This is a genomic window from Kitasatospora sp. CB02891 (genome assembly GCF_002803145.1).
Classification (GTDB): domain Bacteria; phylum Actinomycetota; class Actinomycetes; order Streptomycetales; family Streptomycetaceae; genus Kitasatospora; species Kitasatospora griseola.
In genome coordinates this window covers 1-56,828 of the sequence record NZ_NNBO01000002.1, presented here as the reverse complement: position 1 = coordinate 56,828, position 56,828 = coordinate 1, and the positions used below count along the sequence as shown (strand labels likewise).

General features: G+C 72.0%; 52 protein-coding genes and 8 tRNA genes (1 of these 60 running past the window's edge). 17 read left to right on the top strand and 43 right to left on the bottom strand.

The genetic code is table 11. The features are described from left to right. The 4 genes from aroC to CG736_RS05785 form a co-directional block, all read right to left on the bottom strand. Positions 1–525, bottom strand: partial view of a chorismate synthase gene (aroC, locus tag CG736_RS05800; RefSeq protein ID WP_100585093.1) — the start only. It extends 660 nt beyond the left edge of the window; only the first 525 of its 1,185 coding nucleotides appear in the window; it begins with the start codon at positions 523–525; its stop codon lies beyond the left edge, outside the window. A gap of 231 nt (positions 526–756) precedes the next feature. Next, entirely contained in the window at positions 757–1,587 is an 831-nt protein-coding gene (locus CG736_RS05795; protein WP_100585092.1) for a shikimate dehydrogenase, read from the bottom strand. Further along, the gene (locus CG736_RS05790) at positions 1,584–2,057 is read right to left on the bottom strand and encodes a GNAT family N-acetyltransferase (protein WP_100585091.1); all 474 of its coding nucleotides are present in this window, start codon (positions 2,055–2,057) and stop codon (positions 1,584–1,586) included. The genes CG736_RS05795 and CG736_RS05790 overlap by 4 nt, the downstream gene beginning before the upstream one ends. Further along, positions 2,054–2,866, bottom strand: coding sequence for an ABC transporter ATP-binding protein (locus CG736_RS05785; RefSeq protein ID WP_100585591.1), 813 nt, complete (start codon positions 2,864–2,866; stop codon positions 2,054–2,056). Before CG736_RS05785 ends, CG736_RS05790 begins: the two co-directional genes overlap by 4 nt. Before the next feature lie 202 nt (positions 2,867–3,068). Between CG736_RS05785 and CG736_RS05780 the strand changes: the two genes are divergently transcribed. Continuing rightward, the gene (locus CG736_RS05780; RefSeq protein WP_100585090.1) at positions 3,069–3,455 is read left to right on the top strand and encodes a peptidoglycan-binding protein; all 387 of its coding nucleotides are present in this window, start codon (positions 3,069–3,071) and stop codon (positions 3,453–3,455) included. Positions 3,456–3,504: 49 nt separating this feature from the next. On the opposite strand, the gene mltG (CG736_RS05775) is transcribed toward CG736_RS05780, so the two are convergent. The 6 genes from mltG (CG736_RS05775) to CG736_RS05750 all read right to left on the bottom strand — a co-directional run bounded on the left by mltG (CG736_RS05775) (position 3,505) and on the right by CG736_RS05750 (position 10,940). Further along, entirely contained in the window at positions 3,505–5,481 is a 1,977-nt protein-coding gene (gene mltG / locus CG736_RS05775; RefSeq protein ID WP_100585089.1) for an endolytic transglycosylase MltG, read from the bottom strand. A 110-nt stretch (positions 5,482–5,591) separates the two neighbouring features. Next, entirely contained in the window at positions 5,592–6,785 is a 1,194-nt protein-coding gene (gene mltG, locus CG736_RS05770; RefSeq protein ID WP_232733828.1) for an endolytic transglycosylase MltG, read from the bottom strand. An 87-nt stretch (positions 6,786–6,872) separates the two neighbouring features. Further along, entirely contained in the window at positions 6,873–7,364 is a 492-nt protein-coding gene (gene ruvX / locus CG736_RS05765) for a Holliday junction resolvase RuvX (protein ID WP_229847633.1), read from the bottom strand. Then, the gene (gene alaS / locus CG736_RS05760) at positions 7,361–10,027 is read right to left on the bottom strand and encodes an alanine--tRNA ligase (protein WP_100585088.1); all 2,667 of its coding nucleotides are present in this window, start codon (positions 10,025–10,027) and stop codon (positions 7,361–7,363) included. Before alaS ends, ruvX begins: the two co-directional genes overlap by 4 nt. Next, complete coding sequence (locus CG736_RS05755) at positions 10,027–10,458, bottom strand: DUF6167 family protein (protein ID WP_100585087.1); 432 nt, start codon at positions 10,456–10,458, stop codon at positions 10,027–10,029. Before CG736_RS05755 ends, alaS begins: the two co-directional genes overlap by 1 nt. 5 nt (positions 10,459–10,463) lie before the next feature. After that, a complete protein-coding gene (locus CG736_RS05750; RefSeq protein WP_100585086.1) occupies positions 10,464–10,940 on the bottom strand; it encodes a DUF948 domain-containing protein in 477 nt (158 codons plus the stop codon). Between the two features lie 311 nt (positions 10,941–11,251). Between CG736_RS05750 and CG736_RS05745 the strand changes: the two genes are divergently transcribed. Further along, positions 11,252–13,303 carry a regulator gene (locus tag CG736_RS05745; RefSeq protein ID WP_100585085.1) on the top strand — a complete coding sequence of 684 codons (2,052 nt, stop codon included), beginning with the start codon at positions 11,252–11,254 and terminating at the stop codon, positions 13,301–13,303. 71 nt (positions 13,304–13,374) lie between these two features. Here CG736_RS05745 and rpsD read toward each other — a convergent pair whose 3' ends face one another. The 8 genes from rpsD to CG736_RS05705 all read right to left on the bottom strand — a co-directional run bounded on the left by rpsD (position 13,375) and on the right by CG736_RS05705 (position 21,781). Next, positions 13,375–13,989 (bottom strand): 30S ribosomal protein S4, encoded by a 615-nt coding sequence (rpsD, locus tag CG736_RS05740; protein WP_035860039.1) that lies wholly within the window; start codon positions 13,987–13,989, stop codon positions 13,375–13,377. Between the two features lie 319 nt (positions 13,990–14,308). Then, entirely contained in the window at positions 14,309–15,658 is a 1,350-nt protein-coding gene (locus tag CG736_RS05735; RefSeq protein ID WP_100585084.1) for a replication-associated recombination protein A, read from the bottom strand. A 74-nt stretch (positions 15,659–15,732) separates the two neighbouring features. Beyond that, entirely contained in the window at positions 15,733–16,338 is a 606-nt protein-coding gene (locus CG736_RS05730) for a hypothetical protein (protein ID WP_100585083.1), read from the bottom strand. Between the two features lie 72 nt (positions 16,339–16,410). Continuing rightward, positions 16,411–17,187, bottom strand: coding sequence for a polyphosphate kinase 2 (gene ppk2 / locus CG736_RS05725; protein WP_369879985.1), 777 nt, complete (start codon positions 17,185–17,187; stop codon positions 16,411–16,413). Between the two features lie 167 nt (positions 17,188–17,354). Beyond that, on the bottom strand, positions 17,355–17,861 hold the full coding sequence (locus CG736_RS05720) for a GNAT family N-acetyltransferase (protein WP_100585081.1): 507 nt from the start codon (positions 17,859–17,861) through the stop codon (positions 17,355–17,357). Positions 17,862–18,003: 142 nt separating this feature from the next. Beyond that, positions 18,004–19,794, bottom strand: coding sequence for an aspartate--tRNA ligase (gene aspS / locus CG736_RS05715; protein ID WP_043908554.1), 1,791 nt, complete (start codon positions 19,792–19,794; stop codon positions 18,004–18,006). Continuing rightward, the gene (gene hisS, locus CG736_RS05710) at positions 19,791–21,062 is read right to left on the bottom strand and encodes a histidine--tRNA ligase (protein WP_100585588.1); all 1,272 of its coding nucleotides are present in this window, start codon (positions 21,060–21,062) and stop codon (positions 19,791–19,793) included. Before hisS ends, aspS begins: the two co-directional genes overlap by 4 nt. 11 nt (positions 21,063–21,073) lie before the next feature. Beyond that, the gene (locus CG736_RS05705; RefSeq protein WP_100585080.1) at positions 21,074–21,781 is read right to left on the bottom strand and encodes an MBL fold metallo-hydrolase; all 708 of its coding nucleotides are present in this window, start codon (positions 21,779–21,781) and stop codon (positions 21,074–21,076) included. Between the two features lie 224 nt (positions 21,782–22,005). On the opposite strand from CG736_RS05705, the gene CG736_RS05700 reads away from it, so the two are divergent. Both CG736_RS05700 and CG736_RS05695 read left to right on the top strand, forming a co-directional pair. Continuing rightward, positions 22,006–22,755 (top strand): peptidylprolyl isomerase, encoded by a 750-nt coding sequence (locus CG736_RS05700; RefSeq protein WP_100585079.1) that lies wholly within the window; start codon positions 22,006–22,008, stop codon positions 22,753–22,755. Between the two features lie 205 nt (positions 22,756–22,960). Then, positions 22,961–24,190: a DUF349 domain-containing protein gene (locus CG736_RS05695; RefSeq protein WP_100585078.1), complete on the top strand. Its 1,230-nt coding sequence runs from the start codon at positions 22,961–22,963 to the stop codon at positions 24,188–24,190. A gap of 63 nt (positions 24,191–24,253) precedes the next feature. On the opposite strand, the gene CG736_RS05690 is transcribed toward CG736_RS05695, so the two are convergent. The 17 genes from CG736_RS05690 to pgsA all read right to left on the bottom strand — a co-directional run bounded on the left by CG736_RS05690 (position 24,254) and on the right by pgsA (position 40,725). Further along, positions 24,254–25,051 (bottom strand): hypothetical protein, encoded by a 798-nt coding sequence (locus CG736_RS05690; RefSeq protein WP_157815430.1) that lies wholly within the window; start codon positions 25,049–25,051, stop codon positions 24,254–24,256. A gap of 89 nt (positions 25,052–25,140) precedes the next feature. Beyond that, entirely contained in the window at positions 25,141–27,432 is a 2,292-nt protein-coding gene (locus CG736_RS05685) for a bifunctional (p)ppGpp synthetase/guanosine-3',5'-bis(diphosphate) 3'-pyrophosphohydrolase (protein WP_100585076.1), read from the bottom strand. Between the two features lie 200 nt (positions 27,433–27,632). Next, positions 27,633–28,187 (bottom strand): adenine phosphoribosyltransferase, encoded by a 555-nt coding sequence (locus tag CG736_RS05680; RefSeq protein ID WP_100585075.1) that lies wholly within the window; start codon positions 28,185–28,187, stop codon positions 27,633–27,635. Positions 28,188–28,211: 24 nt separating this feature from the next. Further along, a complete protein-coding gene (gene secF, locus CG736_RS05675) occupies positions 28,212–29,312 on the bottom strand; it encodes a protein translocase subunit SecF (RefSeq protein ID WP_100585074.1) in 1,101 nt (366 codons plus the stop codon). 3 nt (positions 29,313–29,315) lie between these two features. Next, positions 29,316–31,088 (bottom strand): protein translocase subunit SecD, encoded by a 1,773-nt coding sequence (gene secD, locus CG736_RS05670; protein ID WP_369879883.1) that lies wholly within the window; start codon positions 31,086–31,088, stop codon positions 29,316–29,318. A gap of 153 nt (positions 31,089–31,241) precedes the next feature. Beyond that, positions 31,242–31,640 carry a preprotein translocase subunit YajC gene (yajC, locus tag CG736_RS05665; RefSeq protein WP_229847630.1) on the bottom strand — a complete coding sequence of 133 codons (399 nt, stop codon included), beginning with the start codon at positions 31,638–31,640 and terminating at the stop codon, positions 31,242–31,244. A 184-nt stretch (positions 31,641–31,824) separates the two neighbouring features. Then, positions 31,825–32,898 (bottom strand): Holliday junction branch migration DNA helicase RuvB, encoded by a 1,074-nt coding sequence (ruvB, locus tag CG736_RS05660; RefSeq protein WP_043908574.1) that lies wholly within the window; start codon positions 32,896–32,898, stop codon positions 31,825–31,827. A 59-nt stretch (positions 32,899–32,957) separates the two neighbouring features. Continuing rightward, entirely contained in the window at positions 32,958–33,569 is a 612-nt protein-coding gene (ruvA, locus tag CG736_RS05655) for a Holliday junction branch migration protein RuvA (RefSeq protein WP_100585073.1), read from the bottom strand. Between the two features lie 56 nt (positions 33,570–33,625). Next, entirely contained in the window at positions 33,626–34,252 is a 627-nt protein-coding gene (gene ruvC, locus CG736_RS05650) for a crossover junction endodeoxyribonuclease RuvC (RefSeq protein WP_100585072.1), read from the bottom strand. A 124-nt stretch (positions 34,253–34,376) separates the two neighbouring features. After that, the gene (locus CG736_RS05645) at positions 34,377–35,132 is read right to left on the bottom strand and encodes a YebC/PmpR family DNA-binding transcriptional regulator (RefSeq protein WP_073817010.1); all 756 of its coding nucleotides are present in this window, start codon (positions 35,130–35,132) and stop codon (positions 34,377–34,379) included. A 91-nt stretch (positions 35,133–35,223) separates the two neighbouring features. Further along, positions 35,224–35,832 carry a pyridoxal 5'-phosphate synthase glutaminase subunit PdxT gene (gene pdxT / locus CG736_RS05640; RefSeq protein ID WP_043908585.1) on the bottom strand — a complete coding sequence of 203 codons (609 nt, stop codon included), beginning with the start codon at positions 35,830–35,832 and terminating at the stop codon, positions 35,224–35,226. A 138-nt stretch (positions 35,833–35,970) separates the two neighbouring features. Continuing rightward, on the bottom strand, positions 35,971–36,882 hold the full coding sequence (pdxS, locus tag CG736_RS05635; RefSeq protein WP_100585071.1) for a pyridoxal 5'-phosphate synthase lyase subunit PdxS: 912 nt from the start codon (positions 36,880–36,882) through the stop codon (positions 35,971–35,973). Positions 36,883–37,041: 159 nt separating this feature from the next. Continuing rightward, on the bottom strand, positions 37,042–37,587 hold the full coding sequence (locus CG736_RS05630; RefSeq protein ID WP_043908590.1) for a membrane protein: 546 nt from the start codon (positions 37,585–37,587) through the stop codon (positions 37,042–37,044). Between the two features lie 20 nt (positions 37,588–37,607). Beyond that, positions 37,608–37,970 (bottom strand): isomerase, encoded by a 363-nt coding sequence (locus tag CG736_RS05625; protein ID WP_100585070.1) that lies wholly within the window; start codon positions 37,968–37,970, stop codon positions 37,608–37,610. Between the two features lie 27 nt (positions 37,971–37,997). Next, the gene (locus CG736_RS05620; protein WP_100585069.1) at positions 37,998–39,170 is read right to left on the bottom strand and encodes a glycosyltransferase family 4 protein; all 1,173 of its coding nucleotides are present in this window, start codon (positions 39,168–39,170) and stop codon (positions 37,998–38,000) included. Then, positions 39,167–40,072, bottom strand: a complete 906-nt coding sequence (locus CG736_RS05615) for a phosphatidylinositol mannoside acyltransferase (RefSeq protein WP_100585068.1) — start codon at positions 40,070–40,072, stop codon at positions 39,167–39,169. The genes CG736_RS05620 and CG736_RS05615 overlap by 4 nt, the downstream gene beginning before the upstream one ends. Beyond that, a complete protein-coding gene (gene pgsA / locus CG736_RS05610; protein WP_100585067.1) occupies positions 40,069–40,725 on the bottom strand; it encodes a phosphatidylinositol phosphate synthase in 657 nt (218 codons plus the stop codon). Before pgsA ends, CG736_RS05615 begins: the two co-directional genes overlap by 4 nt. A gap of 126 nt (positions 40,726–40,851) precedes the next feature. On the opposite strand from pgsA, the gene CG736_RS05605 reads away from it, so the two are divergent. After that, complete coding sequence (locus tag CG736_RS05605; RefSeq protein ID WP_100585066.1) at positions 40,852–42,867, top strand: elongation factor G; 2,016 nt, start codon at positions 40,852–40,854, stop codon at positions 42,865–42,867. 6 nt (positions 42,868–42,873) lie between these two features. On the opposite strand, the gene CG736_RS05600 is transcribed toward CG736_RS05605, so the two are convergent. After that, a complete protein-coding gene (locus tag CG736_RS05600; protein ID WP_043908605.1) occupies positions 42,874–43,296 on the bottom strand; it encodes a thiol-disulfide oxidoreductase DCC family protein in 423 nt (140 codons plus the stop codon). Between the two features lie 165 nt (positions 43,297–43,461). Here CG736_RS05600 and CG736_RS05595 point away from each other — a divergent pair, with 165 nt between their 5' ends. Beyond that, positions 43,462–45,105 (top strand): hypothetical protein, encoded by a 1,644-nt coding sequence (locus CG736_RS05595; RefSeq protein WP_100585065.1) that lies wholly within the window; start codon positions 43,462–43,464, stop codon positions 45,103–45,105. A gap of 74 nt (positions 45,106–45,179) precedes the next feature. Here the strand turns inward: CG736_RS05595 and CG736_RS05590 are convergent, their stop codons facing one another. Next, a complete protein-coding gene (locus CG736_RS05590; RefSeq protein WP_043908607.1) occupies positions 45,180–45,737 on the bottom strand; it encodes an HIT domain-containing protein in 558 nt (185 codons plus the stop codon). An 82-nt stretch (positions 45,738–45,819) separates the two neighbouring features. Next, positions 45,820–47,799: a threonine--tRNA ligase gene (thrS, locus tag CG736_RS05585; RefSeq protein WP_100585064.1), complete on the bottom strand. Its 1,980-nt coding sequence runs from the start codon at positions 47,797–47,799 to the stop codon at positions 45,820–45,822. A gap of 258 nt (positions 47,800–48,057) precedes the next feature. On the opposite strand from thrS, the gene CG736_RS05580 reads away from it, so the two are divergent. Further along, entirely contained in the window at positions 48,058–48,831 is a 774-nt protein-coding gene (locus CG736_RS05580) for a 3'-5' exonuclease (RefSeq protein WP_100585063.1), read from the top strand. A 69-nt stretch (positions 48,832–48,900) separates the two neighbouring features. Here the strand turns inward: CG736_RS05580 and CG736_RS05575 are convergent. Both CG736_RS05575 and CG736_RS05570 read right to left on the bottom strand, forming a co-directional pair. Further along, a tRNA-Val gene (locus tag CG736_RS05575) sits at positions 48,901–48,972 on the bottom strand. A 212-nt stretch (positions 48,973–49,184) separates the two neighbouring features. Continuing rightward, positions 49,185–49,256 (bottom strand) — tRNA-Val (locus CG736_RS05570). A 421-nt stretch (positions 49,257–49,677) separates the two neighbouring features. Here CG736_RS05570 and CG736_RS05565 point away from each other — a divergent pair. The 3 genes from CG736_RS05565 to CG736_RS05555 all read left to right on the top strand — a co-directional run bounded on the left by CG736_RS05565 (position 49,678) and on the right by CG736_RS05555 (position 51,541). Next, entirely contained in the window at positions 49,678–50,091 is a 414-nt protein-coding gene (locus CG736_RS05565; protein WP_030056266.1) for an SsgA family sporulation/cell division regulator, read from the top strand. Positions 50,092–50,358: 267 nt separating this feature from the next. After that, positions 50,359–50,940 carry a CGNR zinc finger domain-containing protein gene (locus CG736_RS05560; RefSeq protein ID WP_100585062.1) on the top strand — a complete coding sequence of 194 codons (582 nt, stop codon included), beginning with the start codon at positions 50,359–50,361 and terminating at the stop codon, positions 50,938–50,940. 112 nt (positions 50,941–51,052) lie between these two features. Beyond that, positions 51,053–51,541, top strand: a complete 489-nt coding sequence (locus tag CG736_RS05555) for a DsbA family protein (protein WP_100585061.1) — start codon at positions 51,053–51,055, stop codon at positions 51,539–51,541. A gap of 39 nt (positions 51,542–51,580) precedes the next feature. Here the strand turns inward: CG736_RS05555 and CG736_RS05550 are convergent, their stop codons facing one another. The 3 genes from CG736_RS05550 to CG736_RS05540 all read right to left on the bottom strand — a co-directional run bounded on the left by CG736_RS05550 (position 51,581) and on the right by CG736_RS05540 (position 54,344). Beyond that, positions 51,581–52,423 (bottom strand): GNAT family N-acetyltransferase, encoded by an 843-nt coding sequence (locus tag CG736_RS05550; RefSeq protein ID WP_100585060.1) that lies wholly within the window; start codon positions 52,421–52,423, stop codon positions 51,581–51,583. A 65-nt stretch (positions 52,424–52,488) separates the two neighbouring features. Beyond that, entirely contained in the window at positions 52,489–53,307 is an 819-nt protein-coding gene (locus CG736_RS05545) for an aminotransferase class IV (protein ID WP_100585059.1), read from the bottom strand. 20 nt (positions 53,308–53,327) lie between these two features. Next, positions 53,328–54,344, bottom strand: a complete 1,017-nt coding sequence (locus CG736_RS05540; RefSeq protein ID WP_100585586.1) for a chorismate-binding protein — start codon at positions 54,342–54,344, stop codon at positions 53,328–53,330. Between the two features lie 310 nt (positions 54,345–54,654). On the opposite strand from CG736_RS05540, the gene CG736_RS05535 reads away from it, so the two are divergent. From CG736_RS05535 to CG736_RS05500, 7 genes are all read left to right on the top strand, one after another. Continuing rightward, positions 54,655–54,727, top strand: a tRNA-Gly gene (locus tag CG736_RS05535). Positions 54,728–54,765: 38 nt separating this feature from the next. Beyond that, a tRNA-Cys gene (locus CG736_RS05530) sits at positions 54,766–54,839 on the top strand. 35 nt (positions 54,840–54,874) lie between these two features. After that, positions 54,875–54,946 (top strand) — tRNA-Val (locus tag CG736_RS05525). A gap of 35 nt (positions 54,947–54,981) precedes the next feature. After that, positions 54,982–55,056 (top strand) — tRNA-Val (locus CG736_RS05520). 35 nt (positions 55,057–55,091) lie between these two features. Continuing rightward, a tRNA-Val gene (locus tag CG736_RS05515) sits at positions 55,092–55,163 on the top strand. Between the two features lie 35 nt (positions 55,164–55,198). After that, positions 55,199–55,273 (top strand) — tRNA-Val (locus tag CG736_RS05510). An 867-nt stretch (positions 55,274–56,140) separates the two neighbouring features. Further along, on the top strand, positions 56,141–56,828 hold a 688-nt coding region (locus CG736_RS05500), incomplete at its 3' end, for a serine/threonine-protein kinase (RefSeq protein ID WP_157815429.1).

The window sequence follows — 56,828 nt, the reverse complement described above, 5'->3', positions numbered from 1 at the left end:
GGCGGCGGCCAGCTCCACCACGTGGCTGACGATCTCGATGCCGCAGGTCTCCTTCAGGTAGGAGCGGGCGACGGCGCCGAGCGCGACCCGGGCCGCGGTCTCCCGGGCGCTGGCGCGCTCCAGGATCGGCCGGGCCTCGTCGATCGAGTACTTCTGCATGCCGGCCAGGTCTGCGTGGCCCGGGCGGGGCCGGGTCAGCGGCTCGTTGCGGGCCAGGCCCGCGAGCACCTCGGGGTCGACCGGGTCGGCCGACATGACCTGCTCCCACTTCGGCCACTCGGTGTTGCCGACCATGACCGCCACCGGCGAGCCCATGGTCTCACCGTGCCGGACACCGCCGAGGAAGGTCACCTCGTCCTGCTCGAACTTCATCCGCGCGCCGCGACCATAGCCGAGCCGCCGGCGGGCCAGCGCGTCGGCCACCATGGCGGTGGTGACCGGCACTCCGGCCGGCAGGCCCTCCAGCGTCGCGACCAGAGCGGGGCCGTGCGACTCCCCCGCCGTCAGCCAGCGCAAGCTACCCACCGAAAAGCTCCTTCGTCAGCGGCCCGCACGCCGTGAACGGCGACCGGTCCGGCGTCTCGTCCTGCCCGGCCGCGGAACGCGGCGGGGCAAGCACCGATCCTTTCACGTCCGGAGGGCGGTCGGAGGCACGGTCCGCGTGGCGGACAGTGAGCGTCCGCCGCCGACGCCCGAACGGACCGGCGAAGCCGCAGTTCAGCGGCGCCCGCGACGGCCCGCGACGCGGGCGCCGTCTCAGGACGAGGACGCCAGCGCCGCCTCGCCGGCCGCCCGCATCGCCGCCAGCGGGCCGTGCTCGACGCCGGTGAACCGCTCGAACTGGAGCACCGCCTGGTGCACCAGCAGGTCCAGCCCGCCCAGCACCGTGCCGCCGCGCTCCAGGCAGGCCGCGGCCAGCGCGGTCGGCCACGGGTGGTACAGCACGTCGAACAGCACCCCGGGGGCACCGGTCAGCTGCGCGGCGAAACCGTCGGTGGCGCCGACCGGCGTGGTGGAGACGGTCAGCGGACCGGCCAGCGCCCGCGCCGCGTCCGCCCAGTCGGCGGTGCGCACCGCCACCCCGAGCTTCTCCCCCAACTCCCGCATTTCGGCGGCCCGTTCGGCACTGCGCACGTACACCGTGACCTCGCCGTCGCAGATCTGGCCGAGCGCGGCCAGCGCGGACGAGGCGGTGGCCCCGGCGCCCAGCACCGCCGCCGACCCGACCCGACCGACGCCGCGCTCGCGCAGCGCGTTGACCAGTCCGGGGACGTCGGTGTTGTCACCGTGCCGCCGCCCGTCCGGGCCGAACACCACGGTGTTGACGGCGTCCACGGACCGTGCGGTGTCACTGACGGTGTCCAGCAGCGGCAGGATCGCCCGCTTCAGCGGCATGGTCAGCGACAGGCCCGCCCAGTCGGCGTCCAGCCCGGTGACGAACGCCTCCAGACCGGCCTCGTCGATCTCGTACCGGTCGTAGCGCCACCCGTCCATCCCGAGCGCGGCGTAACCGGCCCGGTGCAGGGCGGGCGAGAGCGAGTGGGCGATCGGCGAGCCGAGGACGGCGGCCCGGTGCGGGTTGGTCACGACACGATCCTTCGGGGAGTTCGGTGCAGGTGGACGTCGATCGGGTCCTCGGACGCGAAGGCGAAGCCGTGCCGTTCGTACAGGCGGCGGGCGGGGCTGCCCTGCAGCACGGTCAGCCGGACGGCCAGTCCGGCGGCGTCGGCGTCGTCCAGCGCGGCGCGCAGCACGGCGGTGCCGAGACCGCGGCCGTGCAGCGCCGGGGCGAGGTAGAAGTGCTCCAGCACCAGGGCGCCGGGCCGGCGCTCGTCCGGGCGGAGCGCCAGGCAGCCGGCCGGCGGCGGGGAGCCGGGCACCTCCAGCACCGAGGTGTGCGCCGGGCGGTACCCGTCGCGCATCCGCTGCCGGACCCGGTGCTCGTCGTACCGGCCGAGACGCTCCAGGTCGGGGCGCATCGCCGCCGCCCGCAGCTCGACCAGCGGCTCCAGGTCGGCGTCGGTGGCGGGACGCAGCGTCCAGGACCCGACGGTCACGGGGTGTCCCGGCGGGTGCGGGCGGTCCAGCGGCCCTCGCTGTGACCGATCCGGATCGGGTGGCGGAAGCAGTCGGACACCAACTCGGTGGTGAGCACCTCGGCGGCGGGGCCGACCGCGGTGACCAGGCCGTCGCGCAGCAGCAGTGCGTGGCTGGTGGTCTCCGGCAGCTCCTCCAGATGGTGGGTGACCAGCACCGAGGCGACCTCGGGGAACCGGCGGCGCAGCCCGTCCAGGCTCTCCAGCAGCTGCTCGCGCGCCGTCAGGTCGAGGCCGGTGGCGGGCTCGTCGAGCAGCAGCAGCCGGGGCTCGGGCATCAGCGCGCGGGCGATCAGCACCCGGCCGCGCTCGCCCTGGGACAGCGTCGTCCAGGCACTGTCCGCGCGATGCGCGACGCCCAGCGTGTGGATCAACTCCTCGGCGTGGTCGAGCTGTTCGGCCGTGGGCTTGCGGAACGGATCCGGCTCGATGGACTGCGTGGTCCCGGTCAGCACCACCTGACGCACCGTCAACGGCGAACGCAGCGGGTGCCGCGGATTCACGTGCCCGAGATGCGCCCGCAACTCCCGCACATCGACCTTGCCGAGCTGCCGCCCCAACACCCGCACCGCCCCCGCAGTGGGGTGCTCGACCGCCCCCAGCAACGACAGCAACGTACTCTTGCCCGCCCCGTTCGCCCCGAGCACCGCCCAGTGCTCGCCGGCCCGGACGGTCAGCGACACGTCTTTCAGCAGGTACCGGCCGCCCCGCACCACGTCCACGTGGGCGGCTTCCAGAAGGGCCGGGTCCGGGCACTGCAAGGTCTCCATCCGGATCACGCTACCCGCTACCCCCGGCTGCCCCGCAAAGCCGTTCCGCCCACCGGACACCCCTGCGCCCGGAGCATCGACGGGTGATTCGGACAGATGTGCCGAAGGTTTTGGCCATCCCCGGCGAACGGACGTATACCGAGTCCCGGACGAAAGAGGATGCAACGCAATCGAACGGTTTCGACAACCCAAAGGACACGCAATGCTTCGCACCGTACGCGTTGTCGCTGCAGCAGCTCTGACCTTGTCGGGACTGTGGCTGGGCGCCGCCCAGGCATCCGCGGCCTCGCTGCCGTCCTGCACAGTCGCCGTGCCCAACCTCGGAGTCTTCTTCCCCGGCACGTCGAGCGGTTCGACCGACTGCATGCTGGGAGTGGGCAACCAGAGCGAGGCGGTCAACGTTCTGCAGAGCGCCATGACGTACTGCAATGGCGAGAACGTCGCCATCGACGGCGTCTTCGGCCCTGCTACCAAGAACGCGCTCATCCGGCTGCAGAGCCGCTTGGGCGTGGCTGCGGACGGGGTCTACGGCCCGCAGACTCGGAACGCGATGCACTTCATGTACTTCAACGGCGGCGGGTGCCGGTAGCACTGACACGACGGTGCGGCCAGTCGTACTGACCGGCCGCACCCGCGGCTCACTTGCAGACGACCTGCTTCGCGTCGTACTGCTTGCCCTTCGCGATGCACCAGTCCTCGGTGTTCTTCGCGTGCTCCTTGTCGGTGACGGCGAACTTGGTCTCCGACGGCGAGACCGCCAGCCAGTACACCCAGTCACCCGGAGTCGGGTCGAGAACCGCCTTGATCGCATCCTCGCCCGGGTTGGAGATCGGAGTGGGCGGCAGGCCGGGGTTCATGTTCGTGTTGTACCTCAGCGAGCGGTCGTTGATCTCCTGGTAGGTCAACTCCTTGCGGCCCAACTGGTACTGCAGCGTGGTGTCCAGGCCGAGCTTGTGCCCGGTGACATTGGTGGTCAGGCGGTTGGACATGGCCCGCGCCATCTTGCCGAAGTCCACCGAGTTGTTGCCCTCGGCCTGCAGGATCGACGCCTCGGTGATCACCTCGTAGGCGTTCTTCAGACCGGCCTTCTGCGCCGCCTCGTCCAGCTTGAGCTCGTTATAGCGCTGGACGGCGTTGGTCACCATCTGCTTGAGCAGATCCTCGGGCTTCATGCCGTCGGTGACGGAGTACCGGGCCGGGTAGAGGAAGCCCTCGGGGTTGTTGTTGGCGTACGCGGGCAGGCCGAGGTTCCCGGCCTGGTCCTTGGCGACCTTCGCGGTGGCGCCCTTGTCCAGCTTCAGCTTCTCGTCGATCTTGGTGTAGATGTCGACGGCCTTCATGCCCTCCGGGAGGATCAGCACGTTGCCGCCGTTGGACTCCACCAGCTCCTGGACGGCCGCCGCGCCGGACATCTCATGCTTCATGGTGTAGATGCCTGGCTGGATACCTCGAGCCTTCGGGTTCTTGTCGTACGCGATGGTGAACGCCTTGATGCTCTTCACCACGCCGGCATCTCTCAGCACCTTCGCGATGTCGCCGCCGACCGCGCCGGAGGCGACGGTGATGTTGACCGAGCCGGTTCCCTCACCCTTGAAGTCCGGCGGCGGGCCGAAGCGCGACTGGTACTGGCCGTAGCCCCACCAGCCGGCGCCGCCGGTCGCGCCGAGCAGGACCAGGGCGACCACCAGGCAGGCGCCGCTGTTGCGGCGGCCCGACTTCTTGCCCTTCTCCTTGCGCTTGCGCTCGGCCTCGCGGGAGTTGTCCTGCTCGGAGAGGAACGAGCTGTGCTCCTCCTCGGCGTACTCGTCCTCGGCCCACTGCTCGGACTCGTCGGCGTGCTCGTCGTACCGGTCCGGCTCGGCCGGGGCGGGCACCGCCGCCGGGTTGTCGAGCGCAGCCGCCTCCGCCTCCCAGTCGATCCCGTCCGGACCGGGCCCGCCGACCGGCTCGGCCCGCCGGACCTGCGGCCCCGCCGCCTGGGGCTGCACCGGCTGCGGCACACCCTGCTGCGCCATGCCCTGCTGAGGCATCGCCTGCTGCGGCATGCCCTGCGGTATCGGCTGTGCCATCCCCTGCTGGACGAACTGCTGCTGACCGCCCAGGCTCGCGCCGCGCTGCTGCGGGTAGCCCTGGCCGCCCATCGGCATCTGCTGCTGCTGCTGCGTCGCCGGCCCGGGCGGGAAGCCCTGCTGCTGACCGAACTGCTGCTGTGCGAACGGCTGTTGGCCACCCTGCGGCATGCCCTGCGGGGGCATCGCCTGCGGCTGTCCGGACTGCTGCTGCGGGTAACCCTGCGGCTGCTGCTGGCCGAACTGCTGCTGCGGATAGCCCTGGCCGCCCATCGGCATCTGCTGCTGGGGCGGAAAGCCCTGCTGCGGCATGCCCTGTTGCGGCATCCCTTGCTGCGGCATGCCCTGTTGCGGCATCTGCTGCTGGGGCATCCCCTGCGGCGGCACCATGCCCTGGCCCTGCGGCGGCACCCCCTGCTGCTGCACGTACCCCTGCGGGTACTGCTGGCCGAGGTCCTGCTGACCGTACTGCGGGGGCTGCTGCTGCTCGCCGGGGAACCACGCCTGGTCGCCCTGGGCACCGTAGCGCCCGCTCTGATCAGTCATCGATCCCCTTACCGCGTCCAGGGTGTCCGTCGAACCGGCGTGCTAGTGCCGCCTCTGCTGGGAGACGTTACCGTACCGCAGCGTAGCCACCGGGCGTCACTGCCTGTTGTTCAGGGGACGTCCGGTGAGGAGCCGGCGGCGCTCGGGGACGGGTTCTGTGCACGGTGTGCGTTGAACTCGTCGACGTTCTTCCGTTGTTGGTCGGAACTGTCGGTGAACCGGGTGTCACCGGGTTGGACGGTCACGAAGTACAGCCAGTCACCGTCGGCGGGGTGGATGGCGGCGTGCAGCGCGTCCCGGCCGGGGTTGCCGATGGGGGTGGGCGGCAGGCCGGGGTGGGCGTAGGTGTTGAACGGGGAGTCGAGCTTGGTGTCGGTCACGGTGGTGGTGAGGGTGGACCGGCCGAGCGCGTAGTTGATGGTGGAGTCGAGCTGCAGCGGCATGTTCTTGGCGAGCCGGTTGTAGACGACCCGGGCGACCTTGGCCATGTCCTCGGGGTTGTCGGCCTCGGCCTGGGCGAGGCTGGCGATGACGAGCAGGCCGTAGGGCGTGACGTTGTTGTTGGCGGCGGCCTCGTTGACGGTGGTGCCGTCGAGCCGTCCGGTGGCCTCCTTCACCATCTCCTGGAGCAGGCCGAGCGGGGTGCTCTCGCCGGTGATGGGGTAGGTCGCCGGGAACAGGTAGCCCTCGGGGTGGCCGCTCGCGTCGGGGGGCAGGCCGAGGTCGGCGAGGTGCTCCTCGGCGGCGGCCTGGGTGGTTCCGGCGGGCAGGCCGAGCCGGGTGTCGATGGCGGCGTAGACCCTGGTGGTGCGCCAGCCCTCGGGGATGGTCAGGGCGTTGGCGTTGGCGGGGTCGAGCAGCACGTTGAGCGCGGCGGCCGCCGACATCTTCTCCCTGAGGGTGTACGTGCCGGGGTGGATCCGGTTGCCGGCCGGGCTCTTGGCGGCCGCCTCGGTGAACGCCCGGGTGGAGGCGATCACGTGTTTGGCCGTCAGGGTCCTGCCGATCTGGGTGATGCTGGCGCCCTGGGCCACCGACACCTGCACCCGGCCGGTGCCGCCGCCCACGTAGTCGGCGGCGGGCTTCTTGCCTTCGGGCCAGACCAGGAACAGCGCCACGGCGGCGGCCATCGCCACGCCGAGCAGGCCGGCCACGCTGAGGCAGCAGGCCGCGCCGGTGCGCAGCCGTCCCGGGTCGGGCGGTTCGACGCCGTACGGCAGTCCGGGCGGGGCGCCCTCGGGTTCGAGCACGGGGGCGCCGAGGTGACCGGGCGTCAGTCCGGGTGCGGTGTACGGGTCGGTCACGGCGGGGCCTCCGGCGGCGGGCATGCGATCGGGGCCCGTGCGGACGCGCGTCCGCACGGGCCCCGATCGGAACCTAGACCTGACCGGTCAGACCACCGGCTCGACACTCTCACCGGGTGCGCGGCCGCTCACCCGTTCGGTCTCAAGCGCGGCCTGGAGGATGACCACGGCCGCGGCCTGGTCGATCACCGAGCGGCCCTTCTTCGAGGACCGGCCGGAGGCGCGCAGCCCGGCGGCGGCGGTGACGGTGGTCATCCGCTCGTCCACCAGCCGCACGCCGACCGGGGCGACCAGCGCGGCCAGCCGGCCCGCGTAGTCGCGGACCTTGGCGGCGGCCGGGCCCTCCTTGCCGCTCAGCGAGCGCGGGAGGCCGACCACCATCTCGATCGCGTCGTACTCCTCGACGATCGCCTTGAGCCTGGCCTGCGAGCGGCCCCCGGCGGGGACGGTCTCCACGGGCGTGGCGATCAGCCCGTCGGGGTCGCAGACCGCGACCCCGATCCGGGCGTCGCCGACGTCCACGGCGATCCGCCGGCCGCGCCGGAAGACCTTCTCCTCGATGTTGTGCTCCTCGCTCACGCGCGCTCGGCCACCAGTGCCCGGACGGCCTCGATCGCCTCGCCGACGGCGGCCGGGTTGCTGCCGCCGCCCTGCGCCATGTCGTCCTTGCCGCCACCGCCGCCGCCGAGCGCCTTCGCCGCGGCGCGAACCAGCTCGCCGGCCTTGATGCCGCGGGCGCGGGCGTCCTCGCTGGTGGTGATGACGGTCAGCGGGCGGTCATTGGCGACGGTGAACGCGGCGACCACGGACGGGCGGTTGCCGAGCCGGCCGCGGACGTCCAGCACCAGCTTGCGCAGCTCGTCCGCGCCGATGCCGTCACCGACCCGGGCGGCGACCAGGGCCACGCCCCGGACGTCCTCCGCGCCCTCGGCGAGGCCCGCGGCGGCCTGCAGCACCTTCTCGGCGCGGAACTTCTCGATCTCCTTCTCGGCGTCCTTGAGCTTGGTGAGCATGCCGGAGATCTTCTCCGGCAGCTCCTCCGGGCGGCCCTTGACCAGCTCGGTGAGCTGGGAGACCACGGTGTGCTCGCGGGCCAGGAACTTGTACGCGTCGACGCCGACCAGCGCCTCCACGCGGCGCACGCCGGAGCCGATCGAGGACTCGCCGAGCAGCTTCACCAGGCCCAGCTGGGCGGTGTTGCCGACGTGGGTGCCGCCGCACAGCTCCTTGGAGAAGTCGCCGATGGTGACCACGCGCACCGCGTCGCCGTACTTCTCGCCGAACATCGCGATGGCGCCCTGCTTGCGGGCCTCGTCCATCGTCATGACCTCGGCGGTGACGTCGAGTTCACGGGTCAGCACGTCGTTGATCTTCTGCTCGACGTCGACCAGCACGCTGCCGGGCACGGCGGCGGGCGAGCCGAAGTCGAAGCGGAAGCGGCCCGGCGCGTTCTCGGAGCCGGCCTGGGCGGCCGTCGGGCCGAGCGCGTCGCGCAGCGCCTGGTGGGTCAGGTGGGTCGCCGAGTGGGCGCGGGCGATGGCCCGGCGGCGCTCGGTGTCGATGGTGGCGTACGCGGACGCGCCGAGCACCACCTCGCCGAACAGCACCCCGCCGGAGTGCACGATGACGCCCGGCACCGGCTGCTGCACGTCGCGGATCTCGACGACCGCGCCGGAGTCCAGCCGGATCCGGCCGTGGTCGGCGAGCTGGCCGCCGCCCTCGGCGTAGAACGGGGTACGGTCGAGGATCAGCTCGACCTCGTCGCCCTCGCTCGCGGCCGGCGCAGGGACGCCGTCCACCAGCAGGCCGACCACGGTGGCCTCGCCCTCGGTGTGGTGGTAGCCGGTGAAGACGGACGCACCGGCGCTGTCGGCGACCTCGCGGTACGCGGCGACGTCGGCGTGGCCCATCTTCTTCGCCTTGGCGTCCGCCTTGGCGCGGTCCCGCTGCTCCTGCATCAGGCGGCGGAAGCCGGCCTCGTCGACCTGGAGGCCCTGCTCCTCGGCCATCTCCAGGGTGAGGTCGATCGGGAAGCCGTAGGTGTCGTGCAGCTTGAACGCCTGCTCGCCGGAGAGCACCACGCTGCCGCCGGCCTTGGTCTCGGTGACCGCGGCGTCCAGCAGGTTGGTGCCGGAGCGCAGGGTCTGCAGGAAGGCGTTCTCCTCGGCGACCACGACCGTCTCGATGCGCTTGCGGTCGGTCTCCAGCTCCGGGTACTGCGGGGCCATCGCCTTGATCGAGATGTCGATCAGGTCCTTGGCGACCTGCCCGGTGGCGCCCAGCAGGCGCATGTTGCGGATCGCCCGGCGCAGGATGCGGCGCAGCACGTAGCCACGGCCCTCGTTGCCGGGGGTGACGCCGTCGCCGACCAGCATCAGCGCGGTGCGGAAGTGGTCGGTGACCACGCGCAGCGAGACGTCCGACTTGTGGTCGGCGCCGTAGGTGTGGCCGGTGAGCTCGGCGGCGCGGTCGAGGATCATCCGGCTGGTGTCGATCTCGAACAGGTTGTCGACGTCCTGCAGGACGGCGGCGAGGCGCTCCAGGCCGAGGCCGGTGTCGATGTTCTTGCTCGGCAGGTCGCCGAGGATCTCGAACCCGTCCTTGCCGTCGCCGTGGCCGCGCTCGTACTGCATGAAGACCAGGTTCCAGATCTCCAGGTAGCGCTCGCCGTTGACCGCCGGGCCGCCCTCCTCGCCGTACGCGGGGCCGCGGTCGTAGTTGATCTCCGAGCACGGGCCGCACGGGCCGGGGACGCCCATCGACCAGAAGTTGTCCTTCATGCCCAGCCGCTGGATCCGCTCGGACGGCACGCCGATGACGTCCCGCCAGATCTGCTCGGCCTCGTCGTCGTCCTTGTAGACGGTGATCCAGAGCTTCTCGGGGTCCAGGCCGTAGCCGCCGTCCGCGACGGAGCCGGTGAGCAGCTCCCAGGCGAACTTGATGGCGCCTTCCTTGAAGTAGTCGCCGAACGAGAAGTTGCCGCACATCTGGAAGAACGAGCCGTGCCGGGTGGTCTTCCCGACCTCCTCGATGTCCAGGGTGCGGACGCACTTCTGCACGCTGGTGGCGCGCGAGAACTGCGGCTTGACCTCGCCGAGGAAGTACGGCTTGAAGGGCACCATGCCGGCGTTGACCAGCAGCAGGGTGGGGTCGTCGGCGACCAGCGAGGCCGACGGTACGACGGTGTGGCCGCGCTCCTCGAAGAAGCGCAGCCAGCGGCGGCGGATCTCTGCCGACTCCATCAGTGGGGGTCCTTCCGATCGGTCGTGCGGCCCGGCAGCTCGCGCTGACGGGGCTTGGCAACGATTTGGGGGGTGGTACGGCGCGTGCCGCGAGACGTGGGCAGGGCGGCGGCCGGGGAGCCCGGGGCCGCCGAGATAGCTCGGTCCCCGCCGGAGCCGGCCGCGCCGCTGAGCGTGCGACGGCGGGGCGGTTCGACGACCGCGGTGCCGTCCAGGCCGAGGTCGGCGCGCAGCTGCTGCTCGCGCTCGGCCATGCCGGTCTTCACGTCGCGGGCGAACTGCCGGGCGGCGTCGCCGAGTTGGAGCGCGCCGCGGGCGGCGGTGCCGGACAGCGAGTCGGGCGTGAGGCGGTGCACCGCCTCGTTGGCCTTGTTCATGGCCCAGACGGTGGCGCCCGCGCCGACCGCCATCCAGAAGATTCTGCGCACCATCGCCGTCAGCCCTTCACGGCCCGGCGCACGCGGGACAGCAGCCCGCCGCGCGGCGCGGTCGCGGCCCGTACCTCGGCCCGGACCAGCCGGGCCAGCTCCTCGCGCTCGCCGCTCTGCTGCGGCACCGCGAGCCCGGCCTGCTGGCGGTTCACGGCCCGGCGCACGCCGTAGCTGAACGCGGCCAGCTTCACCAGCGGCCCGCCGACGGTGGCGGCCACCGTGGAGGACAGCGCCTTGGCGTCGGCCGCGGCGTCCTGGACGTTGGCGGTGATCTCGTCGACCCGCTCCAGCTGCTCGTGCGCGCTGCGGACGGCGGCGTTCGCGTCCTGCAGCAGCGGCACGGCCTGCTCGGTGACGGCGGAGACCAGGACGGTGGCCTCCCGCAGCACCTTGGACAGCCGGACCAGGACCACGGCGAGCAGGGTGACCAGGACCGCCCAGAAGACGGCGACCAGCAGACCGGCCAGCTCTCCCACGGACACCTTCGCGCGCTCCCTCGCCTGTCCCAGTCACACTCGTGCAATTCCGGGGTGCAATCCCAGGCCTGAACCCTACCGTGACTGCCGACCGCTCCCCGACCGGATATCGGCAGGTACGCCCGAGTCCGAACCGGTCGGATGTGCGAACACCGCGCGTAACCTACCGCCCGGTCGCCTCGTTGGGGGAGGTGACTCGCGGAGTACGGGCCGGCGGGTCGGACGGGTTCCAGGGCCGGTCCGGTCGATCGTGTCGGTCGCGCGTCCGGCGGGATCGGCCGGGCGGGCACTAGCGACGGGGGCGTCTCGTGGAGAGCATGGCGGCAGCGTCGAGCGGGCCGGGTCGGCTGCCCGCCGAAGTCACCCGCTTCATCGGCCGGGCCGCCGAACTCGACGCCCTGGCAGGGCTGCTGGGCCGTTCCCGGCTGGTCACCGTGACCGGCCCGGGCGGGGTCGGCAAGTCCCGGCTGGCGCTGCGGGCCGCCGCCCGGCTGGCCGTCGGCTTCCCGGACGGCGCGCGCCTCGCCGAGCTCGGCCCGGTGCGGGACCCCCTGCTGCTCGGCCCCGCCGTGCTGGCCGCGCTGGGCCAGGGCGACCTCGGCGCCCGTCCGCTCGCCGACCGCCGCCTGCTGCTGGTGCTGGACGGCTGCGAGCACCTGGTCGAGGCCTGCGCCGCGCTGGTCGACGAGCTGCTGCGGACCGCGCCGGGCCTGCGGGTGCTGGCCACCTCCCGGCAGTCGCTGCGGGCGGCCGGCGAGCACCTGCTGCCGCTCGCCCCGCTGCCGGTCGAGCCGCCGCCGGGCCGGGCCGACTCGGAGGCGATGCTGCTGTTCGCCGACCGGGCCGCCGCCGTCCGGCCGGGCTTCCGGCTGGACCTCGCCGACCGCGCCGAGGTGGCGCTGCTCTGCCGCCGCCTGGACGGCCTCCCGCTGGCCCTGGAGCTGGCGGCCGTCCGGCTGCGCGCCCTGTCGGTGGAGCAGCTGGTGGCCCGGCTGGACGACCGGTTCCGGCTGCTGACCGGCGGCGGCCGCACCGTCCCGGCCCGGCACCGGACGATGCGCACCGCGATCGGCTGGAGCCACGAACTCTGCACCATGCAGGAACGTTTACTCTGGGCCCGCCTGTCCGTCTTCGCCGGCGGCTTCGACCTGGACGCCGCCGAATACGTCTGCGGCGGCCGGGGCCTGGAGCTCGACGACGTCCTCGAACTCCTCGACGCGCTGGTCGACAAGTCCGTGCTGGAGCGCCTCGACGGCGAACCCGTCCGGTTCCGGATGCTCGAAACCCTGCGCGACTACGGCGCCCACTGGCTGCGGGCCGGCGACGACCACCGGCGGCTGCTGCGCCGCCACCGCGACTGGTACCTGTCCGTCGCCACCTGGGGCGAGGTCGAATGGTTCGGCCCCCAGCAGGCCGAGACCGCCGAACGCACCCGGCTCGCCCACCCCGACCTGCGCGCCGCCCTGGAGTTCTCGCTCGCCGAACCCGGCGAGGAGCAGCCCGCCCTCTCGCTGGCCGGCGCCCTCTGGTACTTCTGGCTCGGCACCGGCCGGTTCGGCGAGGGCCGGCACTGGCTGGACCGCGCCCTCGCCCGCGCCCCCGAACCCACCGACGCCCGTGCCAAGGCCCTCTGGGTCACCGGCCACCTCGCCACCCTCCAGGGCGACCCGGCCCGGGCCCGCCCCGCCCTCGCCGAGTGCCGCCGCCAGGCCCTGGACACCGGCGACGCCCGGGCCCTCGCGCACGCCGTCCACCGCCAGGGATCCGCCGCCCTGATCGGCGACGACCCGGCCCGCGCGGTCGAACTCCTCGGCGAGGCGCTGCGGCACTACACCGCCCTCGGCGAGCTCGACTCCCACGTCCTGCTGGCCATGGTCGGGCTCGCCCTGGCCCACCTGTTCCTCGGCGACGAACCGGGCGGCACCGCCTGGGCGGAACGCGTCCGCGACAGCTGCGAACAGCACGGCGAGCAGTGGGCCCACGGCTACGGCCTGTACGCGATGGCCTGGGCCCGCCGCCAGTCCGGCGAACCGCGGGCCGCCCGCGGCTTCGCCCGCGAGTCGATCCGGCTCACCCACCCGCTGCGCGATCCGCTCGGCCTGGTCCTCGCGATCGACCTGCTGGCCCTGCTCGCCGCCGAGGACCCCGCCCCCGACCCGTACGAGGCCCGCGTCCTGCAGGGCGCCGCACACCGGCTCTGGACCTCCGTCGGCACCCCGTTCTTCGGCTCCCGCACCTTCCGCGGCCCCCACCTCGCCTGCGCACGACGCGCCCGCGCCGCCCTCACCGAGCAGCAGTACGAGGAGGCCTTCCGCCTCGGCGCCCGCCTCGACCTGGACGCCGCCGTCCGCCGCGCCCTCGGCCCCTGACGCCCGGCACCGCCCGGAAAACGGGAAACGCCCCCGCGGTCCGAGGACCGAGGGGGCGTTCCGCTCGCGGGTCAGCGCGAGTAGTACTCGACGACCAGCTGCTCGTCGCAGACAACCGGAACCTCGCGGCGCTGCGGCGCGCGGTCCAGGCGGAAGGCCAGGGCCTTCAGGTTGACCTCGAGGTACTTCGGGGTCTGGCCCTCGCCGGCGTTGCCGCCCTCGCGAGCCACCTGGAAGGGGACCTTCTCCTTGGACTTTTCCTTCACCGTGACGACGTAGCCCGGCTTCATCTGGAACGACGGCTTGTTGACCTTCGAGCCGTTGACCTCGATGTGACCGTGCACGACCATCTGGCGGGCCTGGTAGATGGTGCGGGCGATGCCCGAACGCAGGACCAGGGCGTCGAGGCGGACCTCCAGCAGGGCGACGAGCGCCTCACCGGTCTTGCCCTCGACCTTCTTGGCGGCCTCGAAGGCACGCGCCATCTGCTTCTCGCTGAGGTCGTACTGCGCGCGCAGACGCTGCTTCTCGGTCAGACGGACCTTGTAGTCAGAGTTCTGCTTGCGGCCACGGCCGTGCTGGCCGGGCGGGTACGGGCGGGCCTCGAAGTACTTGACGGACTTCGGGGTCAGCGGAACGCCGAGAGCACGGGCGATCTTGACCTTGGGGCGCTTCTGGTTCGCCATGTTTCCTTTTCCTGTTCAGATACGGCTGTCACCAGGTGTTGACGGAGGACGCTTCTCGCGGCCCGGAGAAAAACCGTCCGTCGCCGGATGGTCAGCCGCTCTCCGCGACCGGGCACTATGTGCTTGCACACGAGAGGCCCACCGACCGGGAAAGGTGGTGGGCTGCCCGCGACACCGAAGACCGGTGCGCGCCGCTCCTGGAGAACTCCCTCGCGGGAGGCCTCCGTTGGTTGCCCCGCTGGTGCGGCCGGTCGTTCCTCGCGGAACCCCGGACCCGGGACACACTGCGGACAGTCTACAGGGTGTAGCTACACGGGTTTCACTCGCCCTTGAGCCGGGCCCTGGTCCACTCCGCGATCTCCGCGTACCGGGCCTCCCCGCCGCGCCGGGTCGGCCGGTAGTACTCCTTGCCGTGCACCGCGTCCGGCGCGTACTGCTGCGCGGCGATGCCCTCCGGCAGGTCGTGCGGGTACTGGTAGCCCTTGCCGTGCCCGAGCTTCTTCGCCCCGCCGTAGTGCGCGTCCCGCAGGTGCGCCGGCACCGCGCCCGCCAGCCCCTGCCGGACGTCCGCCAGCGCGGCGTCGATCGCCAGGTACGCGGCGTTCGACTTCGGCGCCAGCGCCAGCGCGATCGCCGCCTGCGACAGGATGATCCGCGCCTCCGGGAACCCGATCAGCGCGACCGCCTGCGCGGCCGCGACGGCCGTCGGCAGCGCCGTCGGATCGGCCAGGCCGATGTCCTCACTGGCCGAGATCATCAGCCGCCGGGCGATGAACCGCGGGTCCTCCCCCGCCTCGATCATCCGCGCCAGGTAGTGCAGCGTGGCGTCCACGTCACTGCCCCGGATCGACTTGATCAACGCACTCGCCACGTCGTAGTGCTGGTCGCCGTCCCGGTCGTACCGCACCGCCGCCCGGTTCACCGCCGTCTCGGTGGCCGCCAGCGTCAGCACGCCCCCGCCCTGCTCCAGCGCCGCCCCGGCCGCCGCCTCCAGCATGGTCAGCGCCCGCCGTGCGTCGCCCCCGGCCAGCCGCACCAGGTGGTCCTCGGCGTCCTCGCTCAGCTCCACGCTGCCGCCCAGGCCCCGCTCGTCCGTGGTCGCCCGGCGCAGCAGCGTGCGGATGTCCTCGTCGGTCAGCGACTCCAGGGTGAGCAGCAGGGAGCGCGACAGCAGCGGCGAGATGATCGAGAAGTACGGGTTCTCGGTGGTCGCGGCGATCAGCGTCACCCAGCGGTTCTCCACGGCGGGCAGCAACGAGTCCTGCTGCGCCTTGGAGAACCGGTGGATCTCGTCCAGGAACAGCACCGTCTCCCGGCCGGTCATCCCGACCGCCCGCCGGGCGCCGTCGATCACCGCGCGGACTTCCTTCACCCCGTGCGTGATCGCCGAGAGTTCGACGAACCTGCCCTCCACCGCCTGGCTGATCACGTGCGCCAGCGTGGTCTTCCCCGTCCCCGGCGGCCCCCACAGGATCACCGAGCTCGTCGCCGCCGGCCCCTTCGCCCCCGCGACCAGCCGCCGCAGCGGCGACCCCTCCTTCAACAGCTGCTGCTGGCCGGCCACTTCGTCCAGCGTCCGCGGCCGCATCCGCACCGCGAGTGGGGCGCGCCCCGGCTCGGCGTTCTGACGTTCCTCGGCTGCATGGGTGAAAAGGTCGGGCTCGTCCACAGTACGAGAGCCTATACGGGAGGGGGGACACGAACAGGGGCGCGTGGGGGTACCTCCCGCCCCTGGCGGTGCTCCTACTGCGACCTGTGCAGCAGGACCACGTCGAACTCCTCCATCCCGTAGATCACCGTCCCCGACGCCTTGCTCGCCGCCGACCGCACCGCCGCCTGGGCCGCGCGGGAGGCGGCGAAGGCCTGCCGGTCGGCGAAGATCGTGCCGACCACGCCCACCGACCGCTCGCGGTCGATGAGCATGGCGGCCCCCACGTACCCGTCGATCTCCCTGATCGCCGGCAGGCCGCTCTCCTCGAAGCCCTTCACGACCCCGTCCACGGCCGCCGGGTCGTACGCGAATCGGGTGAGCCGGAAGCCGCCGTTCTCGACGGCGGGGCCGGGTTCGGCTGCGGCGACGTCCCAGCGGTTGACGGCGACGGTGGCGGCGAAGGGGACGAGCAGGGTGTCGCGGCGGTCGGCCAGTGCGGTGTCGCTGGCGGCCTCGTGCTCGGGGGTGTCCCACCAGGAGGCCATGGTGAGGGTGCCGAGTTGGCGGTTGGCGAACAGGCCGTAGCCGCGGTAGCCGGGTTGGCCGGAGAGGAGTTCGACGGATTCGCCGCGCAGTGCGTCGAGGCTGTCCTCCAGCAGGGCCGGGTCGCCGGTCGCGTAGACGGTGCGGACGTACATGGAGTGCCTCCAGCCGTTGCGGGATCCCCTCCATCGCACGCCCGCCGAACCGCACCGGTCAACCGGGGGCGGTCACCGCGCGAGCAGCGTCGCGGCGTGGTCGAAGACGTACTTCTGGAGGTCGCGCGGCGGCCGCTGGTAGCCGCGCGGTTCGGGCCTGGCCGGCAGGGTGACCGCGGGGCGGACCACCTCGCGGTACGGGACGGTGGAGAGCAGGTGGGCGATCATGTTGAGGCGGGCGCGACGCTTGTCGTCGCTGTCGACGACGTTCCACGGGGATTCGGGGATGTCCGTGTAGACGAACATCTCGTCCTTGGCCCGGGAGTACTCCTCCCAGCGGGTGATGGATTCGACGTCCATGGGTGAGAGCTTCCACTGCCGCATGGGGTCGTCGAGGCGGTCGCGGAAGCGGCGTTCCTGTTCGATGTCGCTGACCGAGAACCAGTACTTGCGGAGCACGATGCCCGCCTCGATGAGCATCCGTTCGAAGGTGGGGCACTGGTGGAGGAACTGCCAGTACTCCTCCTCGGTGCAGAAGCCCATGACCTTCTCGACGCCGGCCCGGTTGTACCAGGAGCGGTCGAACAGCACCATCTCGCCGGCCGCCGGGAGCTGTTCGACGTAGCGCTGGAAGTACCACTGGCCGCGCTGGCGTTCGGTGGGGGCGGGGAGGGCGACGATCCGGGCGATGCGGGGATTGAGGTACTCGGTGACGCGTTTGATCGCGCCGCCCTTGCCGGCGGCGTCCCGGCCTTCGAAGATCACGACCATCCGGGTGCCTTCGGTGCGCACCCATTCCTGCATCTTGACCAGTTCCTGCTGGAGCCGGATCAGTTCGGCTTCGTAGATCCGCTTGGGAACCCGCTGGACGCCCTTGGCGCCGCCGGCCTTCTTGCCACGCTTGGGGTTCGCCACTTCGCACACCTTCCGACCACCGCACTGATGATGATCACTCAGGCTACGGGCCGCCGGTGGTCGACGCAGGTCGGCCGGCGGCCACTGGCGAACGGAGCGGGTCAGACCTCGTCGAACGGCGCGGCGTAGCGGCACATGCCGTGCGGGGCGCGGTCCGCGCCGGGCAGCACGAGCGCCTGGAAGTACGCGTCGGGGACGTCGAACGGGCCGCTGATGCGGTGTCCCGAGGCGGGCTCGAAGCCGAACCGGCCGTAGTACCCGGGCTCGCCGAGGACCACCACGACGCGCTCGCCGGCCTCCGCGGCGGCGGTCAGCGCGGCCCGGACGACGGCGCTGCCGACGCCCTTGCGCTGCCATTCGGGGGCGACGGCGACGGGTGCCAGGGCGAGCCCCTTGCCGCTGCCGATCTTCAGCCGGGTGAGCAGGGCGTGGCCGATGACGACCTCGCGGTCGTCGACGGCGACCAGGGAGAGTTCGGGCAGCCAGGCGGGGTCGCGGCGCAGCGCGTCCACCAGGTCCGCCTCTTCGGGGCCTGGGAAGGCCGCCATGTGCACGCGCCGGGTCTCGGCGGTGTCGGTGGGGAGTTCAACTCTGGTTCGTACGGTCATCCTTGACCCCTCTTGCGCCCTGCACCCCGTCGTGCAGTGATCCGGCCCCGGGCGGTGCGAGCCTACTCCTGGTGGGCGCGCACCGACCGGGGCCGGAACGAATCGTGATCTTTGTGATGTGCCGTCAGTTACCGACGGTGCGTCAGGCGGTGGGCTCGGCCTCCGCCTTGGCGGCGTCCTTGGCCTTCGGCTTGGCGTCCACGCCGGCCTCCCGGCGCTGGGCCGGGGTGATCGGGGTGGGGGCGCCGGTCAGCGGGTCGCCGCCGGTGGAGGTCTTCGGGAAGGCGATGACGTCCCGGATGGTGTCGTAGCCGCCCAGCAGGGTGACCACGCGGTCCAGGCCGAGCGCGATGCCGCCGTGCGGCGGGGGGCCGTAGTTGAAGGCGTCCAGCAGGAAGCCGAACTGCGAGGCCGCCTCCTCCTCGGACAGGCCGATCGCGTCGAACGCCCGCTTCTGCACGTCGCGCTGGTGGATACGGATCGAACCGCCGCCCAGCTCCGAGCCGTTGAGCACCAGGTCGTACGCGTTGGAGAGCGCGCTGCCCGGGTCGGTGTCGAAGGTGGCGAGCGACTCGGCGGTGGGCGCGGTGAACGGGTGGTGCACCGCGTGCCAGCCCTGGAACTCGCCCTTGTCGTCCTCGATCGGCTCGAACATCGGGAAGTCCACGACCCAGAGGAAGGCCCACTGGGACTCGTCGATCAGGTTGCAGCGGCGGCCGATCTCCAGGCGGGCCGCGCCGAGCAGCTCCTGCGAGGCGGTCTTCTTGCCGGCCGCGAAGAACACCGCGTCGCCGGGCTTGGCGCCGGCGGCGGCGGCCAGGCCGGCCAGGTGCTCCTCGGACAGGTTCTTGGCGACCGGGCCGCGCAGCTCGCCGGTCTCGGCGTCCACCAGGACGTACGCGAGGCCGCGGGCGCCGCGGGCCTTCGCCCAGTCCTGCCAGGCGTCGAGCTGCTTGCGGGGCTGCGAGGCGCCGCCGGGCATGACGACCGCGCCGACGTACGGGGCCTGGAAGACCCGGAACTCGGTGCCCTTGAAGTAGTCGGTCAGGTCGGTGAGTTCCTGGCCGAAGCGGACGTCCGGCTTGTCGGAGCCGTAGCGCGACATGGCGTCGACGTACGTCATCCGCGGCAGCGGGTTGGGGATCTCGTACCCGTGCACCTCGCGCCAGATCGCGGCGATGATCTTCTCGCCGAGGGCCAGGATGTCCTCCTGGTCGACGAACGAGGCCTCGATGTCCAGCTGGGTGAACTCCGGCTGCCGGTCGGCGCGGAAGTCCTCGTCGCGGAAGCAGCGGGCGATCTGGTAGTAGCGCTCCATGCCGGCCACCATCAGCAGCTGCTTGAACAGCTGCGGGGACTGCGGCAGCGCGTACCAGTGGCCGGGCTGGAGGCGGACCGGGACCAGGAAGTCGCGGGCGCCCTCGGGGGTGGAGCGGGTCAGGTACGGCGTCTCGATGTCGAGGTAGTCGTTCTCCTCCATCACCGTGCGGATGATGTGGTTGACCTTCGAGCGCAGCCGCAGCGCGCGGGCCGGGCCCTCGCGGCGCAGGTCGAGGTAGCGGTAGCGGAGCCGCACCTCCTCGTTGACCGAGCCGGGCTCGTACTCGGCGACCTGGAACGGCAGCGGCGCGGCCTCGGACAGCACCTCGATGGACTCGACGACGACCTCGACGGCGCCGGTCGGGATGTCCGGGTTCTCGTTGCCCTCCGGGCGGACCCGGACGTCGCCGATCACCTTCACGCAGTACTCGGAGCGCAGCCCGTGCACCGACTCCAGGTCGCGGACCACGACCTGCACGGTGCCGGAGGCGTCCCGCAGGTCGATGAAGGCCACGCCGCCGTGGTCACGGCGGCGGGCCACCCAGCCGGCCAGGGTGACGGTGGTGCCGGCGTGCTCCGGTCGGAGCGTGCCCGCGTCGTGCGTGCGGATCACAGCTGCTTCTCCTTCAGGGTGGTGACGAGCGCCTCCAGGGAGACGGGGGTCTGCTCGCCGGACTCCATGTCCTTGAGCTGGACCACGCCCTCGGCGAGGTCCCGGTCGCCCGCGATCAGGGCGAAGCGCGCCCCGGACCTGTTCGCGGACTTCATGGCGTTCTTGATGCTCTTGACGCCGAACGCGAGGTCGGTGGCGACACCGGCCCGGCGCAGCTCGACGGTCTTCGCGAACAGCACGTTCTTGGCCTCTTCGCCGAGCGCGACCGCGTACACCTCGGTGGTGACGGGCAGGTCGAGCTCGATGCCCTCGGCCTCCAGCGCGAGGAAGGTGCGGTCCACGCCCAGGCCCCAGCCGACCGAGGGCAGCGCCGGGCCGCCCAGCATCTCGGACAGGCCGTCGTAGCGGCCGCCGCCGCCGATCGCGGACTGCGAGCCGAGGCCGCCGTGCACGAACTCGAAGGTGGTGCGGGTGTAGTAGTCCAGGCCGCGCACCAGCTTGGGGTCGTCGACGAACGCGACCCCGGCGGCGGTGAGCAGCTCGCGGACCTTCTCGTCGTACGCCTTGCAGTCCTCGCACAGGTAGTCGCGCAGCTTGGGCGCGTCCACCAGCTGGGCCTGCACGGCCTCGCGCTTGTCGTCCAGGACGCGCAGCGGGTTGATCTCGGCCCGGCGGCGGGTGTCCTCGTCCAGGTCGAGGCCCGCGAGGAACTCGACCAGGGCGGCGCGGTAGATCGGGCGGCACTGCTGGTCGCCGAGCGAGTTCAGCAGCAGCCGGTACTCGCGCAGGCCGAGCGAGCGGAAGGCGTCGTCGGCGAGGATGATCAGCTCGGCGTCCAGCGCCGGGTCCTCGGCGCCGAGCGCCTCCGCGCCGACCTGCGAGAACTGCCGGTAGCGGCCCTTCTGCGGGCGCTCGTAGCGGTAGAAGTTGCCCGAGTACCAGAGCTTGACCGGCAGGTTGCCGAGCTTGTGCAGGTTGGCTTCCAGGGTGGCCCGGACCACCGAGGCGGTGCCCTCGGGGCGCAGCGCGAGGTCCTCGCTGCTCTCCGGGCGCCTGGCGAGGGTGAACATCTCCTTGGTGACGATGTCGGTGGACTCGCCGACGCCGCGGGAGAACAGCTTGACGTCCTCGAACACGGGGGTCTCGACGTAGCCGTACCCGGCGCGGCGCAGCGGCGCGGACAGCCGCTCGCGGATCGCCAGGTAGGCCGCGGAGTTCACCGTGGGCAGCAGGTCGTAGGTGCCCTTGGGGGCGGTGAAGGTGCTCAACTTCTCTTCCGTCACATTCCTCGTCGCGGGAAGACCGGCGCGCCCTGCGCCTCGCCCACCTGCCGGAGGAAGGGGTTGGCGGCGCGCTCTCGGCCGATGGTGGTCTGGGGGCCGTGGCCGGAGAGCACCACGGTCGCGTCGTCGAGGGGCAGGCACACTCGGGCCAGCGAGCGCATGATCGCGCCGCTGTCTCCGCCCGGGAGGTCGGTACGCCCGATGGAGCCGGCGAACAGCAGGTCGCCCGAGAACAGCACCGGCGGAATGGCTTCCGCGGCGGGCGTCCTGAACGTCACCGACCCCTTGGTATGGCCGGGCGCATGGTCGACGGTGAGCTGCAGGCCGGCCAGGTCGAGCACGGCGCCGTCGGTCAACTCACGGACGTCGTCCGGTTCTCCGACGGTGAGGGAGCCCATCAGCTGCTGCCCGAGGGAGCGGCCGAGGGCCTTCTCCGGGTCGGCCATCATGTACCGGTCCTCGGGGTGGATCCAGGCCGGGACGCCCGTGGCGCCGCAGACCGGGACCACCGAGGCGACGTGGTCGATGTGGCCGTGGGTGAGCAGGACCGCGACCGGCTTGAGCCGGTGCTCGCGGATCAACTCCTCGACGCCGCTTGCCGCTTCGTGCCCGGGATCGACGATCACGCACTCCTCGCCGGCGGCGGGTGCGACCAGGTAGCAGTTGGTGCCCCAGGCCCCGGCGGGGAATCCGGCGACGAACACGCGAGTCCTTCGTTTCATGCGGTGGCGGTCTTCTTTCCCCCGCAGCCTACCGGCGGCACCGGGCCGCGGGCGAACCGGTTCCCGGGCGCGTTCAGGCCTTTCTCATGTGGCGTTGATCCCGAGCTGACGCGCGGGGTCCCTACACTTGGCCGCCGACAGGTGCGACGATGCGCACCCGACAGTCACAAGTCCGACTCCCCACAGCGCAGTAGGAGACACGCCCGGTGGTCAGCAGCGAACAGCGTCGGCGGGAGCTCGCCCGCGAGAAGTACAAGCGCCAGATGGAGGCGCGCGCCACGGCCGCGGCCAAGCGCAAGAAGCGCAACGCCGTGGTCGCCTCGGTGGCGGCCCTGGTGGTGCTGGCGGGCGTCGGCGCGGCCGCGGCCGGTGTGTTCAGCTCGGACAAGAAGGACGACAAGAAGGCGTCCGCCGCCCCGGCCCCGTCGTCGCAGGGCAAGAAGTGGGCGGCCGAGCCGGCCATGTCGATCGACACGGCGGCGCCGTACACCGCGACGCTGGACACCTCGGCGGGCAAGGTGACCTTCTCGCTGGACGCGGCGAAGGCCCCGCACACCGTCAACTCCTTCGTGTTCCTGGCCGGCCAGCAGTTCTGGGACAACACCAAGTGCCACCGGCTCACCACCGAGGGCATCTACGTGCTCCAGTGCGGCGACCCGACCGGCACCGGCTCCGGCGGCCCGGGCTACCAGTTCACCGACGAGAACCTGACCGGCGCGACCTACCCGGCGGGCACCGTGGCGATGGCCAACGCCGGCCCGAACACCAACGGCAGCCAGTTCTTCCTGGTCTACAAGGACACCCAACTGCCGCCCAGCTACACCCCGTTCGGCAAGATCACCGGTGGCCTGGACGCGCTCCAGAAGCTCGCCCAGGCCGGCGTCAAGGGCGGCGGCACGGACGGCCCGCCGGCCACCCCGGTCGACGTGAAGAGCATCACCGCGACCAAGGGCTGACCCGCCGCGAAAATCGACCGGCGCCGGATGCGGACAGCACCGGCGCTGGTCGCCTATGTTGCTGTTGTATAGGGTGCCCAGACCGTCGGCCGTCACCCTCGGCACGACAACGACGGCTCGGGACGGCGGACTCCATCGGTTCGCCGCACATCAACTGTGGACGACGCTCCCGCCCGTGGGCGTGGCGTCATGTGGAGGAGGCGCTGTGAGCAGCGACCCGTGGGGCCGTGTCGACGAGCAGGGGAACGTCTACGTGAGGACGGCCGACGGCGAACGCCAGGTCGGCTCCTGGCAGGCCGGCTCTCCCGAGGAGGCCCTCGCCTACTTCGAGCGCAAGTTCCAGGGCCTGGAGGCGGAGACCGCCCTCCTGGAGCACCGGGTGCGCAAGACCGACCTGGCCGCCAAGGAGGCGCAGGCCGCGCTGGAGCACCTGCGCGCGCAGGTCGTCGAGGCGCACGCGGTCGGCGACCTGGAGTCGCTGGCCAAGCGCCTGGACACGCTGGCCGGGGAGATCGAGACCCGGCAGAGCGAGCGCAAGGCCGCCCGGGCGAAGGCCCAGGAGGAGACCCGCGCCGCCAAGGAGGCGCTGGTCGCCGAGGCCGAGCAGCTCGCCGAGTCCAACCAGTGGCGGGAGGCCGGCGACCGGCTGCGCGCCCTGGTCGACAGCTGGAAGGCGCTGCCGCGCCTGGACCGCAAGAGCGACGACGAGCTGTGGCACCGCTTCTCGCACGCCCGCTCGGTGTTCTCCAAGCACCGCAAGGCGCACTTCGCGGCCCTGGACTCGGAGCGCGACAACGCCCGCACGGTCAAGGAGAAGCTGGTCGCCGAGGCCGAGCAGCTCGCCGAGTCCACCGACTGGGGCCCGACCGCGGCCGCCTACCGCGACCTGATGACCCGTTGGAAGGCCGCCGGCCGCGCCCAGCGCGAGGCGGAGGAGGAGCTGTGGGCCCGCTTCCGCGGCGCCCAGGACGTCTTCTTCCAGGCCCGGTCCGCCGCGTTCTCCGAGCGCGACGCCGAGCAGGGCGAGAACCAGAAGGCCAAGGAGGCGCTGCTGGTCGAGGCCGAGGCGATCCTGCCGATCACCGACCTGAAGGCCGCCAAGGCCGCGCTGCGCGAGGTCGCCGAGCGCTGGGAGGCCATCGGCCACGTCCCGCGCGACGCCCGTCCGAAGCTGGACGGCCGGCTGGCCACGGTGGAGCGCGCCGTCCGCGAGGCCGAGGAGGCCGAGTGGCAGCGCTCCAACCCGGAGGCCCGGGCCCGGGCCACTGGCATGACCGCGCTGCTGCAGTCCGCCGTCGACAAGCTGCAGGCCGACCTGGACAAGGCCCGCGCGGCCGGCAACGCGTCCAAGGCCGCCAAGCTGGAGGCGGAGCTGGCGGGCCGTCAGGCGCTGCTCGACCAGGCCCAGAAGTCGCTGCAGGAGTTCACCTCCTGACGTCGCGTCACTGAAGGGGCCCGGCCGCCGTACGGCGGCCGGGCCCCTTCGTCACACCCGCCCTCAGACCGTGGTCGGGGTGGCCTCGGGCTGCTGGAGCCGGTCGATGTCCAGGCTCTGGTCGGGGCCGGGGGTGGCGGAGGGCACCGGCGTGCCGAACTCGCCGAAGTCGACCGCGCCGACGTCCTGCTCCAGCCGCAGCGGCACCGGCGGCCCCTGGGCGGCCACGTACAGGGTGGCGGTGCCGGTGTCGGTGCTGCGGGCCAGCGGGACGGCCGGGCGGCCCTGCACGGTGGTGGTGGCGCCCTTGGTCAGGTCGCTGGTGGCGGCGCCGAGCTGGTCGGCGAGGCCGCCGAGGTCGCACAGGGTGCCGATCTCGCCGAAGTCCGGGTCGTCGCTGGTGGTCTTCAGGTACCGGTCGCCGACCTGGTCGGAGAGCGCGGACCCGCCGTGGCTCTGCCAGAACGCCTGGTCGGGTTTGACCCACAGCTGATGCCCGGCCTTGACCACCTGGAAGCCGCCGACGTCGGTCTGGCTGAGCGTGCCGGTGCAGTTGCCGTCGGTGTCCAGCCGCAGGTCCATGGTGATCGGCTGCCCGCCGCCGGCGATGGTGCCGACCGCCCGCACCGAGCGGGCGTCCCGGAGCGCCTGGGCGGAGCGCTGCAGGATCTCGGCGGCCGACAGCCCGGCCACCCCGTTGTCGACGCCGGGGGCCGGCGTGCCGGCGGTCGCGGTGGCCGCCGCGGGGCTGGCCGCGGCGGCCGGTCCGGTGGAGCCGCCCGAGCCGCCGCAGCCGGCCGTCAGGGCGGCGACGGCCGCCGCCGCGCCCGCCACCGCCGTCATCGTCCGAGTCGTGTGCACGGTGCCTCCGGGAATCAGCGGGCCGCCCCCACCCGGCCAGTGTCGGCGGGGTGGGGGCGGCCTGCACCCGGAGTGCTGCGCGCGGAGTGCTACTTGTTGCGGGCCGAGGTGACCCGGTACACGTCGTACACGCCTTCGACGCCGCGGACGGCCTTCAGCACGTGGCCGAGGTGCTTGGGGTCGCCCATCTCGAAGGTGAACCGGCTCATCGCCACCCGGTCGCGGGAGGTCTGCACCGCCGCGGACAGGATGTTGACGTGCTGGTCCGAGAGCACCCGGGTGACGTCCGACAGCAGCCGGGAGCGGTCCAGCGCCTCCACCTGGATGGCCACCAGGAACACCGAGGACTGGGTGGCCGCCCACTCGACGTCGATGATCCGCTCGGGCTGCTGCTGCAGGGACTCGACGTTGACGCAGTCCGCGCGGTGCACCGAGACGCCGTTGCCGCGGGTGATGAAGCCGACGATCGGGTCGCCGGGCACCGGCGTGCAGCAGCGCGCCAGCTTCACCCACACGTCGTCCACGCCCTTGACGATCACGCCCGGGTCGCCCTTGGCCCGGCGGCGCATCGAACGCGGCTGGTGGGACGGGGTGGCCGTCTCGGCGAGGTCGTCGACCGCGCCGTCCTCGCCGCCCATCGCCTGGACCAGCTTCTGCACGATCGCGGGCGCGGCGACGTGGCCCTCGCCGATCGCCGCGTACAGCGAGGAGATGTCCGGGTAGCGCATCTCGTGGGCCAGCGTGACCAGCGAGTCCCCGGTGAGGATCCGCTGGATCGGCAGGCCCTGCTTGCGCATGGTCCGGGCGATCGCCTCCTTGCCCTGCTCGATCGCCTCCTCGCGGCGCTCCTTGGAGAACCAGGCGCGGATCTTGTTCCGGGCCCGCGGCGACTTCACGAAGTTCAGCCAGTCCCGGGACGGGCCGGCGTTCTCCGCCTTGGAGGTGAAGACCTCGACCGTGTCGCCGTTCTCCAGCGTCGACTCCAGCGGCACCAGCCGGCCGTTCACCCGGGCGCCGATGCACCGGCAGCCGACCTCGGTGTGCACCGCGAACGCGAAGTCCACCGGGGTGGCCTGCGCGGGCAGCGCTATCACGTCACCCTTCGGGGTGAACACGAAGACCTCGTTGCTGGACAGGTCGAAGCGCAGCGACTCCAGGAACTCGCTGGGGTCCTCGGTCTCCTTCTGCCAGTCCAGCAGCTGCCGCAGCCAGGCCATCTCGTTGACCGCGTCGGCCTTGTCGTGCTGCCGCTTGTGGGTCGGGGTGTCGGTGCGCACCTTGGACGCGCCGGCCACCGCCCGCTGCTTGTACTTCCAGTGCGCGGCGATGCCGTACTCGGCGCGGCGGTGCATGTCGAAGGTGCGGATCTGCAGTTCGACGGGCTTGCCGCCGGGGCCGATCACCGTCGTGTGCAGCGACTGGTACATGTTGAACTTGGGCATCGCGATGTAGTCCTTGAACCGCCCCGGCACCGGGTTCCACCGCGCGTGGATGGTGCCCAGCGCCGCGTAGCAGTCGCGGACGGTGTCGACCAGGACCCGGATGCCCACCAGGTCGTAGATCTCGGCGAAGTCCCGGCCCCGGACGATCATCTTCTGGTAGACCGAGTAGTAGTGCTTCGGTCGGCCCGTCACCTGCCCGGTGATCCGCGCCCCGCGCAGGTCGCCCTGCACCTGGTCGATCACGGTCGCCAGGTACTCGTCGCGCTTCGGGGCGCGCTCGGCCACCAGCCGGACGATCTCGTCGTACATCTTGGGGTAGAGGATGGCGAACGCCAGGTCCTCCAGCTCCCACTTGATGGTGTTCATGCCCAGCCGGTGCGCCAGCGGGGCGTAGATCTCCAGCGTCTCGCGGGCCTTCTTCTCCTGCTTCTCCCGCTTCAGGTAGCGCATCGTGCGCATGTTGTGCAGCCGGTCGGCGAGCTTGATCACCAGGACCCGCGGGTCCTTGGCCATCGCGACGACCATCTTGCGGACGGTCTCCGCCTGCGCCGCCTCGCCGAACTTCACCCGGTCCAGCTTGGTGACGCCGTCGACCAGCAGCGCCACCGAGTCGCCGAAGTCGTGCCGCAGCGTCTCCAGGCCGTAGTCGGTGTCCTCGACGGTGTCGTGCAGCAGGCCCGCCATCAGCGTCGGCGCGTCCATCCCCAGCTCGGCCAGGATGGTCGCCACCGCCAACGGGTGCGTGATGTACGGGTCGCCGCTCTTGCGCTTCTGCCCGCGGTGCCACTTCTCGGCCACCGCGTACGCCCGCTCGATGTCCTTGAGCAGGGCCGGGTCGGCCTTCGGGTCGTTGGCCCGGATGGTCCGGAACAGCGGCTCCAGCACCGGGTTGACCATCGAACTGCGCTGTCCGCCCAGCCGGGCCAGGCGAGCCCGCATGCCGCCGGGCGAAGGGCGGGAGCTGGCAGTCGCAGCCGTGGGCACAACCTCGTCGGGCAAGGACACTCCTACGTGCGGACGGATCAACCTTCATCGTACCGGCGGCGCGACGGGCTTCCGCGTTCGGCCGACCCCCTACAGCGAAAGCCGCCCGGGAACGGAATCTGTTCCCGGGCGGCTCACCTGCGCGATCGGATCGGTCAGACCACGACCAGGGTCTCCAGCGGCGCACCGTGCAGGTGCGGGACGAGCCGCTCACGGCCCGTCAGGAAACCGAGCTCCATCAGCACCACGACGCCCACCAGCTCGGCGCCGGCCTCCTGGACCAGGTCCAGCGAGGCGGCGATGGTGCCGCCGGTGGCCAGCACGTCGTCCACCACCAGCACCTTCTCGCCGGGGGCGAACGCGTCGCACTGCACCTCCAGCGTCGCCGACCCGTACTCCAGGTCGTACGAGCGGGAGAACACGTCGCCGGGCAGCTTGCCCTTCTTGCGGATCGGGACGAACCCGAGTCCGGCCGCGACCGCGGCGGGCGCGGCCAGCACGAACCCCCGCGCCTCCAGGCCGACCACCTTGGTGGCGCCGAGTGCCTTCGCCCGCTCGGCCAGCGCCCGGGTCAGCGCGCCGAACGCCTCGGCGTCGGCCAGCAGGGGGGCGATGTCCTTGAACAGGACGCCCGGCTTCGGGTAGTCCTGCACGTCCCGGATCCGGCTGTTGAGCAGCTCGGTCAGGGCGGGGTCGATGGTGGAGGTCACGGGGGTTCCTTAACGACGCGGGGTTCAGCGCTTGCCGGACGGCCGGCCCTTGCCCCGGGTGCGGCTGGTCGGCTGGTTGCGCTGTCCGACCATACCTGCCGGGACCTCCTCGTCGATCATCACGTCCTCGCCGCGCTCGGCGGCCTCCTCGGCCGCCTTGGCCTCGGACGCCCGGCGCTGCGCGACCCGCTTGGCCAGCGCCTTCATCTCCGGGGTCTGCTCCTTGAGCTGCGCGAGCAGCGGGGTGGCGACGCAGATCGAGGAGTAGGCGCCGGCGGCGAGGCCGATGAACAGGGCCAGCGAGATGTCGTTGAGGGTGCCCGCGCCGAGCAGGCCGCCGCCGATGAACAGCAGCGCGGAGACCGGCAGCAGCGCCACGACCGTGGTGTTGATGGAGCGCACCAGGGTCTGGTTGAGGCCGTGGTTGGCGGCCTCGCTGTAGGTGCGGCGGGACTGCTTGGTGAGACCCCGGGTGTTCTCCTTCACGGTGTCGAAGACGACGACCGTGTCGTAGAGCGAGTAGCCGAGGATGGTCAGGAAGCCGATCACGGTGCCCGGGGTGACCTCGAAGCCGACCAGGGCGTAGACGCCGATGGTGATCAGCAGGTCGTGGATCAGGGCGACCAGGGCGGCCACCGCCATCCGCCACTCGAAGGCGATCGCCAGGTAGACGGTGACCAGGACCATGAAGATGATCAGGCCGGTCAGCGCCTTCTTGGAGATGTCGGCACCCCAGGAGGGACCGATCACCTGGGCGTTGATGTCCTTCTCGTCGACACCGACGGCCTGCGAGAACTCCTTGGTGAAGGTCGCCGCCGACACCGACTCCTCGGCGCTGATCTGGATCCGGACGTCACCCTTGTCGGTGGTCTGCACCAGCGCGGTGTTGGAGTTGGTGATCTTGTTGGCGGTGTCCTTCGCCTGCGACACCGACAGCCCGGGCTTGTGCACGGTGTAGACCGAGCCGCCCTTGAACTCGATGCCCAGGTGCAGGCCCATGGCCAGGCCGATCGCGGCCACCAGGACGATCACCGCGGAGATCGAGTACCAGATCTTCCGCTTGCCGACGAAGTCGAACGAGACCTCGCCCTGGTAGAGGCGGTGACCGATGTTGCGGAGCGACATGGGTCAGACCTCCTGGGTCTGCTGGGAGGGGGCGGGACGGCGGCGGGAGCCGCGGATCGGCGGACGGGCGCCGAGCCGCTTCGGGTCCAGGCCGGACCACGGGTGACCACTGGAGAAGAACTTGGTGCGGGCCAGCAGCGTGATCAGCGGCTTGGTGAACAGGAAGATCACCACGACGTCGAGCAGCGTGGTCAGACCCAGCGTGAACGCGAAGCCCTGCACCTTGCCGACCGACACCAGGTACAGCACCGCGGCACACAGGAACGACACGAAGTCCGACACCAGGATGGTGCGCCGGGCCCGCGGCCAGGCGCGCTGCACGGCGGGCCGCAGCTGGGCGCCCTCGCGGACCTCGTCCCGGATGCGCTCGAAGTACACGATGAACGAGTCGGCGGTGATGCCGATCGCGACGATGGCGCCGCAGACCGCGGGCAGGTTCAGCGCGAAGCCGACACCGGCGCCCAGCAGGCTCATGATCGACCAGGTCAGGATCGCGGAGACCGCCAGACCGGCGATCGAGATCAGGCCCAGGCCGCGGTAGTAGACCAGCGAGTAGACGACCACCAGCACCATGCCGATCAGGCCGGCGACCAGGCCGGCATCCAGCTGCTCGGAGCCGAGCTGCGGGGAGACGGTGGTGACGTCGCTCTTCACGAAGTCCAGCGGGAGCGCGCCGTAGCTGAGCACGTTGCCCAGCGACTTGGCGTCGGCCTGGGTGAAGGTGCCGGAGATGACCGCGCTGCCGCCGGTGATCGACTCGCTCACGTACGGGTGGGAGACCACCTGGCCGTCCAGCACGATGGCGAACTGGTTCGCCGGGGCCGGCTGGGTGGCGAGCTTGCCGGTGGTGGACGCGAAGGCGTTCGAGCCGGCGTCGTTGAACGACAGGTCGACCATCCAGCCCTTGGCGGACTGGGTGTCGTAGACGGCCTGCGCCTTGGTGACGTCCTGGCCGTTCACGGCGACGCCGCCGAGCGCGAACTTGTACCAGATGCTCTGCTCGGCGTCGTACGAGCAGGCCACGGTCGGCGCGGACGGATCGCTGGCCTTCTGGTAGTTCTGCCGCTGCTCCTTGACCGAGCAGTCCAGCGCGGTGAACTGCTGCTGCAGCTCGGCCGGGACGGTGCCCTGGGTCAGCGCGGCGCTCACGTCGGCCGGGTTGGTCGGCGTGGTCGGGGCGCTCGGGGCGGCGGAGCCGGTGGCGGGGGCCGAGGCGGAACCGCTCGGGTCGGCCTGCAGGGCGCCGGACAGGGCGCGGCCGGCCTTGGTGGCCGAGGAGCTCGGCGAGGCGGGCGCGGAGGCGCTGCCGGAGGCGGCCGGGCTGGCCGAGCCGCTGGGCGCCGTCGACGGCGCGCTGCTCGGCTGCGGCTGGGCGCTGATGCCGGTCGGCGCGGTGGCCAGCACCGGGCGGAAGTACAGCTTCGCGGTGTCACCGACCTTGTCGATGGACTCCTGCGTGTTACCACCGTCGGGGATGTTGACGATGATGTTGCTGTTGCCCTGGGTCTGGACCTCCGCCTCGGAGACGCCCATGCCGTTGACGCGCTTCTGGATGATGCCGACCGCGGTGTCGAGGTTTGCCTTGTTGATCGCGGAAGGATCGTCCGACTTGGCGGTCAGCGTGACACTGGTGCCACCGGCGAGGTCGATACCGAGACGCGGCTTGGTGTAGCCCGTCCCGAACATGAGGGCCACCAGGCCGACGGTGACCACCAGAATGAGCGCCAGCGCCCGCCCCGGGTATCCGTCGCGCGACCGCGACTTGGGTGTTGCCACCTTGTTCGTTTCTCCCTGTCCATGCCGCTCGGCGGCCGGCCCCGGACCCCGCAAGGGCGGGGCCCGGAAGAGACGGACGCACGGCGGCCCAAGAGGTCCTGTGGGCTCGCGGCGGATGCCGCTGGTCGGGGAAGAGAGGCCCCCCCGGCCGTACTACTTGCTCTCGGGAGCCTCGGCGCCGGCCTTCGCCTCGTCCTTGGACAGGCTCAGCGGCTTCTCGTCGGCGTCCGTACCCTCGACGGCCTCGACCGCGTCCTCCTCCGACTCGTCCTCGGCGGGACGGCCGTTGATGATCGCGTCGTACTCGAGCGGCTCCAGGACCGCGGCGATGGCGCCCTTGGTGTAGTGCGCCACCACGCCGGGAGCGACCTCGAGCTCGATCGTCTCGTCGTTGACCGCCTTCACCACGGCGTACATGCCGCCGATGGTGCGGACACCCGAACCCGGCTGCAGAGCGGACTGCATGGTCTGCATCTGCGCCTGCCGCTTCTTCTGCGAGCGGAACATCAGGAAGATCGCCAGGAGCGGGAGGAGGAGGATGATGTAGTTCACAGCCAGGGTCCTTTGTCGGCCGCCCACCGGGCGGCCAGTGCGTGTACGTCGGCCCGTCGGGCGAGAGGGGCGGTCCGGCGGAGTCTAGGCGACCCGCACTGAACGGACAACGCCAAGCATGCCAGTGCGGCGCCGGAAGTGGCGAGCCTTGGCATGGACATAAACCGCCGATAAGGCAACCCGGTTACGCCTGGCCGTCCGCCCAGAGCTCGGGCTGCGCCCCGCGCGGCGCCCGGGTCGACTGCGGCGGGGTCAGCCCCAGGTGCTGCCAGGCCGCCGCCGTCGCGATCCGCCCGCGCGGGGTACGGGCCAGCAGTCCTTCCCTCACCAGGAAGGGCTCGGCGACCTCCTCCACGGTCTCCGCCTCCTCCCCCACGGCGACCGCCAGGGTGGACAGACCGACCGGTCCGCCGCCGAAGAGCTTCAGCAGCGCCTCCAGCACCGCGCGGTCCAGCCGGTCCAGTCCGCGCGCGTCGACCTCGTACACCTCCAGCGCCCGCGCCGCGATCTCCCGGGTGACCAGACCGTCGTGGCGGACCTGCGCAAAATCCCTCACCCGGCGCAACAGCCGGTTGGCGATGCGGGGCGTGCCGCGCGAGCGGCCGGCGATCTCCGCCGCGCCCGCCGGGTCGATCTCCACGTCCAGCAGCCCCGCCGAACGGTGGACCACCCGCTCCAGCTCGGCCGGCGCGTAGAACTCCATGTGGCCGGTGAACCCGAACCGGTCGCGCAGCGGCGGCGGCAGCAGACCGGCCCGGGTGGTCGCCCCGACCAGTGTGAACGGCGGCAGCTCCAGCGGGATCGCGGTCGCCCCCGGGCCCTTGCCGACGATCACGTCGACCCGGAAGTCCTCCATCGCCATGTACAGCATCTCCTCGGCGGGCCGGGACATCCGGTGGATCTCGTCGAGGAACAGCACCTCGCCCTCGGTCAGCGAGGACAGGATCGCCGCCAGGTCGCCGGCGTGCTGGATCGCCGGGCCGGAGGTGATCCGGATCGGCGCGTTCAGCTCCGCCGCGATGATCATCGACAGCGTGGTCTTGCCCAGCCCGGGCGGGCCGCTCAGCAGCACGTGGTCCGGCGCCGCGCCGCGCTGACGGGCCGCCTGCAGCACCAGCGAGAGCTGCTCGCGCACCCGCTCCTGGCCGATGAACTCCTCCAGCATCCGCGGCCGCAGCGCCGCCTCCACCGCCTGGTCCTCGCCGTCGGCGGACGCCGTCACCAGGCGGTCAACGGGCTCGGACTCGTACGGACTCATCGGAAAACGGCTCCCCATTGTCGATTTGGTGACGGATCGTCAGATTGCTTCGGCGATGCTCAGCGGGCCCGGTTCAGGCCCCGCAGCGCGAGCCGCAGCAGCGCGCCCACGTCCGGCGTGGCCTGCGCCTCGGCGTCCGGCGTCACCCGGGTCACCGCCTCGTCCGCCTCCCGCGGAGCGTAGCCCAGGCCCACCAGCGCCGAATGCAGCTGCTCGTGCCACGGCGCCGGGCCGGTCGCCACCGGCTTCTGCGCCGGCACCGTCCCGTGCGGGACGCCCAGCTTGTCCTTGTACTCCAGCAGCAGCTTCGCCGCCTTCGCCTTGCCGATCCCCGGCACCGCGATCAGCGCCTTCTCGTCACCGCCCGCCACCGCCACCCGCAGCGCCTCCGGCGAGTGCACCCCCAGGATCGCCTGTGCCAGCTTCGGCCCGACCCCCGGCGCCGCCTGCAGCACCTCGAACGTCGCCCGCTCGTCGTCGTCCACGAACCCGAACAGCGTCAACGAGTCCTCCCGCACCACGAGGGACGTCGCCAGCCGCGCCACCTCCCCCACCCGCAGCGCCGCCAACGTCGACGGCGTGCACTGCACCGCCATCCCCACGCCCCCGACCTCCACCACGGCCACCCCGGCCCCCACCACCGCAACCGGGCCCTGCACAAAGGCGATCATGGTGAGTCGTTTCCTTTCGAAGGTGGGAGCTTTCGGACCTGCGGGGGTGCGCCCCGTCAGGGGCGCGTGGAGTTGCGCGGGCGGCCGGGCACTCTGCCGTACGCCGCCCGGGGCGCGCCGCTCTGCTGCTCGGCCGGTTCCGCGGCCGGGGTTCCGTGCCAGTTGCCGCCGGCGGTGTGCGCCTTGATCGCCGCCGTCAGGCGGTTGGTGGTGCCGCCGCGCCAGATGTGGCAGATGGCCAGCGCCAGGGCGTCCGCCGCGTCGGCGGGCTTGGGCGGGGCGTCGAGGCGCAGGAGGCGGGTGACCATGGCGGTGACCTGGGCCTTGTCGGCGCGGCCGGAGCCGGTGACCGCCGCCTTGACCTCGCTCGGGGTGTGCAGGGTGACGGGGATGCCCCGCCGGGTGGCGCAGAGCACGGCGACGGCGGAGGCCTGCGCGGTGCCCATCACGGTGCGGACGTTGTGCTGCGCGAACACCCGCTCGACGGCGACGAGTTCGGGCGAGTAGCGGTCGAGCCACTCCTCCAGCCCGCGTTCGACGGCGAGCAGTCGCGGCCCGAGGTCGTCCCCCGGCGGCGTCCGCACCACGCCCACGCCGAGCATCGTCAACTGCCGCCCGGGCAGCCCTTCGACGACTCCGACGCCGCACCTGGTCAGCCCAGGGTCCACACCCAGCACTCGCACGAGCCCTGCCCCACCTCTCTCCGACCCGGGAAGGCTACCCCTGACCACGGACAACCGTCCCCGGACACGCCTCCGCCCGGCGGCCGCGAGCGGTCACCGGGCGGAGGAGCCGAGGGCGAAGGACTCAGGCGTCCAGCTCGGCCATGATCTCGTCCGAGACGTCGAAGTTGGCGAAGACGTTCTGCACGTCGTCGCTGTCCTCCAGCGCGTCGATCAGCTTGAAGATCTTGCGGGCGCCGTCGGCGTCCAGCTCGACCTGCATGCTGGGCACGAAGTTGGCGTCGGCGGAGTCGTAGTCGACGCCCGCGTCGACCAGGGCGGTGCGGACCGCGACCATGTCGGTGGCCTCGGAGATCACCTCGAAGGCCTCGCCGAGGTCGTTGACCTCTTCGGCGCCGGCGTCCAGGACGATGTCGAGGACCTTGTCCTCGTCCACGCCGTCGGCCTTGGGAACGATCACCACGCCCTTGCGGTTGAACAGGTAGGACACCGAGCCCGGGTCGGCCATGTTGCCGCCGTTGCGGGTCATCGCGACGCGGACGTCGGAGGCCGCGCGGTTGCGGTTGTCGGTGAGGCACTCGATCAGGACGGCCACGCCGTTCGGGCCGTAGCCCTCGTACATGATCGTCGAGTAGTCGGCGCCGCCGGCCTCCGCACCGGAGCCGCGCTTGACGGCCCGGTTGATGTTGTCGATCGGGACGGAGCTCTTCTTCGCCTTCTGGATGGCGTCGTAGAGCGTCGGGTTGCCCGCGGGGTCGCCGCCGCCGGTACGAGCCGCCACCTCGATGTTCTTGATCATCTTGGCGAAGAGCTTGCCGCGCTTGGCGTCGATCGCGGCCTTCTTGTGCTTGGTGGTAGCCCACTTAGAGTGGCCGGACATCGCCAGCTCCTTTTCGTCGCCAATGGGAAATGAACAGGGGAGATCTTACCGGTGCCGCACTGCGGGGTGGCACACGGTCACCGCGCCGCGCCTAGCGGGCGGCGGCCTCGACCATCCGCACGAAGTACTCGTGGACGCGGTGGTCGCCGGTCAGCTCCGGGTGGAAGGAGGTGGCCAGCAGGTTGCCCTGGCGGACCGCCACGATCCGGGCGTCCGGGCCGTCGGCGGCGGGCACCTCGGCCAGCACCTCGACGCCCGCGCCGACCGACTCGACCCAGGGGGCGCGGATGAACACGCCGGTGACCGGCTCGGCCATGCCCTCGAACGGGATGGCGGTCTCGAAGGACTCGTTCTGCCGGCCGAAGGCGTTCCGACGGACCGTCATGTCGATGCCGCCGACGGTCTCCTGGTCGTCCCGGCCGTCCAGGATCTTGTCCGCCAGCATGATCATGCCGGCGCAGGTGCCGTAGACCGGCATGCCGGCCCGGACCCGCTCGCGCAGCGGGTCCATCAGGCCGAACAGCACCGCCAGCTTGGAGATGGTGGTGGACTCGCCGCCGGGCATCACCAGGGCGTCGACCTCGGCGAGCTCCTCGGGGCGGCGGACCGGACGGGCCAGCGCGTCGGCGGCGGCCAGCGCCACCAGGTGCTCACGGACGTCGCCCTGGAGGGCGAGGACGCCGATGGTGGGGGTGCTCACGGTGTCACTACCTCTTCATCTCGAACTACGGGCCGGGAAAGCCCACGGAGCGGCCCGCCGCGCCGATTGCTCGCGCGACGGGCCGGGGCCGGGGGACGCGGACCGGAACCGTCGGTCCGATCCGCTCCCCGGCAGTGCTTACCAGCCGCGGTTGGCGTAGCGCTCCGACTCCGGCAGGGTGTCGCAGTTGATGCCGACCATGGCCTCGCCCAGGTTGCGGGAGGCGTCCGCGATGACCTTCGGGTCGTCGAAGAAGGTGGTGGCCTTCACGATGGCCGCGGCACGCTTGGCCGGGTCGCCGGACTTGAAGATGCCGGAGCCGACGAACACGCCCTCCGCGCCCAGCTGGCGCATCAGCGCGGCGTCGGCCGGGGTGGCCACGCCACCGGCGGAGAACAGCACGACCGGCAGCTTGCCGAGCTCGGCGACCTCGCGGACCAGCTCGTACGGGGCGCGCAGCTCCTTGGCGGCGGCGTACAGCTCGTTGTTGTCGAAGCCGCGCAGCTTGGCGATCTCGTTCTTGATCTGGCGCAGGTGGCGGACGGCCTCGACCACGTTGCCGGTGCCGGCCTCGCCCTTGGAGCGGATCATGGCCGCGCCCTCGGCGATCCGGCGCAGGGCCTCGCCCAGGTTGGTGGCGCCGCAGACGAAGGGGGTGGTGAACGCCCACTTGTCGGAGTGGTTGATCTCGTCGGCCGGGGTCAGCACCTCGGACTCGTCGATGTAGTCGACGCCGAGCGACTGCAGGACCTGGGCCTCGACGAAGTGGCCGATGCGGGACTTGGCCATCACCGGGATGGAGACCGCGTCGATGATCTCCTCGATCATGTTCGGGTCGGACATCCGGGCCACGCCGCCGTCCTTGCGGATGTCGGCGGGCACCCGCTCCAGCGCCATGACGGCGACAGCGCCGGCGTCCTCGGCGATCTTCGCCTGCTCGGCGTTGACCACGTCCATGATCACACCGCCCTTGAGCTGCTCGGCCATGCCGCGCTTGACCCGGGCGGTACCGATCTGCGGCTGGTCTGCGGTGGTGGGGGTGGTGGACACGTAAGACCTCACTCAGGGATGAACCGGTGCTATCGACCTATCGTAGGCCTGCGGGGGTGGGGACCCATACGCCACATGGTCCAGCGTCACCAACGGCATACGACAATCAGGCCAGAGCACCACGGACGGGGAACAGTGGGCGAGAAATCAGCGCCCAGCCTACGCGGGCGCTCCCTCGGGCGTGAGGGCCGTCGGCGGTTCGTCGTCCATCTCGAACGCCATGGGGAACGGCGCCCGCCCCGCAAGCCGGAAGTAGCGCACCAGCCGGTGCTCGCGCACCGCCCGCGCCGCCCGCACCGCGTCGTTGTGGAACCGCCGCGCCATCGGCACCCGGCGCACCGCCTCCACCAGGTCGCGCACCGCGTCCTCGCCGCCCGGGGCCGCCCGCAGCGCCGCGACCTGCTCCGGCTCGTCCAGCACCGCGCGCAGCGCCAGGCTCAGCTCGCTCTCCGCCACCTCGCGCTGCTCGTCCTGCGCCTGCCGGGCCGCGTGCGCGGCCTCCAGCAGCAGGATCGACGCGGCCGGGTCGAGCAGCGAGGAGGTGGCCAGCTCCATCGCCACCGACGCCCGGCGCAGCAGCTGGGCGTCCAGCGAGGCCCGGGCGGCGTCGATCCGGGCGTGCAACCGGTCGAGCCTGCCCGCCGTCCAACTCAGGTAGACGGCGAACAGTACGACGGCCGCGAGGGCCCAGATCCAGGTAGTCACGGGGCGTTACGGTACCCGGCTCAGCCGCCGAAGACCGCCGAGCGGTAGGAGTCCCGGTCGGTCTCGGTGACCGACACCGCGGCCTGCACCGCCCCCGGGTCGGCGCCCAGGTACTCCGGCAGCGCCGCCACCGTCGCCTCCGCGAGCGCCGCCTTGGCCTGCGCCGACCGGCCCGGGAAGATCTCGAACTCGACCGCCACCAGCGTGTACGTCTCGGCGTCCGCGCCGACCACCGCCTCCTCGGTGCGCCGGAAACGGGTCTTGCAGGCCTCCGGCTTGGCGTCGATCAGCTTCACCGCCAGCCGGTTCAGGGCCAGCCCGAATCCGCGCCGGTCGAAGCAGTCGGCGAGCCGGTCGGTGTAGTCGACGGTGATCAGCGGCATGGTGGTACCTCTCGCGAGCAGGGTGGTTCAGCGACCAAGACGCGTGCGCCAGCCGGACGGTTCGGCCTCGGCGACCGGCGGACGACCGTCGGTGACCGTCTCGTACACCGACAGCACCTCCGCCCCGACGGTCTCCCAGTCGAATCGCCGCACGTGCCGGGAGGCGGCCTCGCGCAGCGCCAGCAGCCGTTCGGGGCTGCCGAGCAGTTTCACCGCCGCGGCCGCCAGCGCGTCCGCGTCCTCCACCGGGAACAGCTCGCCGGCCGCGCCGCCGTCCAGCACCTGGCGGAACGCGTCCAGGTCGCTGGCCAGCACCGGCGCACCCGCCGACATCGCCTCGACCAGGATGATGCCGAACGACTCGCCGCCGGTGTTCGGCGCCACGTACAGGTCGACGCTGCGCAGCAGCCGGGCCTTGTCGCGGTCCGAGACCATGCCGAGGAACTCGACCTGCGCCCGCACCTCGGCGGACAGGCCCGCCACCGCCTCCTCCTCGTCGCCCTTGCCGGCCACCAGCAGCCGCACCCCGGGGCGCTCGGCGAGGATCCGCGGCAGCGCCGCCAGCAGCGTCGGCAGGCCCTTGCGGGGCTCGTTGATCCGGCCGATGAAGCCGATCGTGCCCGCTCCGCCCTCGGCGGCGCCGCCCTGCCACTTCGGGTCCGGCTCGGCGTCCGCGAAGAACCGCACGTCCACGCCGTTCGGGATCACCACCGCATCGCCGCCCAGGTGCTCCACCAGGGTGCGCCGGGCGTACTCCGACACCGCGATCCGGCCGGACATCTTCTCCAGGCCCGGCTGCAGGATCGGCGAGGCCGCGATCATCGCCCGCGACCGCGGGTTCGAGGTGTGGAACGTCCCCACCATCGGCCCGGACGCCGCCCAGGCCGCCAGCATCGACAGCGACGGCGAGTTCGGCTCGTGCACGTGCAGCACGTCGAACCGGCCCTCGCGCAGCCACCGCCGCACCCGGGCCGCCGACAGGATGCCGAAGCTCAGCCGCGCCACCGACCCGTTGTACGGCACCGCGACGGCCCGCCCCGCGGACACCACGTACGGCGGCAGCGCGTCCTCGTCCTCCGCCGGGGCCAGCACCGACACCTCGTGACCCAGCCGGATCAGATGCTCCGCCAAGTCCCGGATGTGGAACTGCACACCGCCCGGCACGTCCCAGTCGTACGGGCAGACCACGCCGATCCTCACCGCTCCGCCCTCCGCGGCGTCAGGTCGGCCAGCCACAGCTTCTGCAGCATGTGCCAGTCCGTCGAGTGCTCCCGGATCGACTCGGCCCACACGTCGGCCATCGTCTGCGTCATCGCCACGACCTGCTCCTGCCGCTCGCCCACGCCGGACGGCACCACCTCGGGGTGCACCTCCGCGCGCAACACCGGCCCGTCGTACCAGAGCGTGACCGGGAACAGCGCCGCACCGGTGCGCTGCGCGAGCGCCGCCGGGCCGGCCGGCATCCGGGTCGGCTCGCCGAAGAAGTCCACCTGGACACCCGCCTCCGACAGGTCCCGGTCGCCGACCAGGCACACCAGCCGGCCCTCGCGCAGCCGCCGCGCCAGCGTCCCCACCACCGACACCTGGGAGCCGGTCAGCGCCAGCACCTCCATGCCGAGGCTCTCCCGGTACGCCACGAACCGGTCGAACAGCGACTCCGGCTTCAACCGCTCGGCGACCGTGGTGAACGGGAACCCGCCCGCGGACGCGATCCACGCGCCCGCCAGGTCCCAGTTCGCCATGTGCGGCAGCGCCAGCACCGCGCCGCGCCCCGCCTCCATCGCCTCGTTCAGCTGGTCCAGGTTCTTCACCGTTATCGCCTGCGAGACCCGCTCCCGGCTCCAGGTCGGCAGCCGGAACGACTCCATCCAGTACCGCATGTACGACCGCATGCCGGCCCGGGACAGCTCCCGCAGCCGCATCGCGTCCGCATCCGGGTGGACCCGCGCCAGATTGGCCTCCAGCTGCCGCACCCCCTTGCCCTGCCGTCGCCACGCCACCTCGGCGATGGTGTTGAACAGGCCGCGGGCCACCGGCTCCGGCAGGTGCTTCAGCCCCGCCCAACCGGCCGCGTAGGCCGCGTCGGCCAACCGCTCCTTCATTCGACCCCCTCGGCGGCGCCCGCCGCCTCCAGTTCCGCCGCCTCCCGGCGCACCGTCAGCATCCGCTGCGCCACCGTCACCAGGCTGCCCACCGCGACCACCCACAGGGCGACCGGCAGCAGCCACTCGATGTACGGCACCCCGAACTTGTGCAGGCCCGCGAAACCGGCCGCCACCAGGCTGATCACCAGCCGCTCGGCCCGCTCCACCAGACCCGACACGTTCACCGGGAAGCCCAGCGACTCCCCGCGCGCCTTGGTGTACGACACCACCTGGCCGCTGGCCAGACAGAAGATCGACACCGCGCACAGGACGTCGTTGTCGCCCTTGCCGGCGTACCACATCGCCAGACCGCCGAAGATCGCCGCGTCGGCGACCCGGTCGAGCGAGGAGTCCAGGAACGCACCCCACTTGCTGGACCGGCCCGCCTGGCGGGCCATGTTGCCGTCCACCAGGTCGGAGAAGATGAACAGGGTGATGGTGATCGTGCCCCAGAAGAACTCCCCGCGCGGGAAGAACACCAGGGCGCCCGCCACCGACCCGGCTGTACCGATCAGCGTGACCGCATCCGGACTGACACCCCACCGCAGCAGCATCGCCGCGAACGGGGTGAGGACACGTGTGAAGAAGCCACGCGCGTACTTGTTGAGCATGGCCTTCCGGTCCGCTCCGCTCCTCGGTTGGCGCCCGCGAGCCGCTTGCCCGCCGGGCGGCCGCGCGGATGGCCCCGCCCGGCTGGACAATGGTATCCACGCTGATCGAGCGGCAGGAGGCCAGCCATGCCGGACCGGACAGCCCACACCCCCGCCACACCCGCCGACCGACCCGGCCGGCTCCGCAACCTCGCCCTGGTCGGGGCGGGCGGAGCCGGCAAAACCACCCTCGCCGAGGCCCTCGCCCTCACCGCCGGCGCCCTGACCAGGCCCGGCACCGTCCCCGACGGCACCACCGTCGCCGACTGGGAGGACATCGAGCACCAGCAGCAGCGCTCGGTCCAGTTCGCGCTCCTCCCGCTCCCTTGGCAGGACCTCACCGTCAACCTGCTCGACACCCCCGGCTACGCCGACTTCGCCGGCGAACTCCACGCCGCCCTGCGCGCCGCCGAAGCCGCCGTCTTCGTCCACTCCGCCGCCGACGAGACCGTCGCCCGCCCCGTCCGGGCCCTGTGGCAGAGCTGCGAGGCCGCCCACCTCCCGCGCGCCCTCGCCCTCACCCACCTCAACACCGCCCGGGTCCGCCTCGACGACGTCCTGCGGATGCTCCAGGACACCCTCGGCACCCCCGACACCGTCCGCCTGCTGCACCACCCCGACCTGCGCGACGGGCGCCTGCACGGCAGCACCGACCTGCTCACCGGCCGCGCCTACGGCAAGCCCGACCACCCCGGCGACCTCACCGCCGAACGCGCCCGCCTGGTCGAGGCCCTGGCCGGCGAGGACGACACCCTGATGGAGCGCTACCTCGACGGCGCCGACCTCGACACCGCCGCGCTCACCGCCGGACTGCGCCGCGAGTTCCTCGCCGGCACCCTGCACCCCGTCCTCGCCACCGCCCCCGACGGCACCGGCTGCGACGCCCTGCTCGACCTGGTCGCCGCCGCCTTCCCCTCCCCCGCCGACCGCGCCGACGACCTCCCCGCCGCCGACCCCGACGCCCCGTTCACCGCCCAGGTCGTCCAGACCGGCGAGGACCCCTACCTCGGCCGCCTCAGCCTGCTGCGGATCTTCACCGGCACCCTCCGCCCCGACACCACCGCCCACCTGCCCGACGGCGCCGACGAACGCCTCACCGCCCTGCACAGCCCGTTCGGCCACCAGCTGCGCCCCGTCCCGCAGGCCGTCGCCGGCGACCTGGTCACCGTCGCCAAGCTGACCGCCGCCCGCACCGGCGACACCCTCACCACCGACGGCGCCGTGCTGCCGCCCTGGCCGCTGCCCGAGGCCCTGCTGCCCACCGCCGTCCGGGCCCGCTCCAAGGCCGACGAGGACAAGCTCTCGCAGGCCCTCGGCCGGCTCACCGCCCAGGACCCGGCGCTGCGCGTCGAACAGAACCCCGACACCCACCAGCTCGTCCTGTGGTGCACCGGCGAGGCGCACCTCGCCGTCACCCTCGACCGGCTCGCCGACCGGCACGGCGTCCACGTCGAGACCGTCCCCTACGAGGTCGCCCTCCGGGAGACCTTCGCCGCCCCCGCCAGCGGCCACGGACGGCACGTCAAACAGTCCGGCGGCCACGGCCAGTACGCGATCTGCGACCTCACCGTGGAACCGCTGCCCGGCGGCGGCTTCGAATTCGTCGACCGGGTCGTCGGCGGCGCCGTCCCGCGCAACTTCGTCCCGTCCGTCGAGAAGGGCGTCCGCGCCCAACTCGCCCACGGCCTGCACGGCCACCCGATGACCGACGTCCGGGTCACCCTCACCGACGGCAAGGCGCACTCCGTCGACTCCTCCGACGCCGCCTTCCAGACCGCCGCGGCGCTCGCCCTCAGGGCAGCCGCCGACCACACCGACGTCCGGGTCCTGGAACCCGTCGACGAAGTCCGGGTGCTGCTGCCCGACGAGTACCAGGGCGCCGTCCTCACCGACCTGTCCGCCCGCCGCGGCCACGTCCTCGGCACCGAGATCGGCGGGCCGGGTCTGAGCCTGGTCCGCGCCGAGGTCCCCGAACTCGAACTCGCCCGCTACCCGCTCGACCTGCGCTCGCTGTCGCACGGAACCGGCCAGTTCACCCGCAGCTACCTGCGCCACTCGCCGATGCCCGCGCACCTCGCCGCCCAGTACGCCACGGCGGGCTGACGGCGCTCAGGAACGGCGCGGCAGCGCGCACGCCTTCGTGCCACCGGGCATCTGGTCCCGGTGGCGCGCCACCCAGCGGTAGACCACGTCGGCGAGCGGGCGCACCGGCGCCAGCGCCAGCAGGCCGCCGGCCCACGCCCACGGCCCGCCCGACCGCATCAGCAGCCGCGCCACCGCCTGCGCGCCGCCGTACACCTTGCGGTCCGGCGTGATCCACAACACCTCGCGGGACGCCCGCTCCTCCGACACCTGCCCGCCGGTGAACTCGGCCAGTGCCTCCAGGTCCGCGAACTGGAACGCCACCGCTTCCCACCCCGCCGAGGACAGGCTCTGCCGCGGATAGCGCTCCGCCCACCGCACGCAGCTCGAACAGAACGCGCAGTCACCGTCGAAAACCAGCACCGGCCCCGGTGCGAACGCACTCGTCATGGCGCGATCCTAAACCCGTGCGTCGAAGTCCCCGCGGCGGGGCAACATCACCCTGAAACCGGTTCGCGCGGCCGAGATGTGACCCAGGATCAGTTGATGATCCGCACGGGCGGGCCGCCACGCGGTAACCTGCCGCAGACCATCAGGGGAGGAGGAGCTGCTCAGGTGACTCAGCTCGACATGACGCCGGGCGCGCAGGTACCACGGACGGACGTCGGTCATCAGACCGCGGTCACCCAGGCGTTCTCCTCCGCCGCCTACCGCACCGGCGACTACAACGAACTCGGGGCGCTCGCCGGAGTCTCGGTCAAGCCCGGCAAGTTCGCCCTGTTCCGGCCCAGCGCCGGCGAGGCGTTCAGCCGCGCCCTGATCGACCGCACCCTCGGCGGCGGCCGCAAACCCATCGTGCCCTCGCACGGCACCGACGTCCGGATGGTCGTCGAGCACTGCCTCGCCGCCCAGGACCTGCGCGAGGCCCGCGACCGCCGGCTCTCCACCCTCAGCGTGGTCTGCGGTCTGCTCTTCCTGCCCGGCACGCTGATCTGGCTCGCCGCGTACCAGGCCCGCGCCTGGCTCGGCGCCAAGAAGTCAGCCGCCCGGGACGGCTTCATCGGCACGCTGGCCCTGCTGCTCGCCGCCGGCCTCACCCTGTTCCTGGCGATCCGCCCGCCGGCCGACGGCCTGCTCGGCCTCTACTGCCGGATCGTGATGATCGGCCCCGTCATCGGCTGGTACCTCGCCCGCCGCACCGTGGTCGCCTCCGTCATGCAGCAGCGCGCCCGCTGGGGCGACCTGGTCGGCGGCAGCGCCGTCGCCGCCATCGTCCCGAAGGCCGTCCCCAAGGACGACCTCGACAAGAAGGCCAACGAGCTCCGGGCCGGCCTCGACCGCCTCACCCGCGAGCAGAACACCAACGTCCAGCACTACGCCGGCCCCAAGGGCATCCTCGGCATCGGCGCCCGCTGGGCCGAGTGGTCGCTGCGCGAGGACCTCCGCCCCGCCGAGGGCCACCCCGACTTCCGCACCTTCCACGTCTGGGACCTGGCCCGCCGGATCTCCGACCGCCTCGGCGCGCTCTCCGGCTCCGAAGTCCCCAACGGGGGCCTGCCCAAGCCGCAGATCAACCACTGGGTGGTGCTCGACACCGGCGAGGGCGCCGACGAGATCGGCCGCCCCTCCGGCGCCGAGATGGACGGCGACCGGATGCGCGACTTCGCCGTCTCGGAGCTCGCCAACAAGCAGAGCGTCGGCGCCGACACCCGGCACCGCATCGCCGTCCAGTTCGTCCTGCACAAGGGCCAGTTGGTCACCACCGTGGTGGTCAGCATCATGGTCCTCTCGCACAGCCTGCAGGTCACCGCCACCGCGCACGCGCTCGGCCCGATCGCCGGCTACTTCGGCGCCAAGCCCAAGACCCCCGAGAAGGACGTCCCCAAGACCCTCCGGTTCTGGGAGAACCGCACCGTCCAACTCCCCGTCGTCACCGACGACGAGATCGTCCGGCAGGCCGTCCGCGCCCCCCTTCACAAGATCCCCGGCCTGCAGAAGTGGCTCGGCGGCTCCATCGGCCTCCCCGAGCCCCTGTGCCTGCGCCAGGCCTGGGCCGACCCGGCCTGGAACAGCCGCTTCAAGTCCGACGACGTGCTGTACATCCCCACCCCCGTGGTCGGCCTGATCCACGCCGCCGTGGTCGAGTTCCTCGACGAGCACGACGTCGCCACCGACCGGATCGCCAACCGCGCCAACCTCATCCGCGCCGAGATGCAGGGCAGCCGCCCGTTCCGCGCCGACAAGTACGACGCCGGCTGACCCCGGACACGCCAACGGCAGGGGCCGTGCGGGAACACCTCCCGCACGGCCCCTGCCGTCTGCCCGTCACCGAATCAAACCGGCCACACCTCGGCCAGCACCTTCCGGGTGTCCGCCAGCAGCTGCGGCAGCACCTTGGTGTGCCCCACCACCGGCATGAAGTTGGTGTCCCCGCCCCAGCGCGGCACCACGTGCTGGTGCAGGTGCGCCGCGATCCCGGCCCCCGCCGCCGCACCCTGGTTCATCCCGATGTTGAACCCGTGCGCCCCCGACGCCGCCCGCAGCGCCGTCATCGCCTTCTTGGTGAACTCCCCGAGCTCCGCCGTCTCCGGCCCGTCCAACTCGGTGTAGTCCGCGACGTGCCGGTACGGCACCACCATCAAGTGCCCGCCGTTGTACGGGTACAGGTTCAGCACCGCGAACACCGACTCGCCGCGCTGCACGATCAGCCCGTCCTCGTCGCTCAGCTTCGGGATCGAACAGAACGGACAACCGTCGTCCGGAGCCGGCCCGGTGGGCTTGTTCTCGCCCTGGATGTACGCCATCCGATGAGGTGTCCACAGGCGACGGAAGCCGTCCGGCTCCCCCACGCCCCGCTGCAGTTCCGGCTCACTCGTCATGCCCGCCAGCATATGCTCCGCACCTCGTGAAACCAGCAGTGCGGGGCAGACTCCCGAAGGAGACCGCCCCGCACGTCACATCGCTCTACCGGTGTCAGACCTGCACCCGGCTACGCACCGCCTCGACGATCTCGGCGATCGCCTCGGCCCGCGGCACGCCGTTTTTCTGCTCGCCGTTGCGGTAGCGGAAGGACACCGCGCCGGCCTCGACGTCGTCGTTGCCCGCGATCAGCATGTACGGGACCTTCGACTTCTGGGCGTTGCGGATCTTCTTCTGCATCCGGTCGTCCGAGGTGTCGACGTCCACCCGGATCCCGTGCTTCTTCAACTCGGCCGCCACCTCCAGCAGGTACGGCACGTGCTCGTCGGTGATCGGGATGCCGGTCACGGTGACGGGGGCCAGCCACGGCGGCATGGCGCCCGCGTAGTGCTCCAGCAGCACCGCGAAGAAGCGCTCGATCGAGCCGAACAGCGCACGGTGGATCATCACCGGCCGCTGCCGCGAGCCGTCCGCCGAGGTGTACTCGAGCTCGAAGCGCTCCGGCAGGTTGAAGTCGAGCTGGATGGTCGACATCTGCCAGGTGCGGCCGATCGCGTCCCGCGCCTGCACCGAGATCTTCGGGCCGTAGAAGGCCGCGCCGCCCGGGTCCGGCACCAGCGGCAGACCCTGCTTCTCGGCCACGCTGGCGAGGACCGCGGTGGCCTCCTCCCACGCGTCGTCGCTGCCGACGAACTTCTCCGGGTCCTTGGTGGACAGCTCCAGGTAGAAGTCGTTCAGACCGTAGTCGCGCAGCAGGTCCAGCACGAAGGTCAGCGTGCGGTCCAGCTCGTCGGCCATCTGCTCGCGGGTGCAGTAGATGTGCGCGTCGTCCTGCGTGAAGCCGCGGGCGCGGGTCAGTCCGTGCACCACGCCGGACTTCTCGTACCGGTACACGGTGCCGAACTCGAAGAGGCGCAGCGGCAGTTCACGGTACGAGCGGCCGCGCGCGTCGAAGATCAGGTTGTGCATCGGGCAGTTCATGGGCTTGAGGTAGTAGTCCGTGCCCTCGTCGAGCTGCATGGGGGGGTACATGCCGTCGGCGTACCAGTCGAGGTGGCCGCTGGTCTCGAACAGCTTCCCCTTGGTGGCGTGCGGGGTGTAGACGAACTCGTAGCCCTCTTCCTCGTGCCGCTTGCGCGAGTAGTCCTCCATGGTGCGGCGGATGATGCCGCCCTTGGGGTGGAAGACGGCGAGGCCGGAGCCGATCTGCTCGGGGATGGAGAACAGGTCGAGCTCGGTGCCGAGCTTGCGGTGGTCGCGCTTGGCGGCCTCCTCCAGGAAGTCGAGGTGGGCCTTCAGCTCTTCCTTGGTGGGCCACGCGGTGCCGTAGAGGCGCTGCAGCATGGGGTTCTTCTCGCTGCCGCGCCAGTACGCGGCGGCGGAGCGCATCAGCTTGAACGCCGGGATGTGCCGGGTGCTGGGCAGGTGCGGGCCGCGGCAGAGGTCGCCCCAGCAGACGTCGCCGGTCTTCGGGTCGACGTTGTCGTAGATGGTGAGTTCGCCGGCGCCGACCTCGACGTCGGCGCCGTCGCCGGCAGTCGCGGCGGAGCCCTTGAGGCCGATCAGCTCCAGCTTGTAGGGCTCCCCGGCGAGCTCCTCGCGGGCGGCCTCGTCGGTGACCACGCGGCGGGAGAACTTCTGCCCCCGCTTGATGATCTCCTGCATCTTCTTCTCGATGGTCTTGAGGTCGTCCGGGTGGAACGGCTTCTCGACGTCGAAGTCGTAGTAGAAGCCGTCGCGGACGGGCGGGCCGATGCCGAGCTTGGCCTCCGGGAAGACCTGCTGGACGGCCTGGGCCATCACGTGCGCGGTGGAGTGCCGCAGGATGTCGAGGCCGTCGGGGCTGGAGATCTCGACGGGTTCGACCTCGTCGCCGTCCTGGACGGCGTAGGCGAGGTCCTTGAGCTGGCCGCCGACCCGGGCGGCGATCACGGCGCGGTCGTCGGCGAAGAGCTCGGCGGCCGTAGTGCCCGTGGTCACCACGCGCTCTTCCCGATCGGGTTCGCGGTTGATGATGATCCGGACGTCCGTCACCGGTCTCTCCTGACGTTCTGGCTATGGGGCGCAGCACAACCGCTGCGTTGTGCATGGTACCGAGCCGGGCCAGGTCCCCGTCGCCAAGGCCCGGGGCGGTCGCGGTGATCGTTCGGTCACTTTCTGTGCCACAAGAGGTCGCCCGGGACGGTTGACCTCCCGTCAACTGCGGTATCACTTCGACACGGCGCGGCGCTCCGCTGGTCCTCGGTGGCAGCGCCGCCCGGCAAGGGTTCGCGCGGCGTCTGAGGGGGCGTCATGCAGCAGCTCCGTTCCTGGTTCCACGGTCCGTTGGCATCGTTCGACACCGAGACCACGGGTGTGGACGTCGAGCAGGACAGGATCGTCTCGGCCGCCCTGGTGGTGCAGTCCGCCGCGGGCGGGGCGGCGGCCGTCCGCAGTTGGTTGGCCAATCCGGGTGTGCCCATTCCGGAGCAGGCCCGGGCCGTGCACGGCATTTCCGACGACCGGGTGCGGGCGCACGGCCGGCCGCCGCGCACGGTGGCGGTGGAGGTGGCGCTCGCGCTGGCCGAGCAGTCCCGCGCGGGGGTGCCGCTGGTGGTGATGAACGCCCCGTACGACCTGACGCTGCTGGACCGGGAGTTGCGCCGGCACGGGGCGGGTTCGCTGACGGAGGTGCTGGGCGGCGCGGAGCTGCTGGTGCTGGATCCGCGGGTGCTGGACAAGCAGGTGGACCGCTACCGCAAGGGCCGCCGCACCCTGACCGACCTGTGCGGGCACTACGGCGTCCCGCTGGTGGGTGCGCACGACGCGGCGGCGGACGCGGTGGCGGCAATGGAGTTGGTGCGCGCGGTGGCGGCCCGGCACCCGGAGCGGCTGGGCGGGCTGTCGCCGGCGGAGCTGCACCTGCGGCAGGCGGTCTGGCACGCGGCGCAGGCGCGCGGGCTGGAGCGCTGGTTCGAGCGGGCGGGCACGCCGGAGCGGGTGGACACGGCGTGGCCGCTGCGGCCGGCCCGCTGCCGGTGCGGTGCGCGCCTGGAGCCGGGCCACGCCTGCGAGTTGGCGGCCTGACGGGCCGCCGGGACGCCACAACGCGGAAGGCCCCGACCTGATGGTCGGGGCCTTCCGCGTTGTGCTCGGTGGGCGATACTGGGATCGAACCAGTGACCCCTTCGGTGTGAACGAAGTGCTCTCCCGCTGAGCTAATCGCCCGGGCAACGAGATGAACAGTAGCACCACTTGGGCCCCGGCATCCAATCCGTTCCCCGACGGCCCCCCAGATCCCGTGCCGGGCAGGTCCGTTGAATAGCTCCCGGGCGGGGCGGGCCTGTTGAATGCCCGTCAGAACTCGGGCCGGGAACGCGGAAAAGGCGTAGGGCCCCGACCTGATAAACAAGTCGAGGCCCTACGCCTTTGCATTCCGGTGGGCGATACTGGGATCGAACCAGTGACCCCTTCGGTGTGAACGAAGTGCTCTCCCGCTGAGCTAATCGCCCGGGTGCAGAAAGAACATTACCCCATCCGCGCGGGTGCTCCGACCACCCCGCCCCTCGTCGCGCCCGGTCCGCGCCCGGCTTGCGCACCCGGTCCGGCCGACGGCCCCGACCAGCGGCGTCGGCGGGCCGGCCGGGAGCGCCGCGGGCGGGGCGCCGCCCCGGGGCGGGTCCGGCGGCGGCAGCTTCGTGCGTTCCTCCAGTCGTCCGGGCACCGGTCCGGTGCGACCGCCGGTAATCCGTGCCGTTACCGGGTCGGTCGGCGGCAGGTCGGGCCGTTCGGGGGATTCCGCAATGCGCCGGAAGGGGTACGACTCGCACCGGAATCGGGACAGACGGGTTTACACCGGGCTTTCAGGTGGGATGGTCCGTTCGCCGACGTGCGATTCCCCGAGCGCACACTGAGCGAAAGGCCCTGGCGCTTATGAACACCACGGTCAGCTGCGAGCTGCACCTGCGCCTCATCGTGTCCAGCGAGTCCTCACTGCCCGTCCCCGCGGGCCTGCGCTACGACACTGCCGACCCCTATGCCGTGCATGCGACGTTCCACACCGGAGCAGACGAGACCGTGGAGTGGGTGTTCGCCCGCGACCTCCTCGCGGAGGGGCTGCACCGACCGACCGGTACCGGCGACGTCCGGGTGTGGCCGTCCCGCAGCCACGGTCAAGGCGTGGTTTGCATCGCCCTGAGCTCTCCGGAAGGAGAGGCACTGCTGGAGGCCCCGGCCCGGGCGCTTGAGTCCTTCCTCAAGCGGACGGACGCCGCGGTGCCGCCCGGCACCGAACACCGTCACTTCGACCTCGACCGGGAGCTGTCTCACATCCTCGCCGAGAGCTGAACCGAACGAGTCAAGGCCCGCCGTCGCGCGGCGGCGGGATCGCCTCGATGCGCACCGTCCTACTCGGGGGCACGGTCGCAGTTCACTGCCGCCTGCCGGCGGCCTCGGGGCCCGGCCCCGGGCGTTCCCTCCCCTCGGAGCGGACGTCCGGGGCTAAGCCACGTCCGGGTCCGTCCTGGCCCGAACGGCGTCCCGGGCCGGTAGAGTCGGGCCCCGTTTTGACCGACGCGACGGTCCTCGGGCCGCCGCCGCGTGAGGAGTTCCCACGTGCTGATCACCCATGACACCGAATGCGCGCTGAGCATCCTGGTGGAGCTGCTGAACACCGCGCCGGAGGCCTGCGGCAGCGAGCAGCTGCCCGACGTCGCGGCGCTGAGCGCCTTCGTGGTCGGTCAGGAGATCAGCGAGATCGACTCGCTCGGCCCGGCCGACCTGGCCGCGGTGCACCAGCTGCGCGACCGGCTGCGCGAGGTGTTCTCGGCGGACACCGTCGAGCGGGCCGCGGGGCTGGTCAACGCGCTGGTCGCCGAGGCCGGCACCACGCCGCGGCTGACCAACCACGACCACCACGGCTGGCACATCCACTACTTCGCGCCGCACGCCGCGATCGGTCGGCACCTGGCCGCCGAGCTGGGCATGGCGCTGGCGTTCATCGTGATGGCCGGCGAGCTGGAGCGGCTGCGCCGCTGCGAGGCGCCGGACTGCGCCCGGGTCTTCGTCGACCTGTCCCGCAACCGCTCCCGCCGCTACTGCGACAGCCGCACCTGCGGGAACCGGCTGCACGTGGCCGCGTACCGGGCCCGGCAGCGTTCGGCGGAGGCCGAGGCGGTGGCGGCGGCCGGGCGCTGACCACCGAGCGCCGCCGGTCGGGGCCGGGCCGGTCGGGGCCAGGACCGTCGAGGCCGGGCCGGTCGGGATCGGGCCGGTCGGGGCCGGGTGGCGGACCTGGGAGACTTGGGGCATGAGCGATTCCCCCCTGCCCCGCGTCGAGTTCTGGTGCGACCTGCTGTGCCCCGACTGCCGTACCGCGCTGGCGGACGTCCACGCGCTGCGCGCCCGCTTCGGCGACGCGCTGACCGTCGAGCTGCGGCACTTCCCGCTGGAGAAGCACAAGTTCGCGTACCCGGCGGCGGAGGCCGCGACCGAGGCGTTCGAGCAGGGGCGCGGCTGGGAGTTCGTCGAGGCGCTGCTGGCCCGGCTGGAGGACGTGGAGCGCGGCGGGGCGAGGACGCTGGTGGAGATCGCCGGTTCGGCCGGGCTGGACGCGGAGGAGGTCGACACCGCGCTGATCGACGGCCGGCACATGCTGCTGGTCGACTCGGACGTGGCCGAGGGCCGGGCGATCGGCGTCACGGGCACCCCGACGTACGTGGTGGCCGGCGAGCGGCTGGACGGCGGGCAGTCCCAGGACGGGCTGCTGGAGCGCATCGTGGAGCTGCTGGGCGGCTGACCGCCCCGCTGCCGGTGGCGGCGGGGCGGTCGGGAGGCCTCAGAGCAGCGGTTTGCTGAGCACGCGCCGGGTGACCCGGTAGCCGAGCGACTCGTAGAGGCGGATCGCCACGCCGTTGTCGGCGAACACGTTGAGCCCGAGGTCGCGGACGCCGGCGGCGAGGCATTCGCGTTCGGCGATCCGCATCAGGGTGCGGCCGTGGCCGCGGCCGCGGTGTTCCGGGGCGGCTTCCACCAGCATCACCCAGGCCAGCGGGCGGCCGTCCGCCATGGTGGCCTGGCGGAGGGCGACCCAGATGCAGCCGAGGACGTTCCCGTCGGCGTCGAGGAGTTGCCGCAGCATGGTGTCCGGGGTGTCCGGGCCGGCCGGCAGGGCGTGCCGGTGGTCGTGCTCCGACTTCGCGGTGGCCTCGGCGGCGCCCAGGCCGGAGTCGATCAGTTCCTGCCGGTAGCCCTCGACGGCGGCCCGCTCCCAGTCGGGGTACTGCTCCGGACCGATCCGACGGTCCGTCAGTCCTGCCGGGAGCTGCGGGAGCTCGGTGAGCGGCTTGATCATGTTGCGCATCCGCTCGGTGTAGCCGAGGGCGTGGGCCAGCTGCAGGCCGGCCGCCGCCTCGGCGGGCACCGTGACGTCGACCCGGGTGCAGCCCCAGGAGCGCAGCACCTCTTCGGCGGCGAGCACCGCGACGGTGCCCCGGCCCCGCCGCCGCCCCTCGGTGACCTCCAGCTCGCCGATCTCGCCCGGGCAGAACCCGTCCCGGGGCCACGCGGTGGTCCGCAGACCGCCCACCGGGTGCCCGTTCACCATGATGTGCCAGCGCCGCGTCCGCCCCTTGTTGGCCGCGGCTTCCTCGGCACCGTCCGGCCGCAACGTGGTAGTCATACCGGCCCCCTTCCCTCCCCCACCGGGGTTCTACCGTCCCACGCCGCCCGCGCTCCCGGCCATGGTCAGACGGGGTCGCTGTGCCGGGCCGCCCGGTCGGCGAAGATCTCCATCGCCTTGCGGGTCACCGGGCCGATGCCGGGGAGGGCACGGGCGTCGACGCGGGTGACGGCCTGGACGTCGCGGAGGGTGGAGGTCAGGAAGACCTCCTCGGCGTCGGCGAGGGCTTCGAGGGGGACGTCAGCCTCCTCGGCGCCGGTCCAGTCGACGACGAGTCGGCGGGTGATGCCGGCCAGGCAGCCGGAGGCGAGGGTGGGGGTGAGGAGGCGGCCGTTGAGGACCAGGAAGACGTTGGAGCCGGTGCCTTCGCAGAGCAGGCCGGCGGTGTTGGCGAGCAGGGCCTCGCTGGCGTCGGCGCGGTGGGCGGCGGCGAGCGCGATGACGTTCTCGGCGTAGGAGGTGGTCTTCAGGCCGGTCACGGCGGAGTGCTCGTTGCGGCGCCAGGGGACAGTGACGACGGCGGTGGTGTCGGGCCGGCGGTTCGCGGTGCCGAGGGCGACGACCAACGCGGGTGCGGCGTCGCCGCGTTCGGAGCCGAGCGGGGCGCGGCCGCCGGTGTAGGTGATCCGCAGGCGGCCGAGCGGCATGGGCTGCGCGGCCAGGACGGCGGCGCAGGCCTCGCGGACCAGGTCGTGGTCGGGGTCGGGGAGGCCGAGGCCGCGGGCGGAGCGGGTGAGGCGGTCGAGGTGGCGGGTGAGGGCGAACAGTTCGCCGTTCTCGGCCTTGACGGTCTCGAACACGCCGTCGCCGACGGTCAGTCCGTGGTCGAGGACGGAGAGTGTGGCGTCGTCCTCGGCGGTGAGGGTTCCGTTGACCCAGATCATCGGCGTCGTGCTCCTTGCGGTCAGGCGGGGGTGCCGGTGGAGGCTATCGCCACCAGCCTGGCGGCTTTGAGTTCGGTTTCGCGCCATTCGCGGTCCGGGTCGGAGTCCCAGGTGATTCCGGCGCCGGTGCCGAATTTGAGGACGGGGCGGCCGCTGTCCCGTTCGATCCAGAACGAGCGGATGCCGACGGCGAGTTCGGCCAGGCCGCGGTCGGCGTCGACCCAGCCGACGGCACCGCAGTAGGGGCCGCGGGGGGCGGTCTCCAGTGCGCGGATGATGCGCAGCGCGCTGCTCTTGGGGGCGCCGGTGACGGAGCCGGGCGGGAAGGTCGCGTCGAACAGCTGCGGCCAGCCGGCGTCGGCGCGCAGGCGTCCTTCGACGGTGGAGACCAGGTGGACCAGGCCGGGGTGCTTCTCGACGGCGCACAGGTCGGGGACGGTGACGGTGCCGGTGTCGCAGACCTGGCCGAGGTCGTTGCGGACCAGGTCGACGATCATCACGTTCTCGGCGTGGTCCTTGTCGAGCAGGTCGTGCTCGGTGCGACCGGTGCCCTTGATCGGGCCGGAGCGGACGGTGCGGCCGTGCCGGCTCAGGTAGAGCTCGGGCGAGGCGGTGGCGATTTCGATGCCGTGCTCGGGGAGCCGGATCGTTCCTGCGTACGGCGCGGGGTTGTGGGCGGCGAGCAGGCCGGTGAGGGCGTCGATGTCGGTGCGGTCGGGGTCGGGCAGCGGCGCGCTCAACACCCGGCACAGGTTGGCCTGGTAGACCTCGCCGGCGGCGATGTGCTCGCGGATGCGGCGCACTCCCGCGCGGTAGGCGTCGGCGTCGAGGGAGCTGTGCCAGCTGTCGGGGGCGGGGCCGCGCCAGCTGTGGGTGGCGGGCGGCGCGGGGTCGGGACGGACCTCGTCGAACCGGGCGCAGGTGAGGCGGCCCTCGAAGTCGTGGGCGACGGCCCAGAATCCGCCCCGGTCGAGGGCGGCGGGGTCGTGGGTGACTTCGCGCAGCCCGGTGGCGAGGCGCCCGGCGAAGCGGGCCATCGGCTGGTGGGGGCTGAGCGGGGCGGTGCGGCCGGACACGGTTCTCCTGCGCGGATTCGCGGATTGCGGTGCTGCCCGTTGCGCCCGCGCGGGCGCGGGCGTGGGCGCCGGGGGATCGCCCCGGTAGTGAAAGTCTAGGTCGGAGGCCTGTCGGAACGGTCCGGGCGGACCCGGCGGTTGGGCATCGGGCGGCCACCCCCGCGCCACGCTGCGGGAACGGATTTTTCAGCTGGGCCAGAAATCCGCTAGAGTTCAACACGTCGCCAGGGAGCGCAGCCGGGAAAAACCGGAAGGGCTTCCAGGAAGACAGGCGGACGTGGCTCAGTTGGTAGAGCATCACCTTGCCAAGGTGAGGGTCGCGAGTTCGAATCTCGTCGTCCGCTCGACGGAGAACAGGTAGGATCGTTCTTCGCAGTTGCCTGGTGGAGTGGCCGAGAGGCGAGGCAACGGCCTGCAAAGCCGTGTACACGGGTTCAAATCCCGTCTCCACCTCCAAGAGGTACCCCTGGTTCCGGCCAGGGGTCCTCCCCGCGCGATTAGCTCAGCGGGAGAGCACTACCTTGACACGGTAGGGGTCACTGGTTCAATCCCAGTATCGCGCACTGATCTTCGGATCCTTGGTCTTCGGATCATCCCCGCGCGATTAGCTCAGCGGGAGAGCACTACCTTGACACGGTAGGGGTCACTGGTTCAATCCCAGTATCGCGCACCACTGGCAGGGCTCCTCGGAGCTCCTGGTACGTTCCTGCGCGATTAGCTCAGCGGGAGAGCACTACCTTGACACGGTAGGGGTCACTGGTTCAATCCCAGTATCGCGCACTGATCTTCGGATCCTTGGTCTTCGGATCATCCCCGCGCGATTAGCTCAGCGGGAGAGCACTACCTTGACACGGTAGGGGTCACTGGTTCAATCCCAGTATCGCGCACCACAGTTGAGAGCCGCCGTCCGGTTTCGGACGGCGGCTCTTCGCATGTCGGGGGCAGGGCGGACATGGGAGTGGCCGGGAACGGCACGCCCTCACCGACGTGTCGTTCCCGGCCACCGGGTTGGCCGGAGCTGCAGCCTGCGCCACTCATTTCGTCCGTCCACGACGTGATGAGGGTTGCTCCGGGCCGGCGCGAAAACCCCTACCCCATGGGGGGTCAGCGCCCGATCAGATCGGCGACCGCCTGGGTCTGGGTCGCCAGTTGGTCCCACGCCCCGAACAGGGCCATCAGCAGGATCGCGCAGGGCAGGGCGATGGCAAGGGCGACCATCGGGTGCCGGGTCTCCGCGGAATGCGGGGACAGGGGCCGGCGGCGAAGGGCTCGGTCGAGCGGTGCCATGTCTGCTGTGCTCCTGCGGGCTGCGGTGCTGCGGTCGGGTCGGGGAACAGGTCGTGCTGCTTGGCAGCGAGGACGGTTCTTCTCGGGGGACGAGCGGGGCCGTCCTCGCTGTGAACAACGGTAGGCGGGACGGCTGTCCGGGTCGTCATGCCGTCGTACCGTTCCGATCGCCTCCGCTGGTAGGAGGAGGAGCGGGGTGACGTACACCTGGAGTCGGACACCGGCGTGCGCGAACCCCTTAGGCGACCCTGACAGCACCCCCTGGGGGGTGGCCGAATTCCCTGCGGGGCAGGGGGTCTGACGGTGCGCCGATGTCTCCGATCTGACAATCCGACCGGCGGTTCGTGTGTTGCGTGTCAGCACGGGGCCGCTGCCTGTCCGTAAGCTGTGCCGAGACAGTTGTCTGACGATGCCCCAATCCGACGGGGCCTCACCCCACAGGCTGACGGAACGGGAACGGGTACGGGCAAATGGCAATGATGCGGCTGCGGCGTGAGGACCCCCGCATCGTCGGCCCGTACCGGCTGCACCGGCGGCTGGGCGCCGGCGGGATGGGCGTGGTCTTCCTGGGTTCGGACCGGAAGGGGCAGCGGGTCGCGCTGAAGCTGATCCGCGCCGAACTCGCCGAGGACGCCGAGTTCCGCACCCGGTTCGCCCGGGAGATCGCGGCGGCCTCCCGGATCCGCGGCGGCTGCACGGCCCGGGTGATGGGCTCCGACATCGAGGCCGACCGCCCGTGGCTGGCCACCGCGTACGTGCCCGGGCCGTCGCTGTACAAGCAGGTCTCCGAGGAGGGCACGCTGGCCTGGCCGGACGCCGCGCGGATCGGCGCGGCGCTGGCCGACGGGCTGGTGAAGGTGCACGAGGCCGGGGTGGTGCACCGCGACCTCAAGCCGTCCAACATCCTGCTCTCCCCCAAGGGCCCGCGGATCATCGACTTCGGCATCGCCTGGTCGCGCGGCGCGTCCACGCTCACCCACGTCGGCACGGCGGTCGGCTCGCCCGGCTTCCTGGCGCCCGAGCAGGTGCGCGGCGCGGCGGTGACGCCCGCCACCGACGTGTTCGCGTTCGGGGCCACGCTGGCGTTCGCGCTGACCGGGGAGTCGCCGTTCGGGTCGGGTGCCTCGTCCGAGGTGATGCTGTACCGGGTGGTGCACG

Coding starts and splice junctions, on each gene's coding strand:
- CG736_RS05550 (WP_100585060.1), bottom strand. CDS start 52,423: ATGACTACCACGTTGCGGCCGGACGGTGCCGAGGAAGCCGCGGCCAAC.
- CG736_RS05645 (WP_073817010.1), bottom strand. CDS start 35,132: ATGTCCGGCCACTCTAAGTGGGCTACCACCAAGCACAAGAAGGCCGCG.
- CG736_RS05730 (WP_100585083.1), bottom strand. CDS start 16,338: ATGTACGTCCGCACCGTCTACGCGACCGGCGACCCGGCCCTGCTGGAG.
- CG736_RS05785 (WP_100585591.1), bottom strand. CDS start 2,866: ATGGAGACCTTGCAGTGCCCGGACCCGGCCCTTCTGGAAGCCGCCCAC.
- CG736_RS05590 (WP_043908607.1), bottom strand. CDS start 45,737: ATGCTGGCGGGCATGACGAGTGAGCCGGAACTGCAGCGGGGCGTGGGG.
- ruvA (WP_100585073.1), bottom strand. CDS start 33,569: ATGATCGCCTTTGTGCAGGGCCCGGTTGCGGTGGTGGGGGCCGGGGTG.
- CG736_RS05755 (WP_100585087.1), bottom strand. CDS start 10,458: ATGGTGCGCAGAATCTTCTGGATGGCGGTCGGCGCGGGCGCCACCGTC.
- CG736_RS05545 (WP_100585059.1), bottom strand. CDS start 53,307: ATGATCTGGGTCAACGGAACCCTCACCGCCGAGGACGACGCCACACTC.
- CG736_RS05565 (WP_030056266.1), top strand. CDS start 49,678: ATGAACACCACGGTCAGCTGCGAGCTGCACCTGCGCCTCATCGTGTCC.
- CG736_RS05615 (WP_100585068.1), bottom strand. CDS start 40,072: ATGAAGGAGCGGTTGGCCGACGCGGCCTACGCGGCCGGTTGGGCGGGG.
- CG736_RS05720 (WP_100585081.1), bottom strand. CDS start 17,861: ATGACCGTACGAACCAGAGTTGAACTCCCCACCGACACCGCCGAGACC.
- CG736_RS05605 (WP_100585066.1), top strand. CDS start 40,852: ATGCCGGACCGGACAGCCCACACCCCCGCCACACCCGCCGACCGACCC.
- CG736_RS05625 (WP_100585070.1), bottom strand. CDS start 37,970: ATGCCGCTGATCACCGTCGACTACACCGACCGGCTCGCCGACTGCTTC.
- CG736_RS05685 (WP_100585076.1), bottom strand. CDS start 27,432: ATGCGGGCTCGCCTGGCCCGGCTGGGCGGACAGCGCAGTTCGATGGTC.
- secF (WP_100585074.1), bottom strand. CDS start 29,312: ATGTCGCTCCGCAACATCGGTCACCGCCTCTACCAGGGCGAGGTCTCG.
- pgsA (WP_100585067.1), bottom strand. CDS start 40,725: ATGCTCAACAAGTACGCGCGTGGCTTCTTCACACGTGTCCTCACCCCG.
- CG736_RS05555 (WP_100585061.1), top strand. CDS start 51,053: ATGAGCGATTCCCCCCTGCCCCGCGTCGAGTTCTGGTGCGACCTGCTG.
- CG736_RS05540 (WP_100585586.1), bottom strand. CDS start 54,344: ATGGCCCGCTTCGCCGGGCGCCTCGCCACCGGGCTGCGCGAAGTCACC.
- ruvB (WP_043908574.1), bottom strand. CDS start 32,898: ATGAGTCCGTACGAGTCCGAGCCCGTTGACCGCCTGGTGACGGCGTCC.
- CG736_RS05745 (WP_100585085.1), top strand. CDS start 11,252: ATGGCGGCAGCGTCGAGCGGGCCGGGTCGGCTGCCCGCCGAAGTCACC.
- CG736_RS05600 (WP_043908605.1), bottom strand. CDS start 43,296: ATGACGAGTGCGTTCGCACCGGGGCCGGTGCTGGTTTTCGACGGTGAC.
- rpsD (WP_035860039.1), bottom strand. CDS start 13,989: ATGGCGAACCAGAAGCGCCCCAAGGTCAAGATCGCCCGTGCTCTCGGC.
- CG736_RS05580 (WP_100585063.1), top strand. CDS start 48,058: ATGCAGCAGCTCCGTTCCTGGTTCCACGGTCCGTTGGCATCGTTCGAC.
- mltG (WP_100585089.1), bottom strand. CDS start 5,481: ATGACTGATCAGAGCGGGCGCTACGGTGCCCAGGGCGACCAGGCGTGG.
- alaS (WP_100585088.1), bottom strand. CDS start 10,027: ATGGAGTCGGCAGAGATCCGCCGCCGCTGGCTGCGCTTCTTCGAGGAG.
- CG736_RS05780 (WP_100585090.1), top strand. CDS start 3,069: ATGCTTCGCACCGTACGCGTTGTCGCTGCAGCAGCTCTGACCTTGTCG.